A 57308-nucleotide genomic window follows, 5' to 3' on the forward strand; every position below is an offset into this window, starting at 1 on the left:
CGGGCCGCCGGTGTGGCCGCCGCCCGGGGTGACCAGCCCGGTCTCGTAGGCGAGCACGACGGCCTGCGCGCGGCTGCCGATGTCCAGCTTGGCCATCGTGCGGTTGAGGTGCGTCTTGACCGTGGACTCGCTGATGACCAGGGCCTCGGCGATCTCCGGATTGGAGAGCCCGCCCGCCACCAGACGAAGCACGTCCAGCTCCCGGCCGGTGAGCACATCGAGCGTCTCGGGCGGCGGGCCTGCGGGGTCCGGCTGCGGGGCGTACGCCTCGATCAGGCGGCGGGTGACGCTCGGCGAGAAGAGGGTGTCGCCCTCGGCGACCGCGGCGATGGCCGCCAGCAGCCGCTGCGGCCCGGTGTCCTTGAGCAGGAACCCGCAGGCCCCCGCGCGCAGCGCGGCGTAGACGTACTCGTCCAGGTCGAAGGTGGTCAGCACCAGGATGCGGGGGCGGGGCTCGTCGCTCGCCTCCAGGATGCGCTCGGTGGCGGTGATACCGCTGGTGCCGGGCATCCGGATGTCCATCAGGATGACGTCGGGCCGCTGCTCGGCGGCGAGTTGGACGGCCTCGTCACCGTCGGACGCCTCGCCGACCACCTCCATGTCCGGTGCGGCACGCAGCAGAGCGGCGACGCCCGCCCTGATGAGCACCTGGTCGTCGACGACGAGCACCCTGATCGTCACCGTGTGTGTCCCCTCCTGGCCGTCAGGCGGGGAGGATCAGCCGTACCTCGAATCCACCGCTCGCCCGTGGCCCGGCATGCAGCCGGCCCCCGTAGATCCTTGCGCGCTCCCGCATCCCAATCAAGCCGTGCCCGCCCGGGGGCGGGGAGCCGGTTCCCGGCGGGACCGGAAGCCCCCGGCCCGTGCCGCCCGCGCCATGGCCCGCGCGCCCGGTACGGTCCCCTTTCGCGCCACCGCGCGTACGGCCACCGGTGGGGCTCCGGTACCGGCCGTGGTGTGCGCCGCCGTCGTCGGTGACCGTCACCGTCAACTCCCGCGACTCATAGGTGACGGTGACGGCGGCCTGCGCCGGGTAGGCGTGCTTGAGCACGTTGGTGAGCGCTTCCTGGACGACGCGGTAGGCACACTGCCCCGCGCCGGGCGCCAGGGGGCGCGGCTCGCCGACGACGGTGAACTGCACGGGGATGCCTGCGCCGCGTACCCGGTCGGCGAGTTCAGGGAGCTGGTCGAGACCGGGCGCCGGGCCGAACTCCGCCTGGTCGTCGGTGCCCTGGACGAGCCGCGGGCCGCCGTCCCCCGGGCGGTCCCCGCCCTCCACACGCAGCACGGCCAGCAGGCGGCGCAGTTCGGCCAGCGCCTCTGTCGAGGTGTCGGCGATGGTGCCCAGCGCGCCGCGCGCGGTCTGCGGGTCCGTGTCGAAGACATAGCCCGCCAGCCCCGCCTGCACGGATATCACCGACATGTGGTGTGCCACCACGTCGTGCAGTTCGCGGGCGATACGGACCCGCTCCTCGGCGACAGCACGCCGTTCGGCACCCGCCCGTTCACGGCGCAACTGGCCGGTCAGCCGGGCCAGTTCGATGTTGCGCTGCGCCGACTTGCGCGCCAGATGGCCGAAGCCGCAGATGACGCTGGTGTAGAGCACGCTCTGGCCGAGCACGGTGGCCCAGGAGCTCTCCTGGCCTGTCGTCCCCGCGAAGTTCCATACCGCCGCCAGCAGCAGCGCGCACAGCGCCGCCTCGCGCAGCGGACGCATCGAGGCGACCGTGTAGAGGGCGAGGAGCGGGCCGAGGGTGTTGACGACAGGCCAGTAGTCGAGCGCCACGTACACGGTCCAGACGGCCAGTACCACCAGGCACAGCGTGAACGGGATACGGCGGCGGGCGACCAGCGGCAGGTTCACCGCACAGGTCAGCGCCACGCCCGTGGCGTCGAGCCCCGACCAGCCCGCCGGGACCCGGTCGTTGCCCAGTAGCAGGCTGACCGTCGTGATGGCGAGCGTTATGGCGCTGTCGTACGCCACGGCCGGCACGCGCTCGGCCCACTGGCGCAGTCGGGTCCAGGCCGTCGTGCTCCGCATCGTCGCAGCGTAACGATCCACCCGCGGCGCCCTCATCCACCGGACGCGCTGTGTGGAGCACCCGCTGCCTACCGCACTGGTACGAGGGCGGTCATCGAGTACCGCAGAAGGACAGCTTCCACTTACCGCCGTACGGTGACGACCAGCCGACCCAGGGCGCGTACCTTCAAGTATCGGGAAGAGCGCCACGCCCCGAGGGGACGGGGGCGGGTCACGGAACGGGGGAACCGTGGCCGCTGAGCAGCCTCAGGGCGTGGTGCTGTTCGTCGCCGAGTGGCCGCTGAGCATCAGCACGACTGTGACGACCAACAGCAGCAGTGCGACAACCGCGATGACGATGGTCAGGGCGCGGCCGAGCCCTCGGCGCCGCCACTCCTCGCGTAGCCGCATGAACCCCATCTCCCCTGCGGGTCTCCGAGCCGCCGATCGCACACGAGTACCTCAAACCCGCGTTCTCGAAGCACTGTAGTGCGATCGGACAGCGCGGAAGGGGGAGATCACTCAGGCACGACACGGAAGTGGGTCGTCAGCCTGCCCTCGTCGTCGTATACATGGAAGGCGATCGCCGGCGGCAGCTCGTAGTCGATCGGGCCGCCCTCCTCGCCCTCCCAGGGCATCTTCAGGGTGGAGACCACGCCGGGCGCCGCGACCAGCGGCAGCCCCGCGAAGGTGGTGACGGCCGGGGTGTGGCTGTGCCCGCACAACAGACCCGCCACATTGCCGTGCCTGCCGACCACCTCTGCCAGCCGCTCCTCGCCGAACTGCCGGATCGGGTCGACGTACTGTCCGTGCAGCGCGAGCGGCGGGTGGTGGAAGCAGACGAAGGCGGGCTTGTCGTCCGGCGCTCCGGCCAGCGCCTGGTCGAGCCAGGTGAGGGTGGCGTCGTCCAGATGACCGTGCCCCTTGCCGGGCACGCTGGAGTCGCACATCAGGAGGGTGGCGCCCAGCAGCTGGTGCGCCTGGTTGACGGGTGAGACATCGGCCGCGTCCCCGTTCAGCAGTACGGAGCGGTAGGGGCCGCGTGCGTCGTGGTTGCCGGGACAGATCAGTGGCAGCACCCCGTGGTCGGCGAACAGCTTCGCCGCCAGGGTGTATTCGGCCTCCTCGCCGTGGTCGGCGATGTCCCCGGTGAGCAGGACGGCGTCGAGTTCGCCAGGCAGTCCGGCCAGGTAGGCGAGCACGCGTTCGGCGCGCTCGCGGGCACGTGCGCCACCGTCTCCCCTGTCCTGGCCGAGATGGATGTCACTGAACTGCGCAAAGGCGAACATTCGTTGGTCCTCGCTTCGTCGTGTGGCTCAGGCGTGCTCTTCGAGTTCCGCTCGGCGGGGGCTTCCGCCCTGCGGGGGTCCCGCTCAGCGGCGATCCCGCTTGGTGGGTTTCCAGGGCCCGTGGCGGATCACCCCTGGATCGCGGACCACGGTGCTCAGCTCTTCCGGTGGACGGTGCCTTCCGGTCGACGGCGTTCAGCTCTTCCAGAGGACGGCGAAAGCGCGGGCCGGGTTGTCCACGAAGATCCGCCGCGCCGCCTCATCCCCCAGCTCCCTGGTGACGCGGGGCCGCAGAACACGCGTCACGTACGGCACTCCGGTCTCCGCTCGCGCGGTCGCCGTTACCGTGTCACCGCCCAGCAGCACCCGGCCGCCGTAGCCCCGCTCCAACAGATCGGCGAGGCTGTCGAAAAGGCGCCAGTCAGTCGCGTGATGGGTGCGCGAAGGACCGTCGAAAACCAGCCACGCACCCGACTGCGCCGCCTCGCGCTGCATCCGCACATCCGGGCAGCGCCCCAGATGCCCCAGCAGCACGCTGGAGGGCGGTACTTCGTGCTCGTCGCACAGGAACGCCAGGACCTCCGCCGCGCCGGTGCCCAGCTCGAGGTGGACGGCGATCGGCGCACCTGTCGCGTGGTGTGCCTCGGCCGCCGCCGCCATGGTCCGCCGCGCGTGGGCGCCGAGCCCGTGGAAGTCGCCTGCGACCTTGATCAGACCCGCCCGGGGCGACTCACCGCAGACAGCGCCGCGTACGCCCTCGGTCAGCTCTTCGACGAAGAGCCGCGCCGGGTCGGGCGGCAGCTCCCCTGTGTAGTGCTGTGCCTGGTGCAGTCCGGTCGCGGCGACCAGGCGTACGCCGGTGCGCCGGGCCAGCTCCACCAGCGCCCCGGAGTGGCGGCCCATCCCGTGGGGCGTCCACTGCACAAGACTCTGCCCGCCGTGGCCTGCGAACGCCCGCAGCTGCTGCTCGGCGGCTTCGGAGTCGGCGAGTTCCTGGCCGGGGAGCTGAGGGCTGCGCAGGAACAGATGGTCGTGCGCGTCGCAGACGCCGAGTTCCGCACCGGGTATGTCGCCCTCCACGGTGCGGACGGCCGGGACCGCCTGCTCTTCCCCCTCTTCTCCATGCTTCACGAGGCACCGCGCCCACTGGTCACCGAGGCGTCCAGGAGCCGCAGCAGGCCGTCGGCCGCCTGGTGGAAGGGGCCGGGGTCGTCGGCCGAGCGCGCGAGTACATAGCCGCCCTGGACGACGGCGACGATGGTGGCCGCCGTGGCGGCCGGGTCGAAGCCCGGGCCGAACTCGCCTGCCGCCCGCCCCTCTTCCAGTACCTCCGTCAGTCGGCCGCGCAGCCAGTCGAAGGTCTCCCGCAGCGGGGCGCGCAGCCCGGGGTCCGCGATCACGTCCGGGTCCTGGGCGAGTCCGCCTACCCTGCAGCCACGCAGCACGGCACGTTCGCGGCTCAAATAGGCCCGTACGCGCTCCCGGGCCATCCCCTCGCGCGAGAGGTCGGCGTCGGCTGCCGCGCGCATCTCCTCGGCGCTCTTGCGCACCGCTGCCCGTGCCAGGTCGGGCTTGCCTCCGAAGTGGTGGTACATGCTGCCCTGGCCGACACCCGCGCGCTGCTGGATGGCACGGGGGCTCGTGCCCACGTAGCCGCGCTCCCACAGGAGTTCCTGGGTGGTCTCGATCAGCTTCCGTGCCGTGTCGGTACCGCTCATGGCAGCACTGTACATACTGATAGGTACACAACCCGGTACCACCGTCTCCAAAAACGACCGCGCGACTGCTGCCGCAGGGGGAGGGGGAGCGGCAGCAGTCGCGTTCCGTATCCGCCCGCCTGCCCGGCAGAAGTTTCGGCCGGACAGGCGACAGGCGGTCGGACTCGGAAGTGGCTCTTGAAACGCCGAGAACTCAGAGGACTCAGGGAACTCAGAGGGCGCAGAGGACTCAGAGGTCGAGGCCGGTCAGCACCATGACGCGCTCGTAGGTGTAGTCCTCCATCGCGAACCGCACACCCTCGCGGCCCACACCGGACTCCTTGACGCCGCCGTACGGCATCTGGTCCGCACGGTAGGACGGCACATCGCCGACGACGACACCGCCGACCTCCAGCTCCCGGTGCGCACGGAAGGCAACCTGCACATCGTGGGTGAACAGACCGGCCTGCAACCCGTACTTGGAGTCGTTGACGGCAGCGAACGCCTCCTTCTCGCCGTTCACCTTCACGAACGACATGACCGGGCCGAAGACCTCCTCGCAGCCGATCTGGGTGTCGGCGGGCACGTTCTCCAGCACCGTCGGCTCCACCGTCGCGCCGTCCCGCTTGCCACCCGTGAGCACCTTGGCGCCGGCGGCCACGGCCTCGCCGATCCAGGACTCGACACGGCGCGCGGCGTCCTCGCTCACCAGCGGACCCACATCGGTGGACTCGTCCGAGGGGTCACCGGTCTTCAGCGCCTCGACGGCCGCCACCACCTTGGGCACCAGCCGGTCGTAGACCGAGGCGTCCGCGACCACCCGCTGCACGGAGATGCAGGACTGGCCCGCCTGGTAGTTGGAGAAGGTGGCGATCCGCTGGGCCGCCCAGTCCAGGTCCGCTTCGGAGGAGTAGTCGGCCAGTACGACAGCCGCGCCGTTGCCGCCCAGCTCCAGCGTGACGCGCTTGCGCGGCGCGGAGTCGAGGATGGACCAGCCGACCGGCGCCGAGCCGGTGAAGGAGATGATCGGCAGCCGCTCGTCCTGCACCAGCCCCGGCATCTGGTCGTTCGGCACCGGCAGCACCGACCACGAACCGGCCGGCAGCTCCGTCTCGGCCAGCAGCTCGCCCAGGATCAGCCCGGACAGCGGGGTGGCGGGCGCCGGCTTGAGGATGATCGGGGTGCCGACCGCGAGCGCCGGGGCGACCTTGTGGGCGCACAGGTTCAGCGGGAAGTTGAACGGCGCGATGCCCAGCACCGGGCCGTAGGGGAAGCGCCGGGTGAAGGCGAGCCTGCCCGTGCCGCCCGCGTCCGAGTCGAGCCGCTGGGCCTCGCCCCCGTTGAAGCGGCGGGCCTCCTCGGCAGCCCAGCGGAAGACGGAGATGCAGCGGCCGACCTCACCGCGCGCCCACTTCATGGGCTTGCCGTTCTCCGCCGAGATCAGCTGCGCGATCTCGTCCGTACGCTCCACGAGGCGGCGCGTGATGTGGTCGAGCGCGGCGGCACGGACGTGCGCCGGGGTGGCGGAGAACTCGTCGGCCACCGCGGCCGCGGCGGCCACGGCCTCCTCCACCTGCTCGGAGGTGGGAATGCTGACGGTGCCGACGCGCCTGCCGTCCCAGGGCGAGGTGACATCGAGCGTGCTGTCGCCGGTGGCCTTGCGGCCGGCGAGCCAGAATGCGTGAGGAGAAGTCGCTGTCGTCACTGCGGATCGCCTTCCGGATGCGGGAGAGGGGCTCGGTTCCAGCTCCACGGTAGGGCGTCGAGGCCCACCCGCTTCTTCGCCGGGATGGAGCACTTGGACGGCGCGACACTACGGATTGTCGCTGTACGGCTTGTCCCGGTACGACCGGAGACCCGCGCGATGCCCCCTGTCGGTGCTTTCGTGAGGGCCGACGGTGGCGTCGTAGGCGCCCGCCGCAGTGGGTACGCGGGATGCCCTGAGGCGGTCGGGGCCAACCGGAGGCGAAGGAGGCTTCCGGGACGGGACAGCCGACGCTCAGCCGGTCGCCTTCAAGGCCAGCCACAGCTCCATACGCACGTCAGGGTCGTCGAGGGAGCGGCCCAGGATCTCCTCGACCCGGCGCATGCGGTACCGCAGGGTGTGACGGTGCACACCCAGCTCGGCGGCGGCGGCGTCCCACTGGCCGTGCCGGGACAGCCAGGCACGCAGCGAGGCGACCAGATCACCCCTGCCGTTCGCATCGTGCTCGCGCAGTGAGCGCAGCAGTCCGTCGGCGAAGGCCCGCACCGCGTCGTCGGCCAGCAACGGCAGCACCGAGCCCGCCGCGACATCCTCGTGCTCCACCAGGGGCACACCGCGCCGCCTGGCCACGGACAGCGCCTGGTCGGCCTGCTTGAAGGCGACGGCTGCGGCGGACAGGCCCACGGGCGCGGAGACACCGATCGCCAGCCCCTCCTCGCCGCCCCCACCGGGACGGCGGCCCGGCTGCGCGGCGTCAGCCGTCGCGGCGAACTCCGCGCAGACTGCCACGGCCGCACCGCCGTCCGAGGCGAGCACCACCAGGCGCGCCCCGTCGGGCACCACCAGCACGGCCTCACCGTTGCGCGCCGCCGCGGTCTCGACCGCGTCGGCGAGCTCTTCGAGAGGCCAGACGATCCGGCCCAGCCGCCCGGTGTCGGACGCGTCGGCCTGGGGGCCGCCACCCGCGCCGACCACCACGCCGGAGGCCGCCGGAGCGGTGCCGGAGGTGGCGGGCGACGTGGTGGCGGACACGTGAGCGGTGACGGTGGCGGGCACGGAGGGCGCCGAAGAGGTCCCCGACACTGCGGACGACGCCGAGGACGACGCCGAGCCGTCCCGACCCGCGGCAGCCTGCGACTTCGCCGACTGTGCGGCAGGCTGGGACGCGACGCCTTCGACCGCACCGGCTCTCGCCGCTGCGGGACTGGCCACGGACGACTTCCCTGTGGCGCTCTTCACCGCGCCCGGCTTCCCCGCCGGTTTCGGGACAGCGGCCCTGGCCGGATCGGCAGCGCCGGACACGGCACCGGGCGTACCCGCCGTGGCTGCCAGATCAGTCAGCCCGCACGGCTCGCCCGCACGGGCCAGATAGCCACTGGACACCGGCGAAGGACGCGCCGCTGACGGGGTCGGCACCGCCGGGGCCGACGGCGGCGTGGCGGAGGTGTGGACCGCCGCGATGGACTCCTGCGCGAAGCGCGCCGCCGCAGCCGACGCCGGCTCTGCGACGATCACCCGCATCGGGGCGTCCAGCAGCCCGCCGTAAAGCTGCCCCGCAACGGCGCGCGCGTGCTCGCCCTCGCCGACGAGCAGCATCTTGAGCACAGCCGCACCCAACCGCTGCTCGGCCTCCTGCAGTGCGCGGGACCGCTCCATGGTCAGGGTCAGCAGCGCTATGGCCGAGTTCACCGCGTACCGCTCGGCCGTACCGAGCGGCGCCGCCGTGCCCACGGCCAGCACGGCCTTGGCGCGTCGGCCGCTGCCGATCGACTGGAGCTCGACCCGGTCGTCCCCGCTGTCCGCCTCGCTGACCACCGCGCTGGCGGGCGTGGGACGGTCCCGCAGCCGCTCGGCGTCACCGACGAAACGGGCCGCCCGCCGCACCGCCCAGGCAGGGGCCGTGGCGACGACCGATCCGGAGGCGTCGTACAGCGCGGCCCACCCGTCGACCTGCGAGGCCAGCCGGGCGAGCAGCGCGGAAGGCCCCTCCCGGGAGAGCGCGGCGCGGGTCATCTCGCGCTGTGCGTCGAAACCGGCGGTCACAGCGCGGTACTGCTCGGCGGCGATGTCCGCCGAGACCGCCTTGCTGATCGCGATGAACGGGGTGCGCCTGGGCACCTCGAGCAGCGGGAGATCCGCTTCACGGCAGGCGTCCACGAGGGGCTGTGGCACGCCCTCGTAGTTGACGCCCGCGGCGAAGCCCAGCCCCACCACGCCCTTGCTCACCAGCTTCTCCACGTAGGCGCGCATCGCCTCGGGGTCGGCCGCGTCCAGCTTGAGCCCCGTGAACAGAATGAGCTCCCCGCCGTCCATGTACGGCGTCGGATCGGCGAGCTCACTGGCGTGCGCCCACCGCACGGCGGCATCCAGCCTGTCGTGCCCCGCGAGCACGGAGAGGCGGAGCGCGGAGTTCTGGACGAGCGTGGCAAGAGTCGGTGGCATAACGCACTTCACCGTACAGCCGTCTGACTGTTTTCGGCCCCTCACATATGTGGCCTCGGTTCGGGGCTCCGGCTCCCTCCTGGGCTCACTCCCCCAGTCCCAGGGCTCACTCTCCCAGTTTTGTCAGGATCGGCGGCGTACGCTCCCCCCGCACCGTGGTGACGGAGAGCACCGCGTGCTCCGGCTGCAGCTCATTGGCCAGATCGGAGGCCGACCAGCGCTCCCGCTGCTCACTGCGCACGGTCACCGACTCGGCGGTCACATGCTTGCCGGTCGCCAGCCGCCGCACCGCGTGCAGGACGCGCGTGACGGGCTCGTCCGAGACCAGCTGCCGGTTGGTGACCGTACGCGTCTGCACCCACTCGGTGCCCCACACCTCGGCGAACCGCTCGGCGTCCCACGGGGTCACCCCGGCACACACCATCCGGCACCCCACAGCGCCCAGCAGCGGGCCACGGAGCGGCTCGGGCACATCGTCCAGCGCCCGCAGCGTCAGCAGAACACCCGCGTGCACCGAGCGCAGCCGCTGAAGCCCCCGCAGGGCCTGCGGAGTGACCGTCTGCGCCGCGTCGTCCAGCACCAGACAGGCGAACAGCGACTGATCACCGCGCGCCACCGCACACTCCGTGAACTGCGCCAGAACCAGCCGCGCCAGGATGCGCGACGCCTCCGCGTGCGCCCGCTCCGGAAGGTCGATCCGGACCCGCAGCGGATGCTCCAGCGCCCGCAGCGAGAACGGACGCCGCCCCTCGGCCCTGGGGCTGCCCTCCGGCAGGAAGAAGTCGGCGAAAGCCGGCCTGTCCAGCAACGCGATCCGGTCCGCCAGCAGCGCGGCGATGTCCCCGGCCCGTCCGGACTGGCGCTCGAACGCGTCCAGCTCGCGAAGCTGCCCCTGTTGCCCGTCGGCGCGCAGCGCTTCCCGCAGCGCGTCGAGGGCGCCGGGAGCACCGTCCAGCAGCTCACGCAGCTCCGGAACGGCGGGAAACCGCCCGTGCACCGCCGCGAACGGCCCGATGAGCTGGGCCAACGTCGTGGCGGCGCGCCGACTGTCACCCCCCGGCAGCGCGGCCACCAGATCCCCGACCAGCGCCTCGGCGAGCATCCCCGCCGCCTCGTCCGGATCGGTCGTACCGCCGTAGAGATCGAGATCGTGCGTGGAGCCCGCGTGGCCCAGCCGCAGGACGAGGTCGAACGAGTCGTCGGGCACGAAATGCGACCCCGCGGGGCTCACCGCGATCACGGCCGCCTGCCCCGCCAGCGCCTGCAGACACAGCGACTCCACCACCGGGCGGGCCAGCTTGCTCGTCTTCCCCGTACCGGGCGGCCCCACCGCGAGCGCCGACGTGCCCAGCAACGACGGGTCCAGCGCGATGCCCGCGCCCCGGTAGTCGTGCGGGTTCCGGTCGGAGTCGGCCGCCCGCCCGATCCGCACCTGGCGCAGCGACAGATCGTGCCGGGCAGCCCGCACCGGAAGATCCCGGGCACCCGACGGATGCCCACACGCCCCCGCGCCCTGCTGCACGACGTTCTCCACGAAGGTGCCCAGCCGCTGCGGCCTGGCCCGCACGGTCTGCCAGGCCCGCTCGATACGCGCATGGTCGACGTCGGACATCCTCCCCGCCCGCAGGTCCTCAGCCAGCCGCTCGGCCGCCTCGCTCGCACCTCCGGCCCGCAGGTCGGGCCACTGGACGGGGTCGAGGTGCGCGGGAGGGGCCGGGGCCTGCGACGGCCCCGCGGCCGGCACCTCGTCCGGTACGAACCCGCCCGACTGCCGGCCTCCCTCGCCCTTCATCCGCGCCCAGACGCGGCGAGCGAGCTCGTCCCAGCGGCCGATGCGGCCGAAGAAGAAGGCGAGGCCAAAAAGGAGCGCGCCGCTGTACAGCCATGTCGACCAGACGAACAGAATCTGGTTACCGTCTTCCTCCCGCCACGACTCAGGGGTAAGGGCGAGGAGAGGCCATTTCCAGTAGCTGCCCAGATACCCGTTCCACAACAACGACCACAGCAGCCACCCCATCAGGAACGAGATGATCGCGCCGCTGACGAGCTGGCGGGCCGGGATGCGGTCGGGGTCTTCCGGGGGGCGCGGGGTGTAGCCGCAGCGCCAGATACCGGGGGCCGCCTCCGGGCGGGGCAGCCGCAGCCAGTCGGCCAGCGGAGGGCCTGCCTGGGGCGCGCTCGGAGGCATGGGTGGCGGTCCCGCCGCGCCCGCTTCGACACCGCGAGCGGCGGGAACGGTGGCGCCTCCCGTGGGTGGATCAACGGTGGGTGGGGCAACGGGGGGCGGCGGTGAGGGCGTGGGCGGCGCCGGGGGCGGCCCGGTGGGGGCGGGGGCAGTGTGGTGAGTGCTGCCTGTGCCCTGCTTCCGGTGGGGAAGCCCCATGTCCATGTGCTGCCTCAGCTCCCTGACGCCCCGACGCGTCGGCTCTCGCGGGCCGACGCCCTCCTGCACCCAATCTAGCGGCCGACCACGTCAGTTGGCCCGTGGCAGCGTCCCGCCCGTCGGGACGGTGCGGCCGCAGCCCCCGAAAGGCGCGGAAATGGACGTGATCATGCACCGGCCGTTCCGGGCTCACCAGCCCGAAGCGATCGCCCCTATGTCCGTGGTGGCCAACAAACCGCCCGTACTTCTCCGGAGCGGTGCATGTGTCGGCCGCGCGCGTGCCCCTAGCCTGCGAAGTGCCAGACCCCCGTTCCTCCCGAGGAGTGCGCTATGACCGGAAAGACGGAACTGTCCGGAGGGCCTGCCCTCCCCCAGGAGCGGCGTGTCGTCACCGCCGTCCCCGGGCCCAAGTCGCAGGAGCTGATGGCCCGCAAGCAGGCATCGGTGGCCAACGGCATCGGGACGGTGCTGCCGGTCTTCGCACGGCGGGCCGGCGGCGGCGTCCTGGAGGACGTGGACGGCAACTCGTTCATCGACTTCGGCTCCGGCATCGCCGTGACCTCAGTCGGCAACAGCGCCGAGGCAGTGGTACGCCGGGCGACGGAGCAGCTCAACGACTTCACCCACACATGTGCGATGGTCGTGCCGTACGAGCCGTACGTGCAGGTCTGCGAGGAGCTGGCCAAGGTCACGCCGGGTGACCACGAGAAGAAGAGCGCGCTGTTCAACTCGGGCGCCGAGGCGGTGGAGAACGCCGTCAAGATCGCCCGTACGCACACCGGCCGGCAGGCCGTCGTCGTCTTCGACCACGGCTACCACGGCCGCACCAACCTGACGATGGCGCTCACGTCCAAGAACATGCCGTACAAGCACGGCTTCGGCCCGTTCGCGCCCGAGGTCTACCGCGTTCCGGTCGCCTACCCCTACCGCTGGCTGACCGGCCCGGAGAACTGCGCCGAGGAGGCGGCGGCCCAGGCGATCGACCAGATCACCAAGCAGATCGGCCCGGACAACGTCGCGGCCATCATCATCGAACCGGTGCTGGGCGAGGGCGGCTTCATCGTCCCGGCCAAGGGCTTCCTGCCCCGCATCCAGCAGTTCGCGCGGGACAACGGGATCGTCTTCGTGGCGGACGAGATCCAGTCCGGCTTCTGCCGTACGGGCCAGTGGTTCGCCTGCGAGGACGAGGGTCTCGTCCCGGACCTGATCACCACGGCGAAGGGCATCGCGGGCGGTCTGCCGCTCGCCGCTGTCACCGGCCGTGCCGACATCATGGACTCCGCGCACAGCGGTGGCCTGGGCGGCACCTACGGCGGCAACCCGGTGGCCTGCGCCGCGGCGCTCGGCTCCATCGAGACGATGCGCGAGCTGGACCTGCCCGCCAAGGCCCGGCGCATCGAGGAGATCATGAAGCCGCGACTGGAGAAGCTGGCGGAGAAGTCCGACATCATCGGCGATGTCCGCGGCCGGGGCGCCATGCTCGCCATCGAACTGGTGAAGCCGGGCGGCAAGGAGCCCAACCCGGAGGCCACCGCCGCGCTGGCCAAGGCGTGCCACCAGCAGGGCCTGCTGGTGCTGACGACGGGCACCTACGGCAACGTGGTGCGTTTCCTGCCGCCGCTGGTCATCGGTGAGGACCTGCTGAACGAGGGCCTGGACGTCCTGGAGGACGCGATCACCGGCCTGTGAGGCCCTGCCCGTGCGGCCCTCGCCTCCCTGACCTCCGTTCCGGTCCGGTCCATCGGTCCGGTCCGGTCCATCGGTCCAGTCCGGTCCATCGGTCCAGTCCGATCCGGTCCAGTCCGTCCGATCCGGTCCGACCGCCACGCGGTCCGAGTGCGGTCCAAGTGCGGGCGCTCAGGCGCCCGCACTTTCGCGTTCCGCCGCCTGTGCCGCCCTGTACCGTGGGGCGGCACAGGCGGCGCTCATGTGCGCGGTGACCAGCAGGGGAGCGGTACCGGTGAAGAATGTGTGCGGGGCCGATGTCCGGTGCGTAATGCGCCTGTCGGGCCCTGCCCCGCTGCCGTACGGTTTCAGGAGTCGCCGGGAGGCACGGAGGGCCACCTCCGGCCTCTTGGCCCGAGCCGGTCTCTCCCCAAGACAGGCCCGGCCGTGCCCTCGCGCACGTTCCTCACCGATCGGATAGCCGCTTGTCCCACACCCCCCGGGACCGGCGGGAACCCGGTCGACACGGCCGCCCCGGAACTGTCCCCCCGGTTCCCGGGCGGCCGGCCACGTTCCCGGCCCGTTCCGCCGCACCCACCCCACGACGCCCTGCCCCACGCGCAAGAGCCTGGGCCGCCACTCTTTGCTCCCTATGCGCCCTGGTCCTGTTTGTGGGCACCTGGCAGGTCCTCACACACGGACCGCTGGTCCGTGGGGACGAGGATCTGGGCGCTGCCATGCGCCGTACGGCACCGTCCCGTGCCCTCGCCGAGGTGCTGGCGGACGCGGGCAACATGGAGGTGGCGCTGCCGCTGCTCGCCGTCGCGATGGCGCTGTCGCTGCTGCGCTCGCGGGGTCGCACCTGGCCGCCGGTCCTGTGCTGCGCGGTCGCGGTGGGGCTGATGGCACCGCTGGTGGCGGGTGTGAAGGCATGGACGGACCGTACGGGCCCGTTGGGCGGCGGGGGCTTCTACCCGTCAGGGCACGCCGCCACGGCGGCGGTGGCCCTCGGTGGCGCGCTGCTCCTGCTGTCCCCGGCTCTGCCCCGCGCGGCCCGAGCGCCGGCGTGGACGCTCATAGCCGCGCTCGTGGTCGGCAATGGGCTGGGGCTGGTGTGGCGCGGCTACCACTGGCCGCTGGATGTGGTGGCCGGCTGGTGTCTCAGCGTGCTGCTGCTGTACGTGGCAGCCGCGACCGCCCGCCGGGCTCGGAAGCGGACAACGGCACACCGGTGACAGGCAGCTGGCAGACGCAGGCCGGTGAGGACCGCTCAGCTGTCGAAGCCCAGGCCCACCTTGTCCATGGTCTTCAGCCACAGGTTGCGGCGTCCGGCCTGGGCGTCGGAGCGGGCCAGCGACCACTGGGTGAGGCCGATTCCGGCCCATCGCACCGGCTCCGGGGGGAACGGCAGCGGCTTCTTGCGCACCATCTCCAGCTCGGTGCGCTCCGTCCGCTCCCCCGCGAGCAGGTCGAGCATCACCTCGGCGCCGAAGCGGGTGGCGCCGACACCGAGCCCGGTGAAGCCGGCCGCGTAGCTGACGCGACCGTCCATCGCGGTGCCGAAGAAGGGGGAGAAGCGCGAGCAGGTGTCGATGGCGCCGCCCCAGCTGTGGGTGAAGCGGATGCCCTCCAGCTGTGGGAAGCAGCGGAAGAAGTGCCGGGCGAGCTTGGCGAAGGTCTCGGGGCGCTGGTGGAAGTCGCGGGAGATGCGGCTGCCGTAGTGGTAGAGGACGTCGTAGCCGCCCCACAGGATGCGGTTGTCCGTGGTGATGCGGAAGTAGTGGAAGTGGTTGGCGCTGTCGCTGAGGCCCTGGCGGTTGTGCCAGCGGATCGCCGCCCGCTGCTCCTCGCTGAGCGGCTCGGTCATCAGCGCGTAGTCGTAGACGGGGACGATGTAGGGCCGCACCCGGCGCAGCAGGGAGGGGAAGGCGTTGGTGCCGAGTGCGACCTGCCTGGCGCGTACCCGGCCGTACGGGGTCGTCACCCCGATCCCCGCGTCATGGGCGCCCAGCCGGGTGGCCGGGCTGTGCTCGTGGAAGCGGACGCCGGCCCGTTCGCAGGCGCGCTTGAGGCCCCAGGCGAGGCGGGCCGGGTTGACCATGGCCACGCCCGTACGGTCCCAGAGGCCGGCGAGGAAGGTCGGCGACTCGGCCTCGGCGCGCACCGCGTCGCGGTCCAGCAGCGTCAGCCCCTCCCCCACCCCCAGGGCGCGTGCTTCCCGCTCCCACTCCTCCAGTTCGGCCACCTGGTGGGGCTCGGTGGCGACGGCGATTTCGCCGGTGCGCTCGAAGTCGCAGTCGATGCCGTAGCGGGCGACGGTTTCCTCGATGGCGTCGAGGTTGCGCGCTCCCAGCCGCTCCAGCTCCGCGATCTCGCCCGGCCAGCGGGCGAGTCCGTTGCCGAAGCCGTGGGTGAGGGAGGCCGCGCAGAAGCCACCGTTGCGCCCTGAGGCGGCCCAGCCGACCTCCTCGCCCTCGATGAGCACCACGTCGCGGTCGGGGTCGCGCTCCTTGGCCAGCAGCGCGGTCCACAGTCCGCTGTAGCCGCCGCCTACGACCAGAAGGTCGCACTCCTCGTCACCGACGAGAGCCGGTCGGGGGGCGGGTCGGTGGTCGGGGTCGTCCAGCCAGAACGGAGTGGGCTGGGCGTCGGCGAGAGAGCGGAGGGCAGCCTGGGAAGCCACGGCATCGCTCACGGTTATCGACTCCTCGTGGTACTGCTCACGGTCATCGGCTCCTGTTTTCGTTCTTCTCTGGTCCTGCGGGCTTCACGGTTGGCGGCCTGACAGGTTTGGAGGGCTTGGCGGTATGCGGACGGATCCGCAGCGGTCAGACCCTCTTGCGACGGTTGGCCGCTATCTGGCCTCCCAGGACGATGACGAGCGCCAGCACGAACATCGCCGAGCCGATCACGTTGACCTGTACGGGAACACCGCGCTGGGCCGCGCCCCAGACGAACATCGGGAAGGTCACCGTCGAGGGCCCCGCGTTGAACTGGGTGATGATGAAGTCGTCGAACGACAGGGCGAAGCTGAGCATTGCGCCGGCGGCGATACCGGGCGCGGCGAGCGGCAGCGTGACCCGGCAGAAGGTCTGGAAGGGCCCGGCGTACAGGTCGCGTGCGGCCTCTTCGAGACGGGGGTCCATGCTCATCACCCGCGCTTTGACGGCGACGACCACAAAGCTCAGGCAGAACATGACGTGCGCGATCAGGATCGTCACAAACCCGAACTGGACGCGGGTGTTGAGGAAGAGGGTGCCCAGCGAGGCGCCCATCACGACCTCGGGCATGGCCATCGGAAGGAAGATCAGCGCGTTGGTGGTGCTTTTGCCCCGGAAGCGGTAGCGGGCCAGTGCGAAGGCCGCGAAGGTCCCGAACGCCGTGGCGATCAGCGTGGCCAGTACCGCGATTCGCAGGCTGAGCCCGAGCGAACTGCACATGTTGGCGACGCCGCAGGGGTCCGTCCAGGCGTCGGTCGAGAAGGTGCGCCACGCGTAGTTGAAGCGTCCGGCAGGCTTGTTGAAGGAGAACGCCAGTACGACCAGGTTGGGCACCAGCAGATACGCAAGCGCCGCGGATCCCACCAGCACGACGGCGTTCCTGCGCAGCCAGCGCACCGGTGCGGCCAGCACGTGGGAGCCGGCACGGGGTGAGGTTGGGGCGGTGGTGGACATCAGACCAGCTCCTCCGTTCCGGCCTTGCGCATATAGACGCTGACCATGAGCAGAATGAGCGCCATCAGGATGAAGGACATCGCCGCCGCCGTCGGGTAGTCGAGGACGTTGAGGAACTGCTTCTGAATGGCGTTGCCGACCATCTGCTCACTGGGGGAGCCCAGCAGTTGGGCGTTGATGTAGTCGCCGGAAGCCGGGATGAAGGTGAGCAGGGTGCCGGCCACCACGCCGGGCAGCGAGAGCGGGAAGGTCACCTTGCGGAACGTCGTGGACGGCTTGGCGTAGAGGTCGCGGGCCGCTTCGAGGAGCGAGGTGTCGATCCGCTCCAGCGAGCTGTAGAGCGGCAGGATCATGAACGGGAGGAAGTTGTACGTCAGCCCGCACACCACCGCGAGCGGGGTGGCCAGCACGCGGTCGTCGGCGGTCAGCCCCAGCCAGTGGGTCACATCGAGGATGTGCAGGGAGCTGAGGGCGCCCACGACCGGGCCGCCGTCGGACAGGATCGTCTTCCAGGCCAGGGTGCGGATGAGGAAGCTGGTGAAGAACGGCGCGATCACCATGACCAGGACCAGGTTGCGCCAGCGGCCGGCCCGCAGGGCGATCATGTAGGCGAGCGGATAGCCGATGAACAGGCACAGCGCCGTGGCGACGGCCGCGTAGCAGAACGAGCGGACGAAGTGCTCGCCGTAGGTGCCCAGTGCGTCGGTGTAGTTCGAGAACTGCCAGGTGACGCGGAAGCCCTCTTCCAGCGAGCCGCTCTGCACGGAGGTGGACGCCTGGTAGAAGAGGGGAGCGACGAAGAAGACGGCGAGCCAGAGCCCGGCGGGCAGCAGCAGCCAGTAGGGGGTCAGTCCACGGCGCGCCCGGCCGGCACCGGCTTCGGCGACCGCGCCGTCGGGGTCCTTCCCCGCCGGGGGCGCCGCGCCTGCGGATGCGGGACCGGAGGGCGAGGGGGGCGCTACGGCAGTCATATGGCCTCCTCGCCCGCCGCAGCGTCCTGTGCCGCGTCCAGCGCGAAGGTGTGCTCCGGGCGCCAGTGGAGTACGACGTGCGCGCCGGGCGTGAGGCGGCTGTCGCGCGCCACGTTCTGCTCGTAGACGGTGAGCTCGGAGCACGCCGGGGTCTCGATGAGGTACTGCCAGGAGACACCGAGGTAGCTGGCGTCCGTGATCCGCCCGGTGAGCCGGTTGTGGCCCTCGGGAACGCCTGCGGGAACACCTGCGGGAGCGGGAGCGCCTTCCGCGACGCTTTCGGAGGCGGTGTCCGGGCCGTCGGTGTGGGTGAGGGAAATCTTCTCCGGCCGCACGCCGACCAGCACCTTCGCGCCCTCTTCCACGCCTTCGACGGCGCAGCGGGCGGCCGGCAGCCGCAGGGCGGTGTCGTCGCCCACCGTCCGGAGGCGGAGCTCGTCCGACTCCGCGGTGGCTCCGGAGACCACCTGCGCCTCGATCAGGTTGGAGGTCCCCAGGAAGTTGGCCACGAAGGTGGAGCGGGGGTTCTCGTACAGCTCGGCGGGCGGACCCAGTTGCTCGACGCGCCCGCCGTACATCACGGCGACGCTGTCGGCCATGGTCATGGCCTCTTCCTGGTCGTGGGTGACGTGCACGAAGGTGATGCCGACCTCTGTCTGGATGCGCTTGAGCTCCAGCTGCATCTGGCGGCGCAGCTTGAGGTCGAGGGCGCCCAGCGGCTCGTCGAGGAGGAGGACCTGGGGGCGGTTGATCAGCGCGCGGGCCAGTGCGACGCGCTGCTGCTGTCCGCCGGAGAGCTGGCGTGGCTTGCGGCGGGCCATGTCGCCCAGCTGGACGAGGTCGAGCATCTCCGCGACCTGCTTGCTCACGGATTTCACCCCGCGGCGCCGCAGCCCGAAGGCGATGTTCTCCGAGACGTCCAGATGGGGGAAGAGCGCGTAGTTCTGGAAGACGGTGTTGACGGGGCGCTTGTGCGGCGGGAGGTGGGTGATGTCGTCGTCGCCGAGCAGGATGGTGCCGGACGTCGGCTCCTCCAGGCCCGCGATCATGCGCAGGGTGGTGGTCTTGCCGCAGCCCGAGGCGCCCAGCAGGGCGAAGAAGGAGCCCTCGGGGACGGTGAGGTCGAGCGGATGGACGGCGGTGAAGTCGCCGAAGGTCTTGGTTATACCGGAAAGGGTGATGGTCATGGCCGGTCCTCGGGGAGGCGGGCCGGTCCCACAGCTGGAGGGGAGCAGGCCCGGCGGGCAGGGACGCGGGCGGCTCAGGCCCCGATGAGCTTGGAGAACTTCTCCTCGTACCGTGCTTCTTCCTTGGCGCTCATCGGCCGGAAGTTCTTGCCCTTGGCGATCATCTTCTCGTCGGGGAAGATCAGCGGGGCGTCGGCCAGCTCCTTGTCGATCTTCTCCATCTCGGCCTTGGCGCCGGTGACGGGGCAGATGTAGTTGACCCACGCCGCCAGCTCGGCGGCCACCTTGGGCTGGTAGTAGTAGTCGATCAGCGCCTCGGCATTGCTGCGGTGCCGGGCCTTGGCGGGGACGAGGAGGTCGTCCGTACCGAAGAGGTAGCCGCGGTCCGGGACGGCGAACTCCACGTCCGGGTTGTCGAGCTGGAGCTGTACCACGTCACCTGCCCAGGCGAGACAGGCGGCGATGTCGCCGGAGTTGAGCTCGTCCATGTAGTCGTTGCCGCTGAAGCGGCGGAGCTGTTTGCGGTCGACGGCCTTCTGGATGCGGGCGATGGCCGCCTCGAAGTCGTCCTCGGAGAAGCGCTCGGAGTCGACCCCCATGTCGAGCATCGTCAGCCCGATGGTGTCGGTCATCTCCGTCAGCATGGATATCCGGCCCTTGAGGGACTCGTCCTCCAGCAGCTGGGTGACGCTGGTGACCTTCTTCCCCTTGGTGGCCTTCTTGTTGTACGCGACGATGCAGGCGGTACCCGCCCAGGGGTAGCTGTACTGGCGCCCGGGGTCGTGGGCCGCGGCGCGGAAGCGGTCCTCCAGATTGGTGACCGCGTGCGGCAGGTGGGCCGGGTCGAGGCGCTGCGCCCAGCCCTGGCGGATGACCCGCCCCGCCATCCAGTCGGAGAGGCACACCAGGTCACGGCCGGTGTCCTGGCCTGCGGCGAGCTGTGGCTTGATCTTGCCGTAGAACTCGTTGTTGTCGTTGATGTCCTCGACGTACTTGACCTTGATGCCGCTCTCTCGTTCGAAGCGGTCGAGGGTGGGGCGCTTTTTCTTGTTCTTCTCGTCGACGTCGATGTAGAGCGGCCAGTTGGCGAAGTTGAGGACCTTCTCCTCGCGGGAGTGGTCGGGAGTGTCCTCGGGGCCGTCGCCGCCGTTGTTGCCGGCGGCGGGCGGTATGCCACAGGCAGCGAGGGTGGAGCCGGCCGCGGCGAGGGAGGCGGCTTTCAGCAGCCGGCGCCGGGACATCGCGGCGCGGCCACTGGTCAGACCGCGTTCCCACGCCTTGGCGACGGGCTCCGGCAGTCCTTCGTACAGGTCCATGGGGACCGCCTTCCTGGAAGGAGAACGGGGAAGGGGTGTGGGATGTGGGGAGGGCGGGGTGCTGGAGGGTTCGGCGTAGCGGAGAAGGGACGGGAAGCGGCAGGGGAGGCGGCGAAGAGCAGGCGCGGCGGCGGATGCGCTCAGCGGTCCCCGAAGACGGTGCGGTGCCAGTCCTTGCGCACCATGCCCGTCGTCTCCGACATGACGTGCTTGATCTGCGTGTACTCCTCGAAGGAGTAGGCGGACATGTCCTTGCCGTAGCCGGATGCCTTGTATCCGCCGTGCGGCATCTCGCTGATGATCGGGATGTGGTCGTTGAGCCATACGCACCCGGCCTGGAGCTCCCGCGCGGCGCGGCCGGTGCGGAAGACGGAGCGGCTCCAGGCGGAGGCGGCGAGTCCGTAGGGGGTGTCGTTGGCCAGGGCGATGCCCTCGTCGTCGGTGTCGAAGGGGAGGACGACGAGCACGGGGCCGAAGATCTCCCGCTGGACCACCTCGCTGTCCTGCGGCGCTCCGGTGATCAGGGTCGGCCGGTAGTAGGCGCCCTTGGCAAGTTCGCCGCTGGGGGCCTCGCCGCCGGTGACGACGGTGGCGTAGGAGCGGGCCCGGTCCACGAAGCCGGCCACCCGGTCGCGCTGGGCGTGCGAGATCAGCGGCCCCAGGTCCGTCCGAGCGTCGAACGGGTCGCCGACGCGAACCTGGTTCATCAGGTCGGCGACGGCGGCGACGAACGCGTCGTAGAGCGGGCGCTGGACATAGGCGCGGGTCGCCGCTGTGCAGTCCTGGCCGGTGTTGATCAGTGCGCCCGCGACCGCGCCGTGTGCCGCGGCATCGAGGTCGGCGTCGTCGAACACCAGGAACGGTGCCTTGCCGCCGAGTTCGAGGTGGAGGCGCTTGGCGGCGCGGGACGCCGTGGTGGCGATCTCGGCCACCCGCCTGCCGACGGCTGTGGAGCCGGTGAACGAGGTCATGGCGACGCCTGGGTGTGCGACGAGCGCCTCGCCCGCGTCCCGGCCCGCGCCCGTCACGATGTTGACGACCCCGGCCGGGATGCCCGCCTCGTGCGCGGCCTGCGCGAACATCAGCGAGGTGAGGGGGGTGAGTTCGGAGGGCTTGAGGACGATGGTGTTGCCTGCCGCCACGGCCGGGAGGATCTTCCAGGCAGCCATCTGGAGCGGGTAGTTCCAGGGGGCGATGGAGCCGATGACGCCCAGCGGTTCGCGGCGGATCGAGGAGGTGTGCTCGCCGCTGTACTCGGCCGCAGCCGTGCCGGTGAGGTGACGGGCGGCGCCCGCGAAGTAGGAGACGTTGTCGAAGGAGCCGGGGACGTCGAACTCGGCGGACAGCTTCACCGGCTTGCCGCACTGGAGGGACTCGGCGTATACGAACTCGTCCGTCAGCTCGCCCAGGCGTGCCGCCCATCGGTGCATGGCCTCGGAGCGTTCGGCCGGGGTGGCGCCCGCCCACTCGGGGAGCGCTTCCCCGGCCGCGCGGACGGCGGCGTCGACGTCGTCGGGGCTCGCCAGTTCGAAGGTGTAGAGCTCTTCGCCGGTCGCCGGGTCCACCACCCCGTGCGAACGGCCCGACGTGCCGGAACCGAGCCTTCCCGCGACGTACTGGGCGCCCGCGGCGAACCGTTCGGACACATCGAAGCGCTGGACCATCGGGACTCCTGACCACTGTGGCGTACGGCCTCTCCGGTGGCCCGAGAGCACGGCTCATCTGACACGGCACCGTTGCCCGGACCACTGTTGACAGCCGATCCTGGCAGGGGTTCGACCATCCAACAAGGGATTCCGTAGTTATCTTTTGATTACGCCACGGAATCGATACTCCGGTGCACCTTTCACCGCGCGATGGGAAGGCCCGCTGCGGCTCCGTGACGACGCCGGGCGACAGGGCCGCGCACTTGCCCAAGGACAGCCGAAGGGCGGCCCCTCCCGCACCCGCGGGAGAAGCCGCCCTGCCACAACCCTCCTGCGCCGCGCCCGCGTTGGACTGGCGCGGACGTTCAGCGCCTGAGCACCAGTGCGGCGTGCGAGCCGCGCGCGTCGTACGAGTCGCCGCTGCCGCCGCCCGATCCGCCCTCGGAGTCGTCCGACCAGACCGTCAGGCTGAGGATCAGCAGCACGCTGACCACGACCGAGAGCACGAGCCCGACGATCCCGAGGATGAATCCCGCCGTGGCCTGCCCGCTGCCGCCCAGCTCCCCCCGCTCCACGCCGCGCCGGGCGCTGACGCCCAGCACCAGTGCGACGACCGATGAGAAGACAGCGAGGAAGCTGCCCCAGCAGGTGACGACCAGCACCACGCTGGCGATGCCGACCACCATGGCCGCGACCGATTTGCCGACCGGAGGCGGCGGACCCTGCCAGCCGTAGCCGTACCCGTACGGTGCGTACCCCCCGGCGCCGTGACCTCCATAGCCGGCCTGTCCCCCGTATCCCACCTGCCAGCCGTAGCCCGCGTACCCGCCGGCCGTTCCATGGCCGCCCGGTCCGCCGCCGTATCCGCTCTGCGCCTCCTGGGCCCCCGCTGCGGCAGCGCCGCCCTGCGGGCCGTACATGGGTGGTGCCTGTGCGCCGTAGGGCCGGCCGGGGCCGTCCGGCGCGGGCGGTATCGGAGGAGGCTTCTCGTCCCCCTGACCGCCGCCGTGTCCGCCGCTCGTCCCCCCACTCGCCTGCCCGGGCGCTCCGGCAGGCGGCAGATGCCCTGCCCCCTTGTCCATCGCGTCCCTCTCCTCTCCTCCCGTTCCCTGTCCTTCATGCTATGTCGCATCTCGGACACCGCTCCGCGCCGCGGCCGCCTACGATGATCCGGACCCGCAACTCAGCCGGAGGCCCCTCTTGTCCCATCCTTCCCATCTGGCCGCCTTCATCGCCGGGCTGCCCAAGGCCGAGCTGCACGTGCACCACGTCGGCTCCGCCTCGCCGCGGATCGTGGCCGAACTCGCGGCCCGCCACCCCGAGGCCGGTGTCCCGGCGGACGCCGACGCCCTCTCCGAGTACTTCACCTTCACCGACTTCGCGCACTTCATCCAGGTCTATCTGTCGGTCGTCGACCTGATCAGGGACGCTGAGGACGTGCGCTTGCTGACATACGAGATCGCCCGCGACATGGCGCGGCAGTCGATCCGCTACGCGGAGCTGACCGTCACCCCGTACAGCTCTGTGAGCCGGGGCATCCCGGACGGCGCCTTCCTGGATGCCATCGAGGACGCCCGCCGCGCTGCCGAGCGGGAGCTGGGTGTGGTGCTGCGCTGGACATTCGACATTCCCGGCGAGGCGGGGCTGGAGGCGGCGGAGGAGACCACGCGGATCGCCACCGAGATGGCACCCGACGGGCTGGTCTCCTTCGGGCTCGGCGGGCCGGAGATCGGCGTGCCGAGGCCGCAGTTCAAGCCCTACTTCGACCGCGCGCTGGCCACCGGGCTGCACAGCGTCCCGCACGCCGGCGAGACCACCGGTCCTGGCACCATCTGGGACGCGCTGACCTCGCTGCGCGCCGAGCGCATCGGCCACGGCACCAGCGCCGTCCAGGACCCCAGGCTGCTGGAACACCTGGCCGAGCGCGGCATTCCGCTGGAGGTCTGCCCCACCTCGAACATCGCCACCCGTGCCGTGGAGGCGTTGGAGAGCCACCCCATCGCAGAGATGGCCAAGGCCGGGGTCCTGGTGACCGTCAACAGCGACGACCCGCCGATGTTCGGCACCGACCTGAACACCGAGTACGGCATCGCCGCGCGGCTGCTGGGTCTGGACGCGCCCGGCATCGCCACGCTCGCCAGGAACGCGGTGAAGGTGTCGTTCCTGGACGACGCGGGCAAGGCCCGGCTGTGCGAGGAGATCGACAGCTACCTGGCGACCTGGCAGCGCACGAGGTGACGGAGGGCGCCGAGGGGGCCGGGCCACCGCCGGGCGGCCCCCGCGCCAGGCCGGCCGCGGTGGCACACCGGGGGGCGCCCTTCGCGGCGCGTGAGAACACCCTGCCCTCGTTCAGCGCCGCCGTCGCGGCGGGCGCCGACGTGGTCGAGGTGGATGTACGGCTGACCCGGGACGGGGTGCCCGTGGTGCTGCACGACCGGACGCTGGAGCGGCTGTGGGGGCACGACGTGCCCCTCTCGGCACTCACCCACGAGCGGCTGACGGAGCTGGCGGAAGGAGTGCCCACGCTCGCCGACGCGCTGGCCGTCACGCAGGCGGTCCGCACGCTGGTCGATCTGCCGGACCCGGCTGCCGTGCGGGCCACCGTCGCCGCGGTGCGCGCGGCGGACGCCGCCGAGCGCGTCTACTACTGCGGCGGCCCGGAGGCGATGCGCCGGGTGCGGGCCGTGGAGCCTGACGCCGAGGTGGCGCTCACCTGGGAGCGTGCGGCGCCGGTGCGCCCTACGCTGCTGGACGACCTGCGGCCCCGCTGGCTCAACTACGGTTTCGGGCTGCTCACCCCCGAACTGATCGCCCGTGCACACGCCGAAGGGCGGCTGGTCTCCGCCTGGACGGCGGAACGGGCACGCACCATGCGCAGGCTCGCCGCGATGGGCGTCGACGCGATCACCACCAACCACATCGCCCGCCTGGTGAGTGCCCTGGAGACCCCTGCCCACCGCCCGAGTCGGGGCAGTCCCGGCGGCGGGAGCGCCGGTTGGGGCAGTGCTGTTACATGAAGTGGCTTACGGCGAGCGTCTGCGGATGGTTGGCTCGTATGCGCTGTCTACGCACTCGTGAATGGAAACCGCTGTGATCATTTTTGGTACGAGCAGCAAGCTGGTGCAGCTGGCCATGCTGAACCTGCTCTGCGGCTTCTGCGGCAACCCGTCCGCGCACCCACTGCGCAAGCGCGTGACCAAGTTCTCGCTCTTCTTCATCCCGCTCTTCCCGATCGCGCCTGCGAAGCACTCGATCCAGTGCACCTTCTGCGGCGCGCAGACGGAGATCTCCAAGGAGTCGGCCGAGCAGCTGCTGGCCCAGGGCACCACCCAGGGCGCCGCTCCGGGTGGCATGCCGGGTGGGCAGCAGGGCATGGGCGGAGTCCCGCCGCAGCCCGGCGCCCAGAGCGGCAACCCGTTCGCGGGGCAGCAGCCGCAGAACCCGTAACAGTCCTGAGGCGGGCCCTGGCGCGTACGACGGGGCCCGCACCCCGGGAGGGGGCGGGCCCCGATGTGTACCCGCTCTCAGTGAGCGGGTCGGCTCACAGCGCCGTCATCACGTGCTTGACGCGCGTGTAGTCCTCCAGCCCGTACATCGACAGGTCCTTGCCGTAGCCCGACTTCTTGAAGCCGCCGTGCGGCATCTCGGCCACGAGCGGGATGTGGGTGTTGATCCACACACAGCCGAAGTCCAGCGCCTTGGACATCCGCATCGCGGTGCCGTGGTCGGTCGTCCACACCGACGACGCGAGCGCGTACTCCACATCGTTGGCCCACTGGACCGCCTGCGCCTCGTCGGTGAACTTCTGGACGGTGATCACCGGGCCGAAGACCTCGTTCTGGATGATCTCGTCGTCCTGCTTGAGCCCGGAGACGACGGTGGGCGCGTAGAAGTAGCCCTTGTCGCCGACGCGCTCGCCGCCCGTCTCCACCCTGGCGTGTGCGGGCAGACGGTCGATGAAGCCCTCGACCTTCTCCAGATGGGTGGGGTTGTTCAGCGGGCCGTAGAAGCAGTCCTCGTCGCTCAGGTCGCCGGTCTTGACCTCGGCGGCGGCCTTGGCGAGGGCCTGTACGAACTCGTCGTGGACCCCTTCCTGGACCAGTACGCGGGTGGCGGCGGTGCAGTCCTGGCCGGCGTTGAAGAAGCCGCCGTCCCTGATGCCCTCGACAGCCGCCTGGATGTCGGCGTTGTCGAAGACGACACAGGGGGCCTTGCCGCCCAGCTCCAGGTGGACGCGCTTGAGGTCCTTGGCGCCGCTGGCCGCGACCTCCATGCCCGCGCGCACCGAACCGGTGATCGAGGCCATCGCCGGGGTCTTGTGCTCGACGAGCAGTCGGCCGGTGTCCCGGTCGCCGCACACCACGTTGAAGACGCCCTTGGGCAGGATCTCGCCCATCACCTCGGCCATGAAGACCGTGGAGGCGGGGGTGGTGTCCGAGGGCTTGAGCACGACGGTGTTGCCCGCGGCGAGCGCCGGGGCGAACTTCCACACGGCCATCATCGCCGGGTAGTTCCACGGCGCGACCTGGGCGCACACCCCGATCGGCTCTCGCCGCACGAAGGAGGTGAGGCCCTCCATGTACTCGCCGGCGGACTTGCCGTCCAGCATCCGCGCCGCACCCGCGAAGAAGCGGATCTGGTCGAGCATCATCGGCAGCTCTTCCTGCCGGGTCAGCTCCAGCGGCTTGCCGCAGTTCTCGCACTCGGCGGCCAGCAGCTCGTCGGCGCGCGCCTCGAGCGCGTCCGCGATCTTCAGGATGGCCTGCTGACGGGTGCCGGGCGTGGCGTCCCGCCAGGCGGGGAAGGCGGCCTCGGCTGCCGCCATCGCGGCGTCGACGTCGGCGGCGCCGGACAGCGGCGCCGTGGCGTACGCCTCACCCGTCGCCGGGTTGACCACCTCGGTGGTCCGGCCGTCAGCGGCGTCCCTGAACTCCCCGTCGATGTAGTTGCGCAGTCGACGCAGCTCGGTGGTCACTTCGCACCCCTCCTGCTCCGTTGTCCATTGGGTGAGACTGCCACCCTAACCGGCGGGGCAACGTTTTCGATATGCCCAACGCCACTGAACAACGGAATCAGTGTTCAGTAGCCCGATTGCCTGCGGATTACATCGCTCAAGGGTTGCGGGACGGAGGATGTCTCATGCACAGTGGCAACCGTGGCTCGCGACTCGAAGAAGACAGGCGGCTCCTCATCCCTGGACGCCGTGTCCCTGGCAATCATCGAACAGCTCCAAGAGGACGGACGGCGTCCGTACGCCGCCATCGGCAAGGCCGTGGGCCTGTCGGAGGCGGCAGTGCGGCAGCGCGTCCAGAAGCTCCAGGAGCAGGGCGTCATGCAGATCGTCGCCGTGACCGATCCGCTCACCGTCGGCTTCATGCGCCAGGCAATGCTCGGCGTCACGGTCGACGGGGACGTCGAACCGGTCGCCGACGCGCTCGCCGAGATCGACGAGGTCGACTACGTCGTGATCGCGGCGGGCTCGTTCGACCTGCTGGTCGAGATCGTGTGCCACGACGACGACCATCTCCTCGAACTGATCAACAAACGCATCCGGACGCTGCCGGGCGTGCGGTCGACGGAGAGCTTCGTCTACCTCAAGCTGCGCAAGCAGACCTACACATGGGGAACGCGATAACAGTGAGCAAGGACAGTCACGCCGGTCAGGGGAGCAAGGACCTCTCCCGCACCGCGAACGACCACCTGTGGATGCACTTCACCCGCATGTCGTCGTACCAGCAGGCGCCGGTTCCGACCATCGCCCGCGGCGAGGGCGTCTACATCTACGACACCGAAGGCAAGCGCTACCTCGACGGCCTGGCAGGCTTGTTCGTCGTCCAGGCGGGGCACGGCCGCGCCGAGCTGGCCGAGGCCGCCAACAAGCAGGCCCAGGACCTCGCCTTCTTCCCCATCTGGTCCTACGCGCACCCCAAGGCCGTCGAGCTGGCCGAGCGGCTGGCACACCACGCCCCGGGCGATCTGAACAAGGTGTTCTTCACCACCGGCGGCGGCGAGGCCGTCGAGACCGCCTGGAAGCTGGCCAAGCAGTACCACAAGCTGACCGGCAACCCGCTCAAGCACAAGGTCATCTCCCGCGCCGTCGCCTACCACGGCACCCCGCAGGGCGCCCTGGCCATCACCGGGCTGCCGGCCCTCAAGGCGCCGTTCGAGCCGCTGGTGCCGGGCGCGCACAAGGTGCCCAACACCAACATCTACCGGGCCCCGATCCACGGCGACGACCCGGAGGCGTTCGGCCGCTGGGCCGCCGACCAGATCGAGCAGCAGATCCTCTTCGAGGGCCCGGAGACCGTCGCCGCGGTCTTCCTGGAGCCCGTGCAGAACGCGGGCGGCTGCTTCCCCCCGCCGCCCGGCTACTTCCAGCGGGTCCGCGAGATCTGCGACAAGTACGACGTGCTGCTCGTCTCCGACGAGGTCATCTGCGCCTTCGGCCGGCTGGGCACGGTCTTCGCCTGCGACAAGTTCGGCTACGTGCCCGACATCATCACCTGCGCCAAGGGCATGACCTCCGGCTACTCGCCGATAGGGGCCGCGGTCATCTCCGACCGTATCGCCGAACCGTTCTACAAGGGCGACAACACCTTCCTGCACGGCTACACCTTCGGCGGCCACCCCGTTTCGGCCGCCGTCGCCCTGGCCAACCTCGACATCTTCGAGCGCGAGGGCCTCAACCAGCACGTGCTCGACAACGAGGGCAACTTCTACAGCACCCTGCAGAAGCTGCACGACCTGCCGATCGTCGGCGACGTACGCGGGAACGGCTTCTTCTACGGCATCGAACTGGTCAAGGACAAGGCCACCAAGGAGACGTTCACGGACGAGGAGTCCGAGCGCGTCCTGTACGGCTTCCTGTCCAAGGCGCTGTACGAGAACGGGCTGTACTGCCGCGCAGACGACCGGGGCGACCCGGTGGTCCAGCTCGCCCCGCCGCTGATCTCCGACCAGAAGGTCTTCGACGAGGCCGAGCAGATCCTGCGCGCCGTACTCACGGAGGCGTGGACGAAGCTGTAACCGGCAGCACCTCACCAGCCGGCAGGCGCGCACGGCCGCACGAGGGGCGGGGGCATCGGTTAAGTGACCGATGCCCCCGCCCCTCGTTTCACCCTCCGGAGGGAATGACGGCTCGCGATGTTGAGTGGAGGTGTCCCATGGCCGCCCCGCCGGACGACGTGCTCTGGGCGCGAGGACTGCACTACGCCTACGACGGTTCACCCGCGCTGCAGGGCGTCTCGATCGGTGTCAGGGAGGGCGAGATCCTCGCCGTCGCGGGCCCCCGGGGCAGCGGAAAAACCACACTGCTGCGCTGTCTGTCCGGACAGTTGTTGCCCCTGAAGGGCGAGGTCTGGTTCAACAGCGCCCCGGTGCACACCCTCGGCCGGGCAGCCCGCGAGCGGCTGCGGCTGCACCGCTTCGGCTGGATCGACAGCAGCCCCCGCCTCGTCCCGGAACTCACCGTCTGGGAGAACGCCGCACTCCCCCTCCTGCTGCACGGCAGCGGCTACCGAGCCGCCCGCAGCGCGGCGCACGCCTGGCTGGAGCGGCTCGATGTCGGCGACTGCGCGAGCAGACCTCCCTCCGCACTGCTCCAGGCACAGCGCCAGCGTGTCGCCGTCGCACGCGCCCTGGTCCACTCCCCCACCGTGCTCTTCGCCGACGAGCCCACAGCACCGCTGCACCAGAACGACCGTGCCCAAGTGCTGCGGGCGCTCAGCGCGGCGGCCCGCTCGCACGGCATCACCGTGCTGCTGGCCAGCCATGACTTCACGCTCGACCAAGCGGCACGCACCGCGGACGCGACCGGCGCCGCGCTCGCCGACCGCATCGTCGGGCTCACCGACGGCCGCCGGGCGCGCACCCCGGCCACCGGCGCCGTCCCCGCGGGCTCAGAAAGCGCGGCAGCGTGCTCACTCTCCGTCTGACCCTCGCGCCACCCCTGGCACTCCTCCTCCGGCTGCTGCTGGTGTGCGCCTCGGCAGGACTGGGACTGCTCCTGCTGGCCACGCTCTCCTTCGCCCTGGACAACCCCGACCAGCGGGCCGCTGCGCTGGTACGGCTCGTGTGGTGCCTGGTACCCCTCGCCGTCACCGCGCACCTGGCCGCGGCCCTCGCGCGTACGGAGCCGGGCTCCGAGACGCGCCGCGGGCTGGACTCGGCCGGACTGGGGCCCGTGCGCCTGCCGCTGCTGGCCGCGCGTACCGCCGCCCTGCCCGCCTTCGTGGGCAGCGCGCTGGCAGTGCTGGTGGCCGCGCGGAGCGGCATCGCCAGTAGTTCCGGCGTGCTGACCGCGCCGCGGCTGCCCGACGCCCTGGCGCGGCTCCCACTGGCCGAGCAGTCGCTGCCCACACCCGCTGCCGCCACCCTGTTGAGCACCGTGCCGCTGCTGACCGCCCTCGCGGCCGCCTGGGGAGCCAGGCCCGGTGCCCCACGACCGTGGGCGGGAACGGAGGACACCGGGGCGGCGGCAGCCTCCGCGACCGGAGCCCGGTCCGGAACCCTCGCCACCGCCGGGCCACGGAAGGTCTCCTGCCAGGCCGGGCTGCTCGTCGGTGCCGTACTCACCGCCGGCGGGCTGCTGCTGGCGGCCTACGCGGCCCGTGACGCGGCCGTCGGCGGCTCCCTGGGGCTGGGTGCCTGGACGTTCCCCGCAGGGGACGTGGCGGCCTCACCGCTGGCCGGCGGGTGGCTGCTCGCCGCGTTCGGGCTGGTGCTGGCCGGTCCCGGTCTGGTGATGCTGAGCGGGCGGCTGCTGGGCGCCGTGCGACCCGGTCCGGTACGGCTGCTGGCGGGGCGCACGCTCATCCGTGAGGCGCCCTTCCTGGGGCGTGAACTGGGTGCGCTGAGCGCGGTCGCGGCGGCACTGGTTGCCCTCGTCCGGGCGCGGCTCACCGATGCCGGGGCAGCCGGCCTGCCGGGACCGCTGGTGGGCGCTTCGGTGGTGCTGTCCGGGTGCTGCGTCGCCGGGGCGGCGCTGGCCGCGCTGGTCAGGGCCCGGAGGGCTCGCGCGCCGCTGCGGGAGCTGCTGGCGCGGATCGGGGCGTCCCGGAAGCTGGCGCGTGCGGTGACGCTGGTGCGCGCCTGCGTCACCTTGGTGGTCTTCGCGGGGCCGGCCGTGCTGGCCGGGATGCTCACTGCGCTGCCTCCGCACTGAGTGCGACGACCTCACCCGGGTCGAAGAGGGCGCCCACCTCGGCGCCCTCCTCCGGCGCGTCCCGCAGGGTGCAGGCGGCCTCCAGTGCCGGTCCCTCCTCCGGGCGCAGCAGCACGGTCACCGTGGACGCGTCACCGCCGCGGAACGTCCGGGCCTCCACCGTGCAGCGCAGCCCCTCCTCGGGCGCGCGCAGCAGCACCCCACCCGGCCTGACGAGCAGCAGCGTGCTGCCCTGCGGGGTGCCCTCGGGGGCTGGGAGCTTCCCCCAGACGGTGGCGGCTGTCCCGCCGTGCACGGTGGCCTGGACGATGTTGCCGAAGCCCAGGAAGCGGGCGACGAACGGGGAGGCCGGGCGCTGCCAGATCTCCAGCGGGGTGCCGGTCTGTGCGATGCGCCCGTTCTCCATCACCACCACACGGTCGGCGAGTGCGAACGCCTCCCCGTGGTCGTGTGTGACGGCGAGAACGGTGGTGCCCAGCCGCCGGAAGAGGCGGCGCAGCTCCACGACGAGGCGTTCGCGCAGGCCACGGTCGAGCTGGCCCAGCGGTTCGTCCAGCATCAGCAGCCTCGGCTCGGGCGCGAGCGCGCGGGCCAGCGCGACGCGCTGCTGCTCGCCTCCGGACAGCGCGGTCACGGCTCGCCGGCCGGCGCCCGGCAGCCCGACCAGTTCCAGCAGTTCGGCGACGCGGCGCTCGGTCTCGGCGCGGCCCGCCCGGTGCATACGCGGACCGAAGGCGACGTTCCCCGTGACGTCGCGCTGCGGGAAGAGCTGGTGGTCCTGGAACATCAGGCCGACGCCCCGCCGGTGCGCGGACACCCCCGTCTGGTCGCGCCCCGACAGCAGCACCCGGCCCGCGTCGGCCTGCTGGAGACCGGCGACGACGCGCAGCAGGGTCGACTTGCCGCTGCCGCTGGGCCCGAGTACGCACACCGTCTCGTGCTCGGCCACCTCCAGATCGACCGCGTCCAGCGCCGTCCGCTCGCCGAAGCGCACGGTCACACCGTCAAGCCGCAGCATCTACAACTCCCCCTGACCTTCGGTCCGTACGCGCTCCAGCGCGAGCAGCACGCCCGCGCAGACGAGCATCAGAATGGTGCTCAGCGCCATGGCCTGGCCGTAGCTGGACTGCCCCGCGCGGCCCAGCAGCCGGGCCACCGCGACCGGCAGGGTGGGAGTGTCGGGGCGGGCGATGAACACTGTCGCGCCGAACTCGCCCAGCGAGACCGTGAAGGCGAACCCGGCGGCCACCAACAGCGCCCGCCGCACCAGCGGGAAGTCCACCTCGCGCCAGGCGCGCAGCGGTGAGGCGCCCAGCACGGCGGCGGCCTCGCGCAGTCGTACGTCCACGGCGCGCAGCACGGGCAGCATGGTGCGGATGACGAACGGGACGCCCACCAGCGCCTGCGCCAGGGGCACCAGGATCCAGCTCGACCGCAGATCGAGCGGGGGCTCGTCCAGTGCGACGAGAAAGCCGAAGCCCACGGTGACGGCCGAGGTGCCCAGCGGCAGCATCAGCAGTGCGTCGAAACCACGCACCAGCCGTTCCACCCTGGAGGTCCCCTCGTTCGAGCGGAGCCGGGAGCGCGGAACGGTGAGCGCGGCGGCGGCCAGTCCGCCCACCACAAGGGCGATGGCGGTCGCGACGGCGGCGTATGCCAGTGAGTTGCCGACGGCCGCGACAGGTGCGACGACAAAGGTCGCACTGTCCGACTGCGCCGTCAGTGCGCGGAAAGAGGCGAGCCCGAATCCGTCCGGCCCCTCGAAGGCCCGCTGGATCAGCACCAGCAGCGGTACGACGGTCAGCAGGAGCAGCACCCCGAGCACCGAACACAGCAGAGCCCACTGGCGGGCACCGGCCGGACGCCGTGCGGTGTGCTCAGCGGGGACGAGACCGAGTGCCGTCTCGCGCTTGCGCAGCGACCAGGCGTGCACCGCCAACAGGGCCGCGACGGCGGCGAACTGGACGAGCGTCAGCACAGCCGCCGTGGGCAGGTCCAGCAGGGTGGCGGTCTGCCGGTAGATCTCCACTTCGAGCGTGGCGTAGCGCGGGCCGCCCAGCACCTGGATGACGCCGAAGCTGGTGAAGGTGAACAGGAACACGATCAGCGCGGCGGCTGCCACAGACGGCGCCAGCGCCGGCAGGGTGACCCGTCGCCAGGCGGTGAACCGGCCCGCTCCCAGCACACGTGCGGCCTCCTCCTGGCGCGGGTCCAGCTGGGACCACAGGCCGCCGACCGTGCGCACGACGACCGCGTAGTTGAAGAAGACGTGCGCCAGCAGGATCGCCCACACGCTGGTGTCCAGCCGAACCCCCAGCCATTCGTCCAGCACTCCCCCGCGCCCGGCCAGCGCCAGGAAGGCGGAGCCGACCACCACCGTCGGCAGAACGAAGGGAACTGTCACCACGGCACGCAGCAGCCGCTTGCCCGGAAAGTCGAACCGTGCGAACACATACGCGCCGGGCAGCGCCAGCGCGAGCGTCAGCCCTGTCGAGGCGGCGGCCTGCCAGAGCGTGAACCAGAGCACCTGGAGGATGTCCGGGTCGCTCAGCACCTGCCAGAGCCGGCCGAGCTGCCACTGGCCGCCCTCGCGCAGTCCGCGCCCCACGATGGCGACCACCGGGTAGCCGAAGAAGACCGCGAAGAAGGCCATCGGCACGGCCATCAGCGCGAGCCGCACCCAGCCTGCGCCCCGGCGGGCCGGCACACCGGCGGCCGCTCCCGACGAGGAAGCGGCCTTCCCCGGCGAGGCGGCGGGCAGGCCCGTGAGACCTGAGGGATCCGGCGCCCCGGGCACTTCCGGGGTGCCGGAGGTGTCCGGGGAGCCGGAAGAGCCCGAGGGGCCGGAAGAGCCCGGGGCCGCTACTTCACCGCGAGCGAGGTCCACGTCTTGATCCACTGCTCACGGTGCTCAGCGATCTTCTTCGGGTCCAGGGTGGCCGGGTCGTCGACCGTTTCGCCGTACTTGGTGAACAGCTTCGGCAGCTCGGCGTCCGCGCGGGCGGGGCTGACGAACATCTTCAGCGGCAGGTCTTCCTGGAACCGCTTGCTGAGCAGGAAGTCCAGCAGCGCCTTGCCGCCCTTGGTGTTCTTCGCGCCGTTGAGCAGCCCGGCGTACTCGGTCTGCTGGAAGCACGTCCCCTTGGCGACACCCGTCGGCGCCTGCTCGGGCGGGTTCTTCACTCCCATGACCTCGGCGGGCGGGCTGGAGGCGTAGGAGACGACCAGGGGCTTGTCGCCCTTGCCCTTGCCTTCACGGGAGCCGGTGAAACGGTCGTTGTAGGCCTGCTCCCAGCTGCCGGCGACCTCGACCCCGTTGGCGCGCAGCTTCTTCCAGTAGTCCTGCCAGTCCTTCTCGCCGAACTCGGCCACGCTCGCCAGCAGGAACGCCAGGCCGGGCGAGGAGTTGGCGGCGTCCTCGGTCACCAGCAGGTTCTTGTAGCGGGGCTCGGTCAGGTCCCGCAGGGTGCGCGGCGGGTCGAGCTTCTTGTCGGCGAACCACTCGCGGTCGTAGTTGACACACACGTTGCCGGTGTCGACCGGGGTGACCCGGTGCTTGTCCGGGTCGGCCTGGAGCCGCTCGGGGACCTTGTCGAGCCCCTTGGCCTTGTAGGAGGTGAAGACGCCCCTGTCGAGGGGGCGCGAGAGGAGGGTGTTGTCGACGCCGAAGAAGACGTCGCCCTGGGGGTTGCCCTTGTTGAGCACCGCCTGGTTGACGGCGGCCCCGGCGTCCCCGCCTCGCAGCACCTTGACCTTGTAGCCGCTGCGCTTCTCGAAGTCCTTCAGCACGGACTTCGAGACGGCGAACGAGTCGTGGGTGACCAGGTGGACGGTCTTGGGGTCCCCGCTGTCATCGGAGCCACCGCACGCGGTGGCGAGGAGGGCGAGGGTGAGGACAGCAGTGGTGGCGGCAGCGCGCCGCGCGTGCTTCATCATCAGTGCATCGACTTCCTACCCGGCATGACCCGGGCGAGGTTCGAGGGTCTGCGACGCGTACGGGGCGTACGGTCGCACTCTCAGCGCAGTGAGCGCTCCCCTGTCGGCTGTTCGGTTTTGGCGGGCCGCTGGCACGGCCCGTTCGAACACTATCAGTCGGGCATTTCGGCCAGAGGCCAGAGGTCAGAGGCCAGAGGTCAGCGCTCGGTCGCCGCGAGCTGACCGCACGCACCGTCGATCTCCTGGCCCCGGGTATCCCGCACAGTCACCGGTACACCGTGCGATTCGAGCGTCCGCACGAACTCCGCCTCGTCCTCGGGCCGGGACGCCGTCCACTTGGAGCCCGGGGTCGGGTTGAGCGGGATGAGATTGACGTGCACCCGCTTGCCCTTCAGCAGCCGGCCCAGCAGGTCGGCCCGCCACGCCTGGTCGTTGATGTCCTTGATCAGCGCGTACTCGATGGAGACCCGGCGCCCGGACTTGGCCGCGTACTCCCAGGCTGCGTCCAGGACCTCGCGCACCTTCCAGCGGGTGTTGACCGGGACGAGGGTGTCGCGCAGCTCGTCGTCGGGCGCGTGCAGGGAGAGCGCGAGCCGGCACTTGAAGCCCTCGTCGGCGAAGCGCAGCATCGCGGGCACCAGGCCGACCGTGGAGACGGTGATGCCCCGCTGGGAGAGCCCGAGGCCGTCCGGCTCGGGGTCGGTCAGCCGCCGGATGGCGCCGACCACCCGCTTGTAGTTGGCCAGCGGCTCGCCCATGCCCATGAAGACGATGTTCGACAGCCGTGCCGGTCCCCCCGGCACCTCGCCGTCCCGCAGGGCGCGCATTCCGTCGACGATCTGGTGGACGATCTCGGCGGTGGACAGGTTCCGGTCCAGACCCGCCTGCCCGGTGGCGCAGAAAGGGCAGTTCATCCCGCACCCGGCCTGCGAGCTGATGCACATGGTGACCCGGTCCGGGTACCGCATCAGCACCGACTCCACGAGCGTCCCGTCGTGCAGCCGCCACAGCGTCTTGCGGGTGGTGTCGTCGTCGCAGCTGATGTGCCGCACCACGCTCATCAGGTCGGGCAGCAGCTGGTCCGCGAGCTTCTGCCGAGCGGCGGCCGGGATGTCGGTCCACTGCTCGGGGGCGTGCGCCAGCCGCGCGAAATAGTGCTGCGAGAGCTGCTTGGCGCGGAACGGCTTCTCACCGATCTCTGCAACCGCCTCTCGGCGCTCCTGGGGGGTGAGGTCGGCGAGGTGGCGGGGCGGCTTCTTCGCGCCGCGGGGGGCGACGAACGTGAGTTCTCCTGGGGCAGGCATAACTTCACCAGTGTCGCAGATCCGAGGGGGTCCCCGGCCCCTGGCCGGGGCCGGGGACCAGGCACGCTCAGCCCGCGCCGACGAAGATCACCAGCAGCAGCCACACCACCGGAGCGGTCGGCAGCAGCGAGTCGAGGCGGTCCATGATGCCGCCGTGTCCCGGTAGCAGGGTGCCCATGTCCTTGATGCCCAGGTCCCGCTTCATCATCGACTCGCCCAGGTCGCCCAGGGTGGCGCTGACCGAGACCGCGAGGCCCAGCAGCAGGCCCTGCCACCAGCTTCCGCCGTCGATCAGGAACTGGGTGCACAGCGCTCCCGCCACCATGGCGAACGTCACCGCGCCGATCAGTCCCTCCCGGGTCTTGCCGGGGCTGATACGGGGTGCCAGTTTGTGCCGTCCGAAGCGCCAGCCCACCGCGTAGGCGCCGGTGTCGCTGACCACGGTGAGGATCAGGAACGTCAGCACCCGCTTCGGCCCGTCGTCAGCGGCCAGCATCAGGGCCACGAAGGTCGCGAGGAAGGGGACATAGAAGGCGGCGAAGAGGCTCGCTGTCACATCCCGCAGATAGTCGGCCGCCGGCTGGGTCATCCGCCACGCCAGTACGGCGAGCGCCGTGAGCGCCATGGCCACCCACGCGCCCTCCGCGCCCCGTACGTATCCGGCAACCGTCATGGTCGCGCCGCCGAGCGCCAGCGGCACCAGCGGCACTCGGATGTCCTTGCGTTCCCGCAGCCGCGAGGTCAGCTCCCACAGCCCGACGACGACCGCCAGCACGATGACGCCGAGGAAGACCGGCTTGTAGAAGAAGAGCGCGGCCAGGATGACCACGCCGAGCCCCAGGCCGACCCCTATGGCCGCGCGCAGATCCCGGCCGGCGCGCTTCCTGCCCCGGCCCGTCCTGGCCTGTTCAGAGGGCGCGGGCGACGGGGCGCCCGGCTGCCCGGAGGCGCCTTCCGCCCCGTTCGGGTTGTTCGGCTGCGGGCCGCCGGGTGGACCGGCGGGGCCTGTGAAACCGGGGCCGTGGCGACGATGGCGGCCGTCGTGGCCGTCTGACGCGTCACCGGGGCCCCCGGGGTCGGACACCATGGGCATACGCTGAGTCTGCGACGCGCCACCACCCACATCGTGCACGGTGCCGGTCACGTCGTGGGCGGACAGGTGACCGTCGCCCGGGCGGGGCATCGCCGAAGGGGTGGCGTAGCCCGGCTCGGGCGGACCCCAGTACCGGGCGTTCCCCGCCTCCGGTTGCGGCGCTCCCCAGGATGAGTCGTTCACAGATTGCAGCCTTCGACCTCGGACCTTGAGACGGTGGGCTCAGACTTCGAGCAGCTCGGACTCCTTGTGCTTGAGCAGCTCGTCCACCTGTGCGACGTACTTGGCAGTGGTGTCGTCGAGTTCCTTCTCGCCCCTGCGGCCCTCGTCCTCACCGACCTCGCCGTCCTTGATGGCCTTGTCGATGGTCTCCTTGGCCTTGCGCCGGATGCTGCGGATGGAGATCTTGGCGTCCTCGCCCTTGCTCTTGGCGACCTTGATGTACTCCCGACGACGCTCCTCGGTCAGCTCGGGGAACGTCACCCGGATGATATTGCCGTCGTTCGACGGGTTGACGCCCAGGTCCGAGTCGCGGATGGCCTGTTCGATGTTGCGCAGCGAGCTCTTGTCGAACGGAGTCACCACGGCCATCCGGGGCTCGGGGACGGAGAACGACGCCAGCTGGTTGATCGGCGTCATCGTGCCGTAGTACTCCGCCAAGATCTTGTTGAACATCGCCGGGTGCGCACGGCCGGTGCGGATAGCGGCGAAGTCCTCCTTGGCGACGACGACCGCCTTCTCCATCTTTTCCTCGGCTTCGAGGAGGGTCTCTTCGATCACCACGTGCTCCTGGTTCGATGAATGAGCCTGACTGCTTCATCCGGGGCTGTGAGCTGACGGCCGCCCCGCGGGCCGCCCCGGCCCCCGCAGTGCCCTGATCCCTGCACGGTGTCCGACCGGCAGGCTGTTGTCCATCCCCGTACCGGGCCGTTCGTACGCCACGGTGTTGCCGACGGAGCCGGACGATCCCGGCGTACGCCGCTCCGCCGGACCGTGAGGCCGTCGGCGGGGCCGCTCAGCCCCGGGTGCCCTGGTTGCTCACCAGAGTGCCGATCTTCTCACCCTTGACCGCGCGGGCGATATTGCCTTCGGCGAGCAGCTCGAAAACGAGAATCGGCAGCTTGTTGTCACGGCAGAGGGTGATCGCTGTCATGTCGGCGACCTTGAGGTCGCGGGTGATGACCTCGCCGTACTCGAGCGCGTCGAACTTCACCGCCGCCGGGTTCCGCGCCGGGTCGGAGTCGTAGACGCCGTCCACGCCGTTCTTGCCCATGAGCATCACCTCGGCGTTGATCTCCAGAGCACGCTGGGCCGCGGTGGTGTCGGTGGAGAAGTACGGCATGCCCATACCGGCGCCGAAGATGACCACGCGACCCTTCTCCAGGTGCCGGATGGCGCGCAGCGGGATGTACGGCTCAGCGACCTGGCCCATGGTGATGGCGGTCTGGACGCGTGAGTCGATGCCCTCCTTCTCCAGGAAGTCCTGGAGCGCCAGGCAGTTCATGACGGTCCCGAGCATGCCCATGTAGTCGGAGCGGGCCCGGTCCATACCGCGCTGCTGGAGCTCGGCGCCGCGGAAGAAGTTGCCGCCGCCGATGACGACGGCCATCTCGGCGCCGTCACGGACGACCGAGGCGATCTCCCGGGCCATCTTGTGCACGACATCGGGGTCGACACCGAGTCCGCCGCCACCGGCGAACGCCTCGCCGGAGAGCTTCAGCAGGAAGCGTCGCCGATGGTCACTGTCTTTGCCGGTGTCATTGCTGGTCATGGAGATCTCCTCGTGCACATACGAAAGAGGCCACTGCCGTCGGATCCTCGCGGTTCCCTCTGCGGCAATGGCCTCCTCGTCACAACTGCCCTGTGCCCGACCCTATCGGGCCCGTGCCGGTTCTGTGCGCGGTGCTCGGTGTATCCACCTCCGAGCGAACAGAACCGGCCTGCGGGATGCGTCAGGAACGGGCTCTCAGGCGCCGACGCGGAAGCGGGCGAAGCGCTTCAGCGAGACACCGGCCTCCTCGAGGACCTTCTGCACGGACTTCTTGTTGTCCTTGGCGAAGGGCTGGTCGAGGAGGGTGTTCTCCTTGAAGAAGCCGTTGACCCGGCCCTCGATGATCTTCGGCAGGGCCTGCTCCGGCTTGCCCTCCTCGCGGGCGGTCTCCTCGGCGATGCGGCGCTCGTTGGCGACCGTCTCCTCCGGGATGTCCTCGCGGGTCAGGTACGCCGGGGCGAAGGCGGCGATGTGCTGCGCGACGTCCTTGGCGATCTCTTCGTTCGCCGCGTCGAGCTCGACCAGCACGCCGACCTGCGGGGGCAGGTCCGGGCTGGTGCGGTGCAGGTAGGAGCCGACGTAGGCGCCGGAGAACTGCGCGAAGCGGTCCAGCACGATCTTCTCGCCGAGGGTGGCGTTGGCCTCGTCGACGTACGCCTGGACGGTCGTGCCGGACTCGATCTCGGAGGCGAGCAGCGCGTCGATGTCGGCCGGGGAGGTGGCCTCGACGTGCTTGGCGATGGCCTCGGCCACAGCGAGGAACTTCTCGCCCTTGGCCACGAAGTCGGTCTCGCACTTCAGCTCGACCAGCACACCGGCGGTGTTGTCGTCGGCGATCCGGGCGATGACCGCGCCGTTCTCGGCCGTGCGGCTCTCGCGCTTGGCGACGCCCTTCTGGCCCTTGACGCGCAGGATCTCCACGGCCTTGTCGACGTTGCCCTCGGCCTCGTCCAGCGCCTTCTTGCAGTCCATCATGCCGGCGCCGGTGAGCTCCCGGAGCTTCTTGACGTCGGCGGCGGTGTAGTTCGCCATGGTCTGTGAATCTCTTCTCGGAAAGTCGGTGAGAAAGTCGGTGGGGTTGGATCGGAGTCACATGGGACCGGCTCAGCTCACGGCTGGACGGCGGGGGCGCCCGGCCCCCGCCGTCTCACCGTGAACCTGTGGGGTCCACGTGATCCACGTGGCCCGTGGGTCAGCCCTGCTCGGCGGGGGCAGCCGTCTGCTCGCCCTCGGCGGCGGCCGGCTGCGCCTCGGCGGCGGGCTCGGCCTCGCCCTCGGCAGGCTTCTCGGCGGCCTCGGCGGCCGGCTTCTCGGCGGCCTTCTCGCCCTCCAGGAGGTCACGCTCCCACTCGGCCAGCGGCTCACCGGCGGCCTTCTCGCCCTTGCCCTCCCCGGCGCCGCCCGACGACCGGGCGATCAGGCCCTCGGCCACGGCGTCGGCGATCACGCGGGTCAGCAGGGTGACGGAGCGGATCGCGTCGTCGTTGCCCGGGATCTTGTAGTCGACCTCGTCGGGGTCGCAGTTGGTGTCGAGGATCGCGACGACCGGGATGTTGAGCTTGCGCGCCTCGCCGACGGCGATGTGCTCCTTCTTGGTGTCCACGATCCAGACGGCGCTGGGCACCTTCTGCATCTCGCGGATACCGCCGAGGGTCTTCTCCAGCTTGGCCTTCTCGCGGGAGAGGACCAGCAGCTCCTTCTTGGTGAGGCCGGAGGCGGCCACGTCCTCGAAGTCGATCTGCTCCAGCTCCTTGAGGCGCTGCAGCCGCTTGTAGACCGTCGAGAAGTTGGTCAGCATGCCGCCGAGCCAGCGCTGGTTCACGTAGGGCATGCCCACGCGGGTGGCCTGCTCGGCGATGGCCTCCTGGGCCTGCTTCTTGGTGCCGACGAACATGATGGAGCCGCCGTGCGCGACGGTCTCCTTGACGAACTCGTAGGCGCGGTCGATGTACGACAGCGACTGGAGCAGGTCGATGATGTAGATGCCGTTGCGCTCGGTGAAGATGAAGCGCTTCATCTTCGGGTTCCAGCGGCGGGTCTGGTGCCCGAAGTGGACGCCGCTCTCCAGCAGCTCCCGCATCGTGACGACGGCCATGGCCGTTCTCCTTGGTTACTCGGTTGTCGTCAGCGGAGGCCGGACGGCCCCCGCTTGCCTGACGCCCCTGGCGCGCCGCCCGGGAGGTCCGGCTGAGCCGGGACCGTTCCTGGGACCGAGATGCGCGGCCACCGGGTGAGGGTGGCGGGGCGTGCGAAGTCAGCCCGGTCACCCGGGCCGCACCAGCAGTGTACGGGACCGGGGAGGTCGGCCGCGCCCCGGCGGGGGCCGACAGCGGTCCGGCGGGGGTCCGGCCGGTACGCGGCCATATCCGCTCGGACGGGTGACGGCGTTGTCCACAACTGGGCAGTTACCCACAGATCCTGGGCAAGATCCCCGCAGCCCGGCAAACCGCGCCACCGTTCCCGGCATGGATCAGCACAAGCTCCGGTACGGGTGGACGGGCTCCGGCCGGGACGAGAGGGCCGGAGTCGGCCCGCACGAGAGGGCGAGGGCCGGGGCCTGCCGGGGGCTTCGCCGACCGGACGGTCCGGTACGGCACCGGGTGGGACGCCGACTGGGATGCCGGGCAGTGTGGTGCGCCGCGGTGTCGGCGGTGGCTCTGCTGGTCGCCCTACTGGCCGCCGCCCTGCCTGTGGCCCGGCTGCTCGGGCAACCGACCGCCACCCTGCCCGGCACGGCCCGGGTCACGATGCCTCCCGCACCCGACGATCTCCTCACGCCCGCGGGTGCGGGAGCCATACCCGCCGACGCGGATACCGGCTCCGACCGGGCGGCCGGGCACCGTCGGGCAGGGCACCGGCGGGACGACGGCGCGGCGGCCGGGCGGGCGTGGCCGGTCGAGGGTGCGGACGGTGCGCGACGCCCTTGGGTGTCGCGCGGCTGGGATCCGCCGCCGGAGCCATGGGCGGCGGGCCACCGCGGAGTCGATCTCGCGGCCCGCCCTGGCCGACCGGTGCGGGCGGTGGCGGACGGCCGGGTCTCGTTCGCGGGAAAGGTGGCCGGGCGGGGAGTGGTGTCCATCGAGCTCAGGGGCACCGGGCGACCACCGCTGCGGACGACGTATCAGCCGGTGCGGCCGTCGGTGCGCAAGGGGGATCGGGTGCGGGCCGGTGAGCAGGTGGGGACTGTGCAGCGCGGCGGCCACTGTCCGCACACCTGTCTGCACTGGGGGCTGCTGCGCGGGGACCGCTACCTCGACCCGCTCTCCCTCTTGCCGGGCTCGCTCCTCGGCGGCCCTTCGCGGCTGCTGCCGGTCCATGGAGTGCCGGTGCCCGGTTCCGGCGGCGGGGGACCGGAGAGCGAGGCCGGCCGGCAGCTCGCCCCGGGTTCATGGGCCGCGGCCCCGGGCAGGGTTCAGGACCCGACGGGCTGGGTGGCGGCGCTGGCACTCGCGTTGGGTGCCGCCTGGGCGCACCGGCGGCTGTGCGGCACGGCGCCGGGCGCCGAGACCGGCACCGGTACCGCCCGCCGCACAGAGCGGTCGGCAGGAGGCCGCGCAGCGGGCCGCTTCCCCGGGTTCCTCGTCAGCCCCGCACGCCGTTCAGGGCCATGGAGACAGCGGCTTCGGCGATCTCTTCCGGATCTTCGGCGGCCCCGAGCTCGGTACGGCGCACCCCGGCGTCCACCACGCCCTGCAGCAGCATGGCGGCGAGTCGGGGCTGGGCATGGCCGAGCTCGCCGAGGGCCTCGACCACCATGGAGATCAGCCCGCCGTGCGCCGCGCGGATGCGCTCGCGGGCCCCCGCGTCCAGCTCGCCGGCGGAGATCGCGACGACGGCGCGGTGCCTGCGGTCGCCCACGAGGGCGAGCTGCGTGCGGACGTATGCCTCGACCTGGCCCTCCGGGGTCACGGCGGCCCGCATGGCCGACTCGACCTCGGCGGCCCACACCGGGAAGTCGACGGCGCACAGCTCTTCGACCACCGCGGCACGGGAGCGGAAGTACTCATAGACGGAGGAGCGCGCGAGGCCGGTCCGCTGGGCGAGGGCGGGGAAGGTCAGGGCTTCCGTACCGCCCTCGGACAGCAGAGACCTGGCGGCGTCCAGCAAGGCCGCGCGCTGCATGGTCCGGTGCTCGGCCACGGAGGCCGCTCGAATCCTGGGCACGCCCCTAGCTTACGAAGAGGAGGTCGAGAGTTGCACGGGTGCCGGGCGAGCGGGCCCGGTCAGCGGCCGGCGTCGGCCAGTTTGGCCCGGAGCTGCAGAACCGATTTGGTGTGGATTTGGCTGACCCTGCTCTCGGTGACGCCGAGCACCTGGCCGATCTCGGCGAGGGTGAGTCCTTCGTAGTAGTAGAGGGTCACGACGGTCTTCTCGCGTTCGGGGAGGGTGTTGATGGCACGCGCGAGCAACTGGCGCAGCTCGCGGTCCTCGGCGACCTCCACCGGGTTGTCGGCGGCGGTGTCTTCCAGGGTGTCCACCAGGCTGAGCCGGTCACCGCCGTCGCCGCCGACGTGCAGCAGCTCCTCCAGGGCCACGACGTTGGCCAGCGACAACTGGCTGAAGACGCCGTGCAGTTCCTCCATCTCGATGCCCATCTCCTCGGCCACCTCCGCTTCGGAGGGGCTGCGGCGGAGCCGGGCTTCGAGAGTGGCGTAGGCACGCTCTACGGCGCGAGCCTTCTGTCGCACCGAGCGGGGGATCCAGTCGAGGGCCCGCAGTTCGTCGATCATGGCCCCCCGGATGCGGGTGATGGCGTAGGTCTCGAACTTGATGGAGCGGGAGGGGTCGAACTTCTCGATGGCGTCGATGAGTCCGAAGACTCCGGAGGAGACGAAATCGGCCTGTTCGACATTGGGCGGCAGGCCGACACTCACCCTGCCCGCGACGTACTTGACCAGCGGCGAGTAGTGCAGGATGAGCTGTTCGCGCAGCCGGCTGTCCGCCGTGGCCTTGTAGGACCGCCAGAGTTCATCCAGCGAGCTGGGCGCAGTCCTGGGCGTGTCGTCGTCGACCACGGTGCGTTCGGCTGCGGCGGCCGCTGCGGCTGTGCGGTCGGGCCCGGAGATGTGCTGAGGCATACGTCGCCTTGAGCCGTTCTGCTGGGTAGTGGTGGTCTGTTGGTGTGCGGTTGGTGCGTCTCGTAGCGAGATGATGTGAGCGTAGCGTGACCACGGCGTCGCAGTCTGCGACGTATCGTTCTTTCTGTCTGCGCTGGCGTGCTCCTTTCCGCGGTGGCTCGGCAGTGCCGGAAGCGGACGCGGTGCGGATGACCGGGCACGGGGCCAGGGTGCGGTGCTCTGCGGGGACCGTGCCGCCCCGGCGAGCGCGCACAGCTCAGCCTTTCACCCGATAGCCCCAGGTCAAGGACCGCCTCATCACTCGATGGAGTGCCCCTTGCTGCGCGGGGCCAACTGCCAGCGGTCCCCGTCGCGTTCGACGAAGCCGAGTGCCCGCAGCTCATGAAGCCGCGCGAGGACCTCACCCGGTGGCACGCCCGCGGAGCACGCGATGCGGGCGGGGTCGTACGCCCCGCGCCCGGGGAGCGCTTCGAGGACCCGCGCCGCGTCGGGGCTCAAGGCGTCGCGCGGCACGGCCGGTCCGCGCCGCTCAGGAGCCAGCTCACCCACCATGCCCACCTGCTCGATCACTTCGGCGGCGTCGGTGACCACGGTCGCCTCGCCGCGCAGGAGTTCGTGCACGCCTTGGGAGAGCCCGGAGGTGACAGGGCCCGGCATCCCCATCAGGTGCCGTCCCAGCCCAAGGGCGCGACGGGCTGTGACCAGGGCTCCGCTGCGCAGAGCCGCCTCCACCACGACCGTTCCCCGGGTGAGCGCGGCGATCACCCGGTTCCGCAGCACGAACCGGCTACGAGTGGGATGATCCCCGGGCGGAAGCTCGGCGACCAGCAGACCGCGCTCCCCCAGCGCGCGGATCAGCTGCTGGTTGCCCGGCGGGTAGGCGACGTCCACGCCGCACGCCAGCACACCGAGGGTGGGCCCGCGCACGGCCAGGGCTCCCCGGTGCGCTGCGGCGTCCACCCCGTAGGCGGCGCCGGAGACGACCGTCCAGCCCCGTTCGGCGAGCCCCGCGCCCAGCAGGGCCGCGCAGTGCGCCCCGTACTCGGTGCAGGCCCGGGATCCGACGACAGCCACCGAGCGCAGCGCCCACACTCGCAGCGAAGCCTCGCCCCGCACCCACAGCCCGAACGGCCTTGCGTGCCCCAAGTCGTCGAGCTGCCGGGGCCATTCGGCGTCCCCGGGACAGACGAAGCGGCCTCCGCTTCCCTCGATCGCGGTCAGATCCGTGTGCGGCTGCGCATGGGCGGCCCGCAGCCGCAGACCCGCCCAGCGCCGTTCCCCGGCGCCGGTGAGCGACGGACCGCTGCCGGTCACCGCCTCCACCACCTCGCACGCCCCGTAGGTGGCGAGCCACCGCCCGACCAGCTCGTCGCCCGGCTCGGCGATCCGCGTCAGCGCCGCTCGCGCGAGACGCTCCGCCTCAACCGGCCCAGGCACCGCACCGGCACGGTCCCGCTCCGGGGCGGCCGGGCCCACCGGGTCAACCGAGCCGCCGTGGTGGTCTCGGTCGGCTCGGTGAGCCCCGTCGGCTTGCTCCACCCCGTCGGCCCGGCCCACCCGTTCCGTCCGGTCCATCGAGTCCACCCCGTCCGCTTTCGCCCGGCCGGTCCCCGGCCACGGGTTCCGGCCCGTCATGCGGGGATGTCCGGGACGAGGGCAGCGCTCCGGCGGATGCCGGTCCTCAGCTCCAGGGCGACGTCGACGTCGTCCCGGGTGGGCCGGGGGTGGCCTGCCAGATCGGCGACCGTCCAGGCGACCCGCAGCACCCGGTCGAGGCCGCGGGCGGTCAGCAGGCCCCGCTCCAGTTCGTCCTCGGCCTCGGTGAGGGCCTTGGGACAGGCGGGGTGACGGGTGCGCAGTTCGTGCCCGGGCACCTCGCTGTTGGTCTTCCACGGAGTGCCCGCGTACCGCGCCGCCGCGCGCTCCCTGGCCTCCAGCACCCGCGCCGCCACCACGGCTGTGGACTCGGCCCGGCCGTCCACTGCGGCCAGTTCGCAGCGGGCGAGCGGTTCCACATTGACGCGGAGGTCGACACGGTCCAGCAGGGGCCCGGACAGCCGCGCCCGGTAGCGGCGCACCGAGGCGGGCCGGCACTCGCACCCGCCGACAGTGCTGCCGTGCCGTCCGCAAGGACAGGGGTTGGCCGCAAGCGCGAGCAGGAACCGGGCCGGCATCCGCATCATCCCCGCAGCCCGTGCCACGACGACATACCCGGACTCCAGCGGCTGTCGCATGGCATCCAGCACCTGGGCTCCGCATTCGGCGGCCTCGTCCAGAAAGAGCACCCCGTTGTGCGCCAGAGAGACGGCACCGGGGCGCGGCTGCCCGGAGCCGCCGCCGACCAGCGCCGCCATGGTGGCCGAGTGGTGGGGCGCGCAGTAGGGCGGCCGGGCGACCAGTGGCTGGCCGGGGGGCAGGGCGCCCGCGACCGAGTGCACCGCCGTGACCTCCAGCGACTCCTTCCGGCTGAGCGGGGGCAGGAGCCCAGGCAGTCGTTCGGCGAGCATGGTTTTCCCGGCCCCGGGAGGGCCCTTGAAATAGATGTGGTGGCGTCCGGCCGCAGCGATCTCCAGGGCTCGGCGCGCATGGCTCTGTCCTGCGACGTCGGCAAGGTCCACGGGGCGCTCCTCGCCCAGCAGGCCGGTGAGGCCCGGTGCCGCCATGGGCAGACCGGCCAGACCGGCGTGAGCGCCCTCCGGGAGTCCCTCGGCGGCCGGGTCGGGCTCCTCGGGCACCGGCTCGTCGGTCAGCACCGCGATGAGCTGGCGCAGGCTACGTACGCCGAGCACCGAGACGTCCGGGACCAGCGCCGCTTCGGCTGCCGTCTGCTCGGGCACCACCACTTGCCGGTATCCGGCGTCGGCAGCCGCCAGCACGGCGGGGAGGACGCCGCGCACCGGCAGCACCCGGCCGTCCAGCCCGAGTTCGCCGATCATCACGACACCGGCGATCTCCCGTGGGTCGATCCGCTCGGCCGCCGCGAGCACCGCGCAGGCGACCGCGATGTCGAACCCGCTGCCTCCCTTGGGCACCGAGGCAGGGCTGAGGCCGACGGTGAGCTTCTTCTGTGGCCAGGGCACCCCGGAGTTGGCCACCGCGGCCCGCACCCGGTCACGGCTCTCCGTCAGGCTCTTGTCGGGCAGTCCGACCAGGGTGAAGGCGGCGACGCCCGGCTCCAGGTCGGCCTGCACCTCGACCGGCACCCCCTCGACCCCGACCAGTGCGACTGCGCACGTACGGGCGAATGCCATCAGCCGACCCCTCGCACGTGCTGCACCACGGGGGCGCCCCGGTCCGGCAGGACGACCCCGACGAGATCGATCCGCACCCCGCCGGTGGGAGGGCGGCCGTACCGGGCGACCCAGCACTCGCTGAGCCAGCGTGCCGCCAGCCGCCGCAGCCTGGCCGTCTTCATCGGTGGCAGGCTCTCCATGGGGTGCTGAAAGGGAGAGGCACGGCGGGACTTGACCTCGCAGATCACGACCGCGTCCGCGTCCCGCGCGATGATGTCGATCTCGCCTTCGGCGCAGCGCCAGTTCCGCTCCAGGATCGCCATGCCGGCTTCGCGCAGTCGCCGCGCGGCCAGGTCTTCTCCGTACCGCCCCAGGGCCCCCTTGGCGCAGGACGGGGCCGAGGCCCGGCCCGGCCGCTGCGTGCCCCGCTGCCCGGCACTCCGCCGTGCGGCACCCCCTCGACCGGCACTCCGCTCTCCGGCACTCCGGCCGGGGTTCCGCTCCCCTGCACTCGCCCGGCCGACCTTCCGCTGCCCGGCAAGGCCCCGGCTCGCGCCCGGGCGGCCGCTCTTCCGCGTTTCGCTGGTGTTCATACGGCACCACCTCCGACGCCGACTGTGGCGGCATCGGAGGCGGCTCAGGGATCTTGCTCTTCTTCTGTGGAGAACCCGGCGGTTGCGGACAACTCCGTCACCCGCCCGAGTGAGCGGGCGGGTCAGCCCTTGAAACCCGAGTCCTCCGGCAGGTCCAGCTCGCTCTTGTTGAGCTCCTCGATGTTCACATCTTTGAACGTGAGCACCCGTACCTGTTTGACGAACCGGGCCGGTCTGTACATGTCCCAGACCCAGGCATCCGCCATCGACACCTCGAAGAAGACCTCGCCCTGAACCGAGTGGACCTGCATCTCGTAGTCGTTGGTCAGATAGAAACGCCGGTCGGTCTCGATCACGTATTTGAACAGTCCGACGACGTCTCTGTACTCCCTGTAGAGCTTCAGCTCCATCTCGGTCTCGTACTTTTCGAGGTCCTCGGCGCTCATGGCATGTTCCCCTTCAGCCGTGCGTCCCCCCATTGTGCGTCACCCTGGGCGACGTCGGGCCGAAGTCGCGCGCCGCCGCGCGAGCGGTCCGTACGCGGCGCCGCCCAGCACCAGCGCGGCCCCCGCGATCACGGCGGTCAGCGCCAGCGGGAGCGGTCCGCGATCCGAGGTCCCGCCGGGCATGTCGGCGAACCCGCTGGCCTCCGGCAGCATTCCGAAGGCACCGACGGGCCAGGCTATTGCGTCGACGCGGGCCTCGACCGCGGAGCGCGGCACGGCACCGTGGTCGGCGTCCTCCAGATGCACCCGGGAGTCGAGAGATGCCTCCCGGTTGTCCCCCAGCAGGAAGAGCTTGCCCTTGGGCACACGGGTGGGTTCGAACGGACGCTGCGAGTCGCTGCCGTGGGTGCGCAGATAGGGCTCGTCGACCGGCTTGCCGTTGACGGTCAGCCGTCCCTTCCGGTCGCAGCACGCCACCTTGTCGCCGCCGACCCCTACCACGCGCTTGACCATGGGCACCGCGCCCCAGACCGAGTCCCGGAAGACGACGACATCGCCGCGCCGCACCTCGTCGCCGTCCGCCCGCTCGGCCAGCACCCGGGCGCCGGAGCGGACGGTGGGGTCCATGGAGTCGGTGGGCACCGTATAGGGCTTGTAGAAGACGGCGGCCCAGATGAAGCCGCCCAGGAAGAGCACAGACCCGAGGGCCACGGCCATCCCGGACAGTCGGCCCAGGCGGCTGCGGCCCTCTTCGGTTCGTTCCGTCCTGCTCACTTCCGTACTCCTCCGCCCCCCGGGACCCCGCCGCTCCGGAACGTCCCGAAGCCTCGTCAGTCTGCCTCGGCGCAGACCGCTGACCCTACCGGGGAGTACAGGAGACCGTCAGCCCTCGGCCGACGAGGAAGACGAGGAATGCGCGGGGGAAGCCGTCCCGGCCGGGGAAGCGGCCCCCTTCGTACCCGCCGCAGGTGCCGCCAGGTGCAGCCGTCGACGGCGCCGCCACAGCACCAGCGGGACGGCGCCCGCGAGCCCGAGCGCGCCGGGCGCGGCGCTCAGCGCGCGGGACTGGACACCCTGCTGGTCGAAGGTCTCGGGCACCGGCAGCGTGCCCCAGCGGTTGATCGGCCACGCCTTGACGATGGCCCGGCCGACGACCTGCTTCTCCGGGACGAAGCCGTCCCCTGGCTGGTTCTGGTGGTAGCGGGAGTCGAGGGAGTCCTGGCGGTGGTCACCCATCACCCACAGCTTGCCCTTGGGCACCTTCACCGGGCCGAACGGCTTGTCGTCGCAGGAGGAGTTGCCGGGGAAGACGTACGAGGACTCGTCCAGCGCGGTGCCGTTGACGCGCACCGTGCCGCCCTTCTTGCACTCGACGGTGTCCCCGCCGACCGCGATGACCCGCTTGATCAGGTCCTTCTCGTTGGCGGACGGCATCAGGCCGATGAAGCTGAGCGCTGTCTGGAGGAAGTTCTCCTCGACGTGCGCCTCGGGGAGCCAGCCGCCCGGGTCGTGGAAGACGATGACCTCGCCGCGCTCGGGCGTGGACCCGAACCAGGGGGTCAGCTTGTCGACCAGCACCCGGTCACCGCGCTGCAGCGTGTTCTGCATCGAGTCGGAGGGGATGGAGAACGCCTGGACGAGGAAGGTCTTGATGATCAGGGCCAGGATGAGCGCGATGCCGATGAGCATCGGCAGTTCCTTCCAGAACGCGCGCTGCTTCTTCACCGGCTTCTTGCCGCCCGGATCGTTCCTGCCATCCGAATCCTGCTGGTCATCCCGGCCCTTCCTGTCGCCCACGTCCTTGTGGAGGCCAGGGCCCTCGGTCGGCGAAGCCGCTCCCGCGTCCGAGCCCGGCGCCCCGTGCTCGGGGCCGGGGCGAGAGCCCCGCGGGCCGTCCCCGTCGGCACCAGAGCTCGCTGCCGTCCCGTCAGTATCGGCGGTCACACTGTCACTCTCTCTTTCCACGGCCGGTGGTCCTTCGTCGCCCGTCCTGCCGTCCGTACCAGGACGTTCGTCCTCCGGGTACCCGGAACCGGACCGCTTGCCGACCGCCAAGTCCCCCACATCCACTCCTCACACTGCGCATTCGCCTGTTCCTCCAGCGGTACAGGCCCACCATTCCCATAACGAGCGGAAGTTCCGCTGAGAACGGGAGTTGCGCCACTCGATTGTCCCGGTTCACGGAGGTGGCGGCGGCCACGCCACCGGGATCGGGCACCGAAGCATAGGTATCCGGCTCTTCGAGCCGCCTCCAATGGTCGAACGGCCAGGCGATGACAATCGCTCTGCCAACGATTCGGTCCTCCCCGATCGTTCCTCGGTCGGGCTCTTTCAAGTGGTAACGGGAGTCGGCCGAGTTGGCGCGGTGGTCCCCCATCACGAACACGCGTCCCACGGGTACGGTCACCTTGAACTTCATCCGGGACGGCTTGTTCCCGGGGTGGATGTACGGCTCGTCCAATGCTCTGCCGTTCACGGTGACGCGGCCCTGTTTGTCGCAGCAGCGCACGGTGTCCCCACCGACGCCGACGACCCGTTTGATCAGATCCTGTTCATCGTCCGAGGGCAGCAGTCCGATGAACGTCAGGAACTCCTTGCCCTGCTTGATCCCCGCCGGCGGGTCCGCGGTGTCCTTCTTCTCGTCCTTCAGCCAGCCACCCGGGTCCTGGAAGACCACCACGTCCCCGCGGTGCGGCTTGGCGCCGAACCACGGGGTGAGCTTGTCCACCGCCACCCGGTCCCCGATCCGGATGGTCTGCTCCATCGAGCCGGAGGGGATCACGAACGCCTGGACGAGGAAGGTCTTGAGCACCCACGCGATCAGCAACGCGACGCCGACGAGTATCGGGATCTCCTTGGTCGCGGAGAGCCTGCGGCGGCGCTTGATGCGCTTGGCGGCGCGACGGCGATCGGCCCGCCCCTGCCCGGCCCGGCGCAGCGGCGGCTCCAGGCCCTCGGTGCCCCCGGTCGCGGTGTCCCCGGTCCCGCTCGCGGCCTCTCCGGCCCCGGGGACTCGGGCCTCGGGAGGCACGTACGCCTCGGGAGGCACGTGCGCCTCGGGAGGCACGGGGGGTGCTGGGTCGGGGTACGGCTGGGAATAGTCGTACGGCTCCGTGTACGGGTAGGGCTCGCCCTGCGGATAGGTCCGCGCGTGCGGATACGGCTCCACACTCGGATAGGACTCAGGAGTCAGATACGGTTCCGCATTCGGATACGGCTCCGCGTTCGAGTATGGCGGCGAACCATGCGCGGACGAGTCCGAGCCGACCGCATCAGGGCCGGACGGCTGCCGAGGCTGCTGCCACCGGTCGTACGCACCGGGTGCCCCGTACGCACCGGGCCTCGCCCGGTACCCGTCGGCCCCCTCATACCCGAAGTCCCCGAAAGGGCGCTCCGGCTCAGCCATCGCCGCCGCCTGCCCCCGCAGGCACCGATCCGATGCGGCCCAGGGGCCAGCCGATCCAGTCGGCTCGTCCGATCACCCGCTCGACCGGAACGGTGCCGCCGCCGGGGTCGCCGAGGTGGTCACGGGAGTCGCTGGAACGTGAGCGGTAGTCGCCCATCACCCACAGGCGTCCCTCGGGGACCCTGATGTCGAAGGGCACCGCGGAGGGGGCGTTGCCCGGGTGCAGGTAGTCCTCCTCCACGGGACGGCCGTTCACCTCGATCCTCCCCCGTCTGTCGCAGCAGCGCACCCGGTCGCCGCCGACTCCGATCACGCGCTTCACATAGTCGGTCTCGGAGGGCGGCACCAGTCCCGTCGCGGCGCCTGCCTTGCGCAGCGCCGTGGTCACCGGGTTCGCGTCGGGGTCGGCCTCCCCCGAGAAGGAGTTGGTGCCATCGAAGACCACGACGTCCCCGCGCTGTGGACCGTCGCCGAACCGGTAGGCCAGCTTGTTCACCAGCACCCGGTCCCCGACGCGCAGGGTCGGGTCCATCGAGGAACTCGGGATCAGAAAAGGCTGCACGATGAACGCGCTCGTCAGCAAGAGCGCCACCAGCACGGACCCCACCGACAGCCCCAGACGCACAGAGCGCGACCTGTCCTTCGTTCCCGGTACGGGAAGGGAAGAACGGTCGCGCTCCGGTGTGTCGTGCTGTTCCTCGGTGTCCATCGAGCGGAAGCCTAACCGGCTCGTCGGGCGCCGAGGACGCGAGCTCAGCTCTCGCGCTTCTCCTTGATCTTGGCGGCCTTGCCGCGCAGCTCGCGCAGGTAGTACAGCTTGGCGCGACGGACGTCACCGCGGGTCACGACCTCGATCTTCTCGACGATCGGGGTGTGGACCGGGAAGGTGCGCTCGACGCCGACGCTGAAGCTGACCTTGCGGACCGTGAAGGTCTCCCGCACGCCCGAGCCCTGGCGGCGGATGCAGACGCCCTTGAACTGCTGGACACGGGAGCGGTTGCCCTCGATGACGCGGACGTGCACGTTGACCGTGTCACCGGGGCGGAAGGCCGGTACGTCCTTGCGCAGGGAGGCGGAGTCGACGCTGTCGAGAAGGTGGGACATGTCCGTCTGCTTTCCTCGCTGATGCCACAGGTCATCAACGGAATCGTGGTGGTGATCCGGGGAGCCGCCACTCTCGGCGGGCGTCGGTCCCCCTGTGGCAGGGTCGCGCGCCGGAGGTGAGGCAACAGCTCATTCTTCCATGGGCAGCGCGCGCGGCCAAAATCGGCCGCCTGTTCCGCACAGTCCCACCGGCGGCCGCCCAACCTGCCGACCCGCCGCCCCTTACTCCGCCGGGTGCCAGCGCCCGTCCGTGCCCTGCCGCCAGCCCAGCCCCTCCAGGGTGGCCCGGTCGTGCTTGTCGAGGGCTTCCGGGTCGCAGCGTTCGATCAGGTCGGGCCGGTTGGCAGCCGTCCGTGCGAACGCCTGGTCGCGGCGCCAGCGGGCGATCCTGCCGTGGTGACCGCTCAGCAGCACCTCGGGGATGCCACGGCCGCGCCACTCGGGCGGCTTGGTGTAGACGGGACCCTCCAGCAGGTTGGCCATCGTGCCCGGTGCGAACGAGTCGTCCTGGTGCGAGGCTGCGTTGCCGAGCACGCCGGGCAGCAGCCGGGCGATGGCCTCGACCATGACCAGGACGGGGGCCTCCCCGCCGGCGAGCACATAGTCGCCGATGGAGACCTCGCGCACATCGAGCCGGTCCGCGTACTCCTCGATGACACGGCGGTCGATGCCCTCGTAGCGGGCCGGGGTGAAGACCAGCCACGGCTTGTCCGCCAGCTCGACGGCCAGCTCCTGGGTGAAGGGGCGGCCGCTGGGAGTGGGGACGACGAGTACGGGCGGCTCCTGGTCCGGCCCCTCCGGCTCGCCCGTCGCCAGCACCTCGTCCAGCGCCTCGCCCCAGGGCTCCGGCTTCATGACCATGCCGGGGCCGCCGCCGTAGGGCGTGTCGTCGACGGTGTTGTGCCGGTCGTGTGTCCACGTCCGCAGGTCGTGGACACGGACATCGAGTACGCCGCGCGCCCGGGCCTTGCCGACCAGCGAGACGTTCAGCGGCTCCAGGTACTCGGGGAAGATCGTGACGACGTCGAGCCTCACCGGGTGCTCTCCCGGCCCGGCCCCGCTGCCCCGCCCCCGGCCTCACCGTTCGCATCCGCCTCACCGGGCGCACCGGTCTCCTCGGCCTCGCCGGTCCCGCCGGCCTCGTCTGCCTCGCCGGCCTCCTCGTCGGCCTCCTCGCCGAGCAGCCCGGGCGGCGGATCGACGACCGCGCGCTGCGCCTCCAGGTCGATCTCGGGGACGATCTCGCTGACGAACGGGATCAGCACCTCGCCGCCGTCCTCGCGGCGTACGACCAGCAGGTCCTGGGCCGGCAGGTGGGCGACGCTCTCGATACGGCCGACGACCGTGCCGTCCACCGTGACGACCTCCAGGTCGTCCAGCTGGTGGTCGTAGAACTCCTCGGGGTCCTCGGGGCGCTCGTCGGGGTCGACCTCGGCGACGAGCAGGGTGTTGCGCAGGGCCTCGGCCGCGGTGCGGTCGTGCACGCCCTCGAAGCGCAGCAGCAGCCGTCCGCTGTGCACCCGCCCGGAGGCGATGGTGAGCGGTCCGGCGGTGGGCGGGTCGGTGGTCAGCACGGCGCCGGGGGCGAGCCGCAGTTCGGGCTCGTCGGTCCTGACCTCGACCGTGACCTCGCCCTTGATGCCGTGGGCGCGGCCGATCCGCGCGACGACTAGCTGCACTGTGCTTCTCCGTGCTCGGTTCCGTGCTCGATGGGTGTCGGTGGTCTCAGAAGGGTGCAGGCGCGACAACGGGCCGGGGACGGCTTGGCTGCCGTCCCCGGCCCGTGCCGGTGCTGCATGCTGCGCTTCAGCGGACCTGGTCCACGTCGACGAGGTCGACGCGGATGCCCCGGCCGCCGAGCGCGCCCACGACGGTGCGCAGAGCGCGCGCGGTGCGCCCGTTACGGCCGATCACCTTGCCGAGGTCGTCGGGGTGCACCCGGACCTCCAGCACACGGCCGCGACGGAGGTTGCGGGACGCGATCTGCACCTCGTCGGGGTGGTCGACGATGCCCTTCACCAGGTGCTCGAGGGCCTCCTCGAGCATCCTCAGGCCTCGGTGGACTCGGTGGCGGCCGAAGCGTCGGTCGACTCGCCGGCGTCCGCCTTCTTGTCGGCCTTGTCAGCCTTCTTCGCCTTGGGGGTGATGGCCTCACCCTTCGGCTCGTCGGCGGACTCCTTGGCAGCGGCCTCGAAGAGGGCGCGCTTGTCGGCCTTCGGCTCGGCGACCTTCATCGGCTCCGGGGCCGGCAGACCCTTGAACTTCTGCCAGTCGCCGGTGACCTTGAGAATGGCCTCGACCGGCTCGGTCGGCTGGGCGCCGACGCCGAGCCAGTACTGGACACGCTCCGAGTCGACCTCGATGCGCGAGGGGTTCTGCACCGGGTGGTACAGGCCGATCTCCTCGATGGCCCGGCCGTCACGGCGGGTACGGGAGTCGGCGACGATGATGCGGTAGTGAGGCGAACGGATCTTGCCCAGACGCTTCAGCTTGATCTTGACTGCCACGGGTGTGGTGTCTCCTGGTCTTGACGTGGGTGGACACGGCGGACTGCCACGTGGGGTTGTAGCGCCGGGTGCCCGAATGGACGCGTCAGCCGGAGGAGAGAGGGGTCCTGTGCGGCTGCCGAGTTCAGCCGACCATGATGCCACACCGCACGGGCCCGGCAGAAACCGCCCCGGGCCCGGACGGGCGGTCGCGCGGGGTGTCAGCCGACGGCCATCGGCTCCGCAGCCGGCGCCGGGGCCGGCTCCGCGGGGATTCGGAACTGCTTTCCGCAGGCTCCGCACATGATCGGGGCCTGGGCCAGCACGGAGGGGACGACGCGGACGTTGCGCCCGCAGTCGCAGACGGCCTTGACCCGGACGCCGCCCCCGGAGGAGCCGTGCCGCGCGGCGGGGCCGCGGAAGCTGCGCCCGGTGTCGGTCTCCGTGGCGGCGCTGTACGCCTTCAGGGCCCGCTGGAGGCGTTCGACGGTGGGGCGGTACCGCCTTCTCGTCTCGGGCGTGAGCACCACGAGCGAGAAGCCGCTGCTGGGGTGCGGCTCCTCGGGGTGATCAAGGCCGAGCTCCTCGGCGATCGCCAGGAATCGGCGGTTGTGGTAGCGGCCCGCCCGTGAGGTGTCCCGGATGCCGCGGGCTGCGGCGATGCCGTGGACTGCCTCATGGAGCAGCCGTTCGAAAGAGAGCCCGGTGCCGCAGGCGGACGAGGACTCTCCGATGAGTGATTCGGGCGCGGCCAGATCCGGCAGCTCGGGGTGGTGCCGTTGAATGTCGGCCCAGGCGGCTGCCAGCTCGGCGGCGAGAACTGGTGGTGTCGTGCTCACGTCGTCTCCAACGAGCGGAGGTGCCTTCGTGTTCCGATTACGGGCCATCGCAAATATTTTGCACGTACCAGTCAGTTCTCGGTAATGCACGGGGAGATGGGTGCGGGTACGCAGATGTGGGCGCAACCCGCGCAGCTCTCCCAACTCACGCAGCCCGCCCAACCCACGCAGCCGCCCCAAGCCGGGACGTATCACCGGCCCCTCCCCCGGCTCCGTGATCTTCCCGATGGTACGGACGGCGAGGGACGAGTGCGGAGTCAGGCGGGACGAGTGCGGAGTCAGGCGGCGGAAGTAGTCGTTCTGAGCACCCGTCTGCCGCCGCGTGCCGCCCCGCGCGCGGGCGCCGAGGGGCGCACGCGGGGGGCGTGGAAGACAACCCAGCGCACCCCCTGGACTCAGGGGAGGATACGCAGTTCCCTGGCATACGGGGCACGGGCACCACTCGGGGGACCAAATCGCTGGACGGATCTTCGGATTGGGGCGTTGCGATGACACCCACGCTCGTACACCACCAGCACCCGACCCGCCTTCCCGGCGCCGACAGCGCGGCGCGGGTGCGGGACTGGGCCGAGATCCAGGAACGGATGCTGGTTCCGCTCTACGAGGCGGTGTACGAACGGATGGAGACCGGGCCGGGGAGCCGGGTGCTCGGCCTCGGCTGCGGTACGGGCCTCGCGCTGCTGCTGGCCGCCGACCGCGGCGCGGGCGTACACGGCGCGGACACCGACACCGCCCGCCTCGAACTCGCCGGGCAGCGGCTGCTCGGCCCTGCTGGAGCCGGCCAGGACGGACCCACGGGAGCCGGCCAGGACGGACCCGCAGACGACAGCCAGGACGGCCCCGGCAGCCCGGACCGGGAAG

General features: G+C 71.2%; 52 protein-coding genes and 1 pseudogene (1 of these 53 running past the window's edge). 11 read left to right on the forward strand and 42 right to left on the reverse strand.

Annotated elements, in window-relative coordinates; all coding sequences use genetic code 11:
* The 9 genes from JW592_RS26200 to JW592_RS26240 form a co-directional block, all read right to left on the reverse strand.
* On the reverse strand, positions 1–669 hold a 669-nt coding region (locus JW592_RS26200), incomplete at its 3' end, for a response regulator (RefSeq protein WP_307805559.1).
* Between the two features lie 34 nt (positions 670–703).
* Positions 704–2041, reverse strand: coding sequence for a sensor histidine kinase (locus JW592_RS26205; protein ID WP_229376893.1), 1338 nt, complete (start codon positions 2039–2041; stop codon positions 704–706).
* A 246-nt stretch (positions 2042–2287) separates the two neighbouring features.
* Positions 2288–2431, reverse strand: coding sequence for a hypothetical protein (locus JW592_RS26210; RefSeq protein WP_209267717.1), 144 nt, complete (start codon positions 2429–2431; stop codon positions 2288–2290).
* Between the two features lie 107 nt (positions 2432–2538).
* The gene (locus JW592_RS26215; RefSeq protein WP_209267718.1) at positions 2539–3309 is read right to left on the reverse strand and encodes a metallophosphoesterase; all 771 of its coding nucleotides are present in this window, start codon (positions 3307–3309) and stop codon (positions 2539–2541) included.
* Between the two features lie 195 nt (positions 3310–3504).
* Complete coding sequence (locus JW592_RS26220; protein ID WP_209267719.1) at positions 3505–4440, reverse strand: phosphotriesterase family protein; 936 nt, start codon at positions 4438–4440, stop codon at positions 3505–3507.
* Positions 4437–5027 (reverse strand): TetR/AcrR family transcriptional regulator, encoded by a 591-nt coding sequence (locus JW592_RS26225; RefSeq protein WP_372446579.1) that lies wholly within the window; start codon positions 5025–5027, stop codon positions 4437–4439. The genes JW592_RS26220 and JW592_RS26225 overlap by 4 nt, the downstream gene beginning before the upstream one ends.
* Positions 5028–5256: 229 nt before the next feature.
* Positions 5257–6711 carry an aldehyde dehydrogenase family protein gene (locus JW592_RS26230; RefSeq protein WP_209267721.1) on the reverse strand — a complete coding sequence of 485 codons (1455 nt, stop codon included), beginning with the start codon at positions 6709–6711 and terminating at the stop codon, positions 5257–5259.
* A gap of 294 nt (positions 6712–7005) precedes the next feature.
* On the reverse strand, positions 7006–9153 hold the full coding sequence (locus JW592_RS26235; protein ID WP_209267722.1) for a PucR family transcriptional regulator: 2148 nt from the start codon (positions 9151–9153) through the stop codon (positions 7006–7008).
* A gap of 106 nt (positions 9154–9259) precedes the next feature.
* The gene (locus JW592_RS26240) at positions 9260–11542 is read right to left on the reverse strand and encodes a type IV secretory system conjugative DNA transfer family protein (protein ID WP_209267723.1); all 2283 of its coding nucleotides are present in this window, start codon (positions 11540–11542) and stop codon (positions 9260–9262) included.
* Between the two features lie 324 nt (positions 11543–11866).
* Here JW592_RS26240 and gabT point away from each other — a divergent pair, with 324 nt between their 5' ends.
* Positions 11867–13225, forward strand: a complete 1359-nt coding sequence (gene gabT, locus JW592_RS26245; protein ID WP_209267724.1) for a 4-aminobutyrate--2-oxoglutarate transaminase — start codon at positions 11867–11869, stop codon at positions 13223–13225.
* A 647-nt stretch (positions 13226–13872) separates the two neighbouring features.
* Positions 13873–14436, forward strand: coding sequence for a phosphatase PAP2 family protein (locus JW592_RS26250; RefSeq protein WP_307805553.1), 564 nt, complete (start codon positions 13873–13875; stop codon positions 14434–14436).
* 35 nt (positions 14437–14471) lie between these two features.
* Here JW592_RS26250 and JW592_RS26255 read toward each other — a convergent pair whose 3' ends face one another.
* The 7 genes from JW592_RS26255 to JW592_RS26285 form a co-directional block, all read right to left on the reverse strand.
* Positions 14472–15902, reverse strand: coding sequence for an NAD(P)/FAD-dependent oxidoreductase (locus JW592_RS26255; RefSeq protein ID WP_209267786.1), 1431 nt, complete (start codon positions 15900–15902; stop codon positions 14472–14474).
* A gap of 127 nt (positions 15903–16029) precedes the next feature.
* Entirely contained in the window at positions 16030–16875 is an 846-nt protein-coding gene (locus tag JW592_RS26260; protein ID WP_229376895.1) for an ABC transporter permease, read from the reverse strand.
* A complete protein-coding gene (locus JW592_RS26265) occupies positions 16875–17846 on the reverse strand; it encodes an ABC transporter permease (RefSeq protein WP_209267726.1) in 972 nt (323 codons plus the stop codon). The genes JW592_RS26260 and JW592_RS26265 overlap by 1 nt, the downstream gene beginning before the upstream one ends.
* A complete protein-coding gene (locus JW592_RS26270) occupies positions 17843–19033 on the reverse strand; it encodes an ABC transporter ATP-binding protein (RefSeq protein ID WP_209267727.1) in 1191 nt (396 codons plus the stop codon). The genes JW592_RS26265 and JW592_RS26270 overlap by 4 nt, the downstream gene beginning before the upstream one ends.
* A 74-nt stretch (positions 19034–19107) precedes the next feature.
* Positions 19108–20349 (reverse strand): polyamine ABC transporter substrate-binding protein, encoded by a 1242-nt coding sequence (locus tag JW592_RS26275; RefSeq protein WP_209267728.1) that lies wholly within the window; start codon positions 20347–20349, stop codon positions 19108–19110.
* A gap of 140 nt (positions 20350–20489) precedes the next feature.
* Entirely contained in the window at positions 20490–22013 is a 1524-nt protein-coding gene (locus tag JW592_RS26280) for a gamma-aminobutyraldehyde dehydrogenase (RefSeq protein ID WP_209267729.1), read from the reverse strand.
* Positions 22014–22360: 347 nt separating this feature from the next.
* The gene (locus JW592_RS26285) at positions 22361–23077 is read right to left on the reverse strand and encodes a DUF4190 domain-containing protein (RefSeq protein ID WP_209267730.1); all 717 of its coding nucleotides are present in this window, start codon (positions 23075–23077) and stop codon (positions 22361–22363) included.
* On the opposite strand from JW592_RS26285, the gene JW592_RS26290 reads away from it, so the two are divergent.
* The 3 genes from JW592_RS26290 (at position 23076) to JW592_RS26300 (ending at position 25442) form a co-directional block, all read left to right on the forward strand.
* Positions 23076–24233, forward strand: a complete 1158-nt coding sequence (locus JW592_RS26290; RefSeq protein ID WP_372446580.1) for an adenosine deaminase — start codon at positions 23076–23078, stop codon at positions 24231–24233. The genes JW592_RS26285 and JW592_RS26290 overlap by 2 nt on opposite strands.
* A 59-nt stretch (positions 24234–24292) precedes the next feature.
* On the forward strand, positions 24293–25012 hold the full coding sequence (locus JW592_RS26295) for a glycerophosphodiester phosphodiesterase (RefSeq protein WP_307805555.1): 720 nt from the start codon (positions 24293–24295) through the stop codon (positions 25010–25012).
* A gap of 73 nt (positions 25013–25085) precedes the next feature.
* The gene (locus JW592_RS26300; protein ID WP_209267789.1) at positions 25086–25442 is read left to right on the forward strand and encodes a zinc-ribbon domain-containing protein; all 357 of its coding nucleotides are present in this window, start codon (positions 25086–25088) and stop codon (positions 25440–25442) included.
* A 94-nt stretch (positions 25443–25536) separates the two neighbouring features.
* Here JW592_RS26300 and JW592_RS26305 read toward each other — a convergent pair whose 3' ends face one another.
* Positions 25537–26970: a gamma-aminobutyraldehyde dehydrogenase gene (locus tag JW592_RS26305; RefSeq protein WP_209267732.1), complete on the reverse strand. Its 1434-nt coding sequence runs from the start codon at positions 26968–26970 to the stop codon at positions 25537–25539.
* Positions 26971–27141: 171 nt separating this feature from the next.
* Here JW592_RS26305 and JW592_RS26310 point away from each other — a divergent pair, with 171 nt between their 5' ends.
* From JW592_RS26310 to JW592_RS26325, 4 genes are all read left to right on the forward strand, one after another.
* A complete protein-coding gene (locus JW592_RS26310) occupies positions 27142–27630 on the forward strand; it encodes an Lrp/AsnC family transcriptional regulator (RefSeq protein ID WP_209267733.1) in 489 nt (162 codons plus the stop codon).
* A complete protein-coding gene (locus JW592_RS26315) occupies positions 27615–29021 on the forward strand; it encodes an aspartate aminotransferase family protein (protein WP_209267734.1) in 1407 nt (468 codons plus the stop codon). The genes JW592_RS26310 and JW592_RS26315 overlap by 16 nt, the downstream gene beginning before the upstream one ends.
* Positions 29022–29158: 137 nt before the next feature.
* Positions 29159–29929 (forward strand): ABC transporter ATP-binding protein, encoded by a 771-nt coding sequence (locus JW592_RS26320; protein ID WP_209267735.1) that lies wholly within the window; start codon positions 29159–29161, stop codon positions 29927–29929.
* Positions 29911–31158, forward strand: a complete 1248-nt coding sequence (locus JW592_RS26325; protein ID WP_209267736.1) for a hypothetical protein — start codon at positions 29911–29913, stop codon at positions 31156–31158. Before JW592_RS26320 ends, JW592_RS26325 begins: the two co-directional genes overlap by 19 nt.
* On the opposite strand, the gene JW592_RS26330 is transcribed toward JW592_RS26325, so the two are convergent.
* The 9 genes from JW592_RS26330 to rpsB form a co-directional block, all read right to left on the reverse strand.
* Positions 31136–32176, reverse strand: coding sequence for an ABC transporter ATP-binding protein (locus tag JW592_RS26330; RefSeq protein ID WP_209267737.1), 1041 nt, complete (start codon positions 32174–32176; stop codon positions 31136–31138). The genes JW592_RS26325 and JW592_RS26330 overlap by 23 nt on opposite strands.
* Complete coding sequence (locus JW592_RS26335; RefSeq protein WP_209267790.1) at positions 32177–33823, reverse strand: ABC transporter permease; 1647 nt, start codon at positions 33821–33823, stop codon at positions 32177–32179.
* Positions 33824–34020: 197 nt separating this feature from the next.
* Entirely contained in the window at positions 34021–35094 is a 1074-nt protein-coding gene (locus tag JW592_RS26340; RefSeq protein ID WP_209267738.1) for a thiamine ABC transporter substrate-binding protein, read from the reverse strand.
* 197 nt (positions 35095–35291) lie between these two features.
* The gene (rlmN, locus tag JW592_RS26345) at positions 35292–36398 is read right to left on the reverse strand and encodes a dual-specificity RNA methyltransferase RlmN (RefSeq protein WP_209267739.1); all 1107 of its coding nucleotides are present in this window, start codon (positions 36396–36398) and stop codon (positions 35292–35294) included.
* Between the two features lie 67 nt (positions 36399–36465).
* Entirely contained in the window at positions 36466–37674 is a 1209-nt protein-coding gene (locus tag JW592_RS26350) for a phosphatidate cytidylyltransferase (protein WP_209267740.1), read from the reverse strand.
* A gap of 39 nt (positions 37675–37713) precedes the next feature.
* On the reverse strand, positions 37714–38271 hold the full coding sequence (gene frr / locus JW592_RS26355) for a ribosome recycling factor (protein WP_209267741.1): 558 nt from the start codon (positions 38269–38271) through the stop codon (positions 37714–37716).
* Between the two features lie 235 nt (positions 38272–38506).
* Positions 38507–39262: a UMP kinase gene (gene pyrH, locus JW592_RS26360; RefSeq protein WP_209267742.1), complete on the reverse strand. Its 756-nt coding sequence runs from the start codon at positions 39260–39262 to the stop codon at positions 38507–38509.
* 195 nt (positions 39263–39457) lie between these two features.
* A complete protein-coding gene (gene tsf / locus JW592_RS26365) occupies positions 39458–40294 on the reverse strand; it encodes a translation elongation factor Ts (protein WP_209267743.1) in 837 nt (278 codons plus the stop codon).
* Between the two features lie 160 nt (positions 40295–40454).
* On the reverse strand, positions 40455–41357 hold the full coding sequence (gene rpsB, locus JW592_RS26370) for a 30S ribosomal protein S2 (RefSeq protein ID WP_209267744.1): 903 nt from the start codon (positions 41355–41357) through the stop codon (positions 40455–40457).
* A gap of 652 nt (positions 41358–42009) precedes the next feature.
* Between rpsB and JW592_RS32980 the strand changes: the two are divergent.
* Positions 42010–42462: pseudogene (locus tag JW592_RS32980) on the forward strand (murein hydrolase activator EnvC family protein); the annotation flags it as partial.
* Positions 42463–42844: 382 nt separating this feature from the next.
* On the opposite strand, the gene JW592_RS26380 reads toward JW592_RS32980, so the two are convergent.
* The 16 genes from JW592_RS26380 to JW592_RS26455 all read right to left on the reverse strand — a co-directional run bounded on the left by JW592_RS26380 (position 42845) and on the right by JW592_RS26455 (position 56495).
* On the reverse strand, positions 42845–43384 hold the full coding sequence (locus JW592_RS26380) for a TetR/AcrR family transcriptional regulator (RefSeq protein WP_209267791.1): 540 nt from the start codon (positions 43382–43384) through the stop codon (positions 42845–42847).
* A 101-nt stretch (positions 43385–43485) separates the two neighbouring features.
* Entirely contained in the window at positions 43486–44340 is an 855-nt protein-coding gene (gene whiG / locus JW592_RS26385; RefSeq protein WP_209267745.1) for an RNA polymerase sigma factor WhiG, read from the reverse strand.
* Positions 44341–44637: 297 nt separating this feature from the next.
* Positions 44638–45915, reverse strand: coding sequence for a DNA-processing protein DprA (dprA, locus tag JW592_RS26390; RefSeq protein ID WP_209267746.1), 1278 nt, complete (start codon positions 45913–45915; stop codon positions 44638–44640).
* A gap of 56 nt (positions 45916–45971) precedes the next feature.
* Positions 45972–47591, reverse strand: coding sequence for a YifB family Mg chelatase-like AAA ATPase (locus JW592_RS26395; RefSeq protein WP_209267747.1), 1620 nt, complete (start codon positions 47589–47591; stop codon positions 45972–45974).
* Positions 47591–47947, reverse strand: coding sequence for a YraN family protein (locus tag JW592_RS26400; protein ID WP_209267792.1), 357 nt, complete (start codon positions 47945–47947; stop codon positions 47591–47593). The genes JW592_RS26395 and JW592_RS26400 overlap by 1 nt, the downstream gene beginning before the upstream one ends.
* A gap of 341 nt (positions 47948–48288) precedes the next feature.
* Positions 48289–48612, reverse strand: coding sequence for a DUF2469 domain-containing protein (locus tag JW592_RS26405; protein WP_027735391.1), 324 nt, complete (start codon positions 48610–48612; stop codon positions 48289–48291).
* A 39-nt stretch (positions 48613–48651) separates the two neighbouring features.
* Positions 48652–49329 (reverse strand): signal peptidase I, encoded by a 678-nt coding sequence (lepB, locus tag JW592_RS26410; protein ID WP_209267793.1) that lies wholly within the window; start codon positions 49327–49329, stop codon positions 48652–48654.
* A gap of 165 nt (positions 49330–49494) precedes the next feature.
* Entirely contained in the window at positions 49495–50667 is a 1173-nt protein-coding gene (lepB, locus tag JW592_RS26415; RefSeq protein ID WP_229376907.1) for a signal peptidase I, read from the reverse strand.
* On the reverse strand, positions 50561–51643 hold the full coding sequence (gene lepB / locus JW592_RS26420) for a signal peptidase I (RefSeq protein ID WP_372446581.1): 1083 nt from the start codon (positions 51641–51643) through the stop codon (positions 50561–50563). Before lepB (JW592_RS26420) ends, lepB (JW592_RS26415) begins: the two co-directional genes overlap by 107 nt.
* Before the next feature lie 367 nt (positions 51644–52010).
* Entirely contained in the window at positions 52011–52727 is a 717-nt protein-coding gene (lepB, locus tag JW592_RS26425; RefSeq protein WP_209267749.1) for a signal peptidase I, read from the reverse strand.
* A 44-nt stretch (positions 52728–52771) separates the two neighbouring features.
* The gene (gene rplS / locus JW592_RS26430; protein ID WP_209213468.1) at positions 52772–53122 is read right to left on the reverse strand and encodes a 50S ribosomal protein L19; all 351 of its coding nucleotides are present in this window, start codon (positions 53120–53122) and stop codon (positions 52772–52774) included.
* A 222-nt stretch (positions 53123–53344) separates the two neighbouring features.
* Positions 53345–54157, reverse strand: a complete 813-nt coding sequence (gene trmD, locus JW592_RS26435) for a tRNA (guanosine(37)-N1)-methyltransferase TrmD (protein WP_209267750.1) — start codon at positions 54155–54157, stop codon at positions 53345–53347.
* Positions 54154–54801 (reverse strand): ribosome maturation factor RimM, encoded by a 648-nt coding sequence (gene rimM / locus JW592_RS26440; protein WP_209267751.1) that lies wholly within the window; start codon positions 54799–54801, stop codon positions 54154–54156. The genes trmD and rimM overlap by 4 nt, the downstream gene beginning before the upstream one ends.
* Positions 54802–54928: 127 nt before the next feature.
* Positions 54929–55168, reverse strand: coding sequence for an RNA-binding protein (locus JW592_RS26445; RefSeq protein WP_099884612.1), 240 nt, complete (start codon positions 55166–55168; stop codon positions 54929–54931).
* A gap of 2 nt (positions 55169–55170) precedes the next feature.
* Positions 55171–55629, reverse strand: a complete 459-nt coding sequence (gene rpsP, locus JW592_RS26450) for a 30S ribosomal protein S16 (protein WP_209267752.1) — start codon at positions 55627–55629, stop codon at positions 55171–55173.
* Between the two features lie 200 nt (positions 55630–55829).
* The gene (locus tag JW592_RS26455; protein ID WP_209267753.1) at positions 55830–56495 is read right to left on the reverse strand and encodes a hypothetical protein; all 666 of its coding nucleotides are present in this window, start codon (positions 56493–56495) and stop codon (positions 55830–55832) included.
* Positions 56496–56935: 440 nt separating this feature from the next.
* On the opposite strand from JW592_RS26455, the gene JW592_RS26460 reads away from it, so the two are divergent.
* Positions 56936–57308, forward strand: the 5' end (the start) of a protein-coding gene (locus tag JW592_RS26460) for an MDR/zinc-dependent alcohol dehydrogenase-like family protein (RefSeq protein ID WP_209267754.1). It continues 503 nt past the right edge of the window; the window shows 373 of its 876 coding nt (coding positions 1–373); it begins with the start codon at positions 56936–56938; the stop codon falls past the right edge of the window.

Origin of the sequence: Streptomyces spirodelae (genome assembly GCF_017676385.1) — a bacterium.
Classification (GTDB): domain Bacteria; phylum Actinomycetota; class Actinomycetes; order Streptomycetales; family Streptomycetaceae; genus Streptomyces; species Streptomyces spirodelae.

Coding starts and splice junctions, on each gene's coding strand:
- JW592_RS26205 (WP_229376893.1), bottom strand. CDS start 2,041: ATGCGGAGCACGACGGCCTGGACCCGACTGCGCCAGTGGGCCGAGCGC.
- JW592_RS26210 (WP_209267717.1), bottom strand. CDS start 2,431: ATGCGGCTACGCGAGGAGTGGCGGCGCCGAGGGCTCGGCCGCGCCCTG.
- JW592_RS26215 (WP_209267718.1), bottom strand. CDS start 3,309: ATGTTCGCCTTTGCGCAGTTCAGTGACATCCATCTCGGCCAGGACAGG.
- JW592_RS26225 (WP_372446579.1), bottom strand. CDS start 5,027: ATGAGCGGTACCGACACGGCACGGAAGCTGATCGAGACCACCCAGGAA.
- JW592_RS26235 (WP_209267722.1), bottom strand. CDS start 9,153: ATGCCACCGACTCTTGCCACGCTCGTCCAGAACTCCGCGCTCCGCCTC.
- JW592_RS26240 (WP_209267723.1), bottom strand. CDS start 11,542: ATGGACATGGGGCTTCCCCACCGGAAGCAGGGCACAGGCAGCACTCAC.
- gabT (WP_209267724.1), top strand. CDS start 11,867: ATGACCGGAAAGACGGAACTGTCCGGAGGGCCTGCCCTCCCCCAGGAG.
- JW592_RS26260 (WP_229376895.1), bottom strand. CDS start 16,875: ATGTCCACCACCGCCCCAACCTCACCCCGTGCCGGCTCCCACGTGCTG.
- JW592_RS26265 (WP_209267726.1), bottom strand. CDS start 17,846: ATGACTGCCGTAGCGCCCCCCTCGCCCTCCGGTCCCGCATCCGCAGGC.
- JW592_RS26270 (WP_209267727.1), bottom strand. CDS start 19,033: ATGACCATCACCCTTTCCGGTATAACCAAGACCTTCGGCGACTTCACC.
- JW592_RS26275 (WP_209267728.1), bottom strand. CDS start 20,349: ATGGACCTGTACGAAGGACTGCCGGAGCCCGTCGCCAAGGCGTGGGAA.
- JW592_RS26280 (WP_209267729.1), bottom strand. CDS start 22,013: ATGGTCCAGCGCTTCGATGTGTCCGAACGGTTCGCCGCGGGCGCCCAG.
- JW592_RS26285 (WP_209267730.1), bottom strand. CDS start 23,077: ATGGACAAGGGGGCAGGGCATCTGCCGCCTGCCGGAGCGCCCGGGCAG.
- JW592_RS26315 (WP_209267734.1), top strand. CDS start 27,615: ATGGGGAACGCGATAACAGTGAGCAAGGACAGTCACGCCGGTCAGGGG.
- JW592_RS26320 (WP_209267735.1), top strand. CDS start 29,159: ATGGCCGCCCCGCCGGACGACGTGCTCTGGGCGCGAGGACTGCACTAC.
- JW592_RS26330 (WP_209267737.1), bottom strand. CDS start 32,176: ATGCTGCGGCTTGACGGTGTGACCGTGCGCTTCGGCGAGCGGACGGCG.
- JW592_RS26335 (WP_209267790.1), bottom strand. CDS start 33,823: ATGGCCGTGCCGATGGCCTTCTTCGCGGTCTTCTTCGGCTACCCGGTG.
- JW592_RS26340 (WP_209267738.1), bottom strand. CDS start 35,094: ATGATGAAGCACGCGCGGCGCGCTGCCGCCACCACTGCTGTCCTCACC.
- rlmN (WP_209267739.1), bottom strand. CDS start 36,398: ATGCCTGCCCCAGGAGAACTCACGTTCGTCGCCCCCCGCGGCGCGAAG.
- pyrH (WP_209267742.1), bottom strand. CDS start 39,262: ATGACCAGCAATGACACCGGCAAAGACAGTGACCATCGGCGACGCTTC.
- tsf (WP_209267743.1), bottom strand. CDS start 40,294: ATGGCGAACTACACCGCCGCCGACGTCAAGAAGCTCCGGGAGCTCACC.
- rpsB (WP_209267744.1), bottom strand. CDS start 41,357: ATGGCCGTCGTCACGATGCGGGAGCTGCTGGAGAGCGGCGTCCACTTC.
- JW592_RS26380 (WP_209267791.1), bottom strand. CDS start 43,384: ATGCAGCGCGCGGCCTTGCTGGACGCCGCCAGGTCTCTGCTGTCCGAG.
- whiG (WP_209267745.1), bottom strand. CDS start 44,340: ATGCCTCAGCACATCTCCGGGCCCGACCGCACAGCCGCAGCGGCCGCC.
- dprA (WP_209267746.1), bottom strand. CDS start 45,915: ATGGACCGGACGGAACGGGTGGGCCGGGCCGACGGGGTGGAGCAAGCC.
- JW592_RS26395 (WP_209267747.1), bottom strand. CDS start 47,591: ATGGCATTCGCCCGTACGTGCGCAGTCGCACTGGTCGGGGTCGAGGGG.
- JW592_RS26405 (WP_027735391.1), bottom strand. CDS start 48,612: ATGAGCGCCGAGGACCTCGAAAAGTACGAGACCGAGATGGAGCTGAAG.
- lepB (WP_209267793.1), bottom strand. CDS start 49,329: ATGGCCGTGGCCCTCGGGTCTGTGCTCTTCCTGGGCGGCTTCATCTGG.
- lepB (WP_209267749.1), bottom strand. CDS start 52,727: ATGGACACCGAGGAACAGCACGACACACCGGAGCGCGACCGTTCTTCC.
- rplS (WP_209213468.1), bottom strand. CDS start 53,122: ATGTCCCACCTTCTCGACAGCGTCGACTCCGCCTCCCTGCGCAAGGAC.
- JW592_RS26445 (WP_099884612.1), bottom strand. CDS start 55,168: ATGCTCGAGGAGGCCCTCGAGCACCTGGTGAAGGGCATCGTCGACCAC.
- JW592_RS26455 (WP_209267753.1), bottom strand. CDS start 56,495: ATGGCCCGTAATCGGAACACGAAGGCACCTCCGCTCGTTGGAGACGAC.